The 56,925-nt window shown below is 45.2% G+C and carries 59 protein-coding genes, 5 tRNA genes, 4 rRNA genes and 1 pseudogene (2 of these 69 only partly in view); 14 read left to right on the top strand and 55 right to left on the bottom strand.

The window, feature by feature from the left end; genetic code table 11:
- Positions 1–130: the beginning of a zinc-binding alcohol dehydrogenase family protein gene (locus HUG20_RS04640; protein ID WP_200088576.1), read on the bottom strand. Its footprint begins 878 nt before the window's first position; only the first 130 of its 1,008 coding nucleotides appear in the window; it begins with the start codon at positions 128–130; the stop codon falls past the left edge of the window.
- Between the two features lie 145 nt (positions 131–275).
- Here HUG20_RS04640 and HUG20_RS04635 point away from each other — a divergent pair, with 145 nt between their 5' ends.
- On the top strand, positions 276–1,439 hold the full coding sequence (locus tag HUG20_RS04635) for an MFS transporter (RefSeq protein ID WP_200088574.1): 1,164 nt from the start codon (positions 276–278) through the stop codon (positions 1,437–1,439).
- 6 nt (positions 1,440–1,445) lie between these two features.
- Here HUG20_RS04635 and HUG20_RS04630 read toward each other — a convergent pair whose 3' ends face one another.
- Positions 1,446–2,828 carry a sensor histidine kinase gene (locus tag HUG20_RS04630; RefSeq protein WP_200088572.1) on the bottom strand — a complete coding sequence of 461 codons (1,383 nt, stop codon included), beginning with the start codon at positions 2,826–2,828 and terminating at the stop codon, positions 1,446–1,448.
- Entirely contained in the window at positions 2,825–3,499 is a 675-nt protein-coding gene (locus HUG20_RS04625; protein ID WP_200088570.1) for a response regulator transcription factor, read from the bottom strand. The genes HUG20_RS04630 and HUG20_RS04625 overlap by 4 nt, the downstream gene beginning before the upstream one ends.
- Positions 3,500–3,719: 220 nt before the next feature.
- On the opposite strand from HUG20_RS04625, the gene HUG20_RS04620 reads away from it, so the two are divergent.
- The 3 genes from HUG20_RS04620 to HUG20_RS04610 all read left to right on the top strand — a co-directional run bounded on the left by HUG20_RS04620 (position 3,720) and on the right by HUG20_RS04610 (position 6,049).
- Positions 3,720–4,106, top strand: a complete 387-nt coding sequence (locus tag HUG20_RS04620; protein WP_211200004.1) for a hypothetical protein — start codon at positions 3,720–3,722, stop codon at positions 4,104–4,106.
- 156 nt (positions 4,107–4,262) lie between these two features.
- Positions 4,263–5,351 carry an ABC transporter permease gene (locus HUG20_RS04615; RefSeq protein ID WP_200088566.1) on the top strand — a complete coding sequence of 363 codons (1,089 nt, stop codon included), beginning with the start codon at positions 4,263–4,265 and terminating at the stop codon, positions 5,349–5,351.
- Positions 5,348–6,049, top strand: a complete 702-nt coding sequence (locus tag HUG20_RS04610) for an ABC transporter ATP-binding protein (protein ID WP_200088564.1) — start codon at positions 5,348–5,350, stop codon at positions 6,047–6,049. The genes HUG20_RS04615 and HUG20_RS04610 overlap by 4 nt, the downstream gene beginning before the upstream one ends.
- A gap of 71 nt (positions 6,050–6,120) precedes the next feature.
- On the opposite strand, the gene HUG20_RS04605 is transcribed toward HUG20_RS04610, so the two are convergent.
- The 3 genes from HUG20_RS04605 to tlp form a co-directional block, all read right to left on the bottom strand.
- Positions 6,121–6,369: a hypothetical protein gene (locus HUG20_RS04605; RefSeq protein WP_200088562.1), complete on the bottom strand. Its 249-nt coding sequence runs from the start codon at positions 6,367–6,369 to the stop codon at positions 6,121–6,123.
- A gap of 266 nt (positions 6,370–6,635) precedes the next feature.
- Complete coding sequence (locus HUG20_RS04600) at positions 6,636–7,679, bottom strand: tetratricopeptide repeat protein (protein WP_200088560.1); 1,044 nt, start codon at positions 7,677–7,679, stop codon at positions 6,636–6,638.
- Between the two features lie 321 nt (positions 7,680–8,000).
- Complete coding sequence (gene tlp, locus HUG20_RS04595; RefSeq protein WP_200088558.1) at positions 8,001–8,228, bottom strand: small acid-soluble spore protein Tlp; 228 nt, start codon at positions 8,226–8,228, stop codon at positions 8,001–8,003.
- A gap of 226 nt (positions 8,229–8,454) precedes the next feature.
- Between tlp and HUG20_RS04590 the strand changes: the two genes are divergently transcribed.
- A complete protein-coding gene (locus HUG20_RS04590; RefSeq protein WP_200088556.1) occupies positions 8,455–10,911 on the top strand; it encodes a transglycosylase domain-containing protein in 2,457 nt (818 codons plus the stop codon).
- Positions 10,912–10,961: 50 nt separating this feature from the next.
- On the opposite strand, the gene HUG20_RS04585 is transcribed toward HUG20_RS04590, so the two are convergent.
- The 6 genes and pseudogenes from HUG20_RS04585 to HUG20_RS04560 form a co-directional block, all read right to left on the bottom strand.
- Positions 10,962–12,113, bottom strand: a complete 1,152-nt coding sequence (locus HUG20_RS04585) for an acyl-CoA dehydrogenase family protein (RefSeq protein ID WP_200088554.1) — start codon at positions 12,111–12,113, stop codon at positions 10,962–10,964.
- A 36-nt stretch (positions 12,114–12,149) separates the two neighbouring features.
- Positions 12,150–12,917 carry a 3-hydroxyacyl-CoA dehydrogenase gene (locus tag HUG20_RS04580; RefSeq protein WP_200088547.1) on the bottom strand — a complete coding sequence of 256 codons (768 nt, stop codon included), beginning with the start codon at positions 12,915–12,917 and terminating at the stop codon, positions 12,150–12,152.
- A gap of 627 nt (positions 12,918–13,544) precedes the next feature.
- Positions 13,545–14,360, bottom strand: a complete 816-nt coding sequence (gene zupT / locus HUG20_RS04575; RefSeq protein ID WP_200088545.1) for a zinc transporter ZupT — start codon at positions 14,358–14,360, stop codon at positions 13,545–13,547.
- Between the two features lie 131 nt (positions 14,361–14,491).
- Complete coding sequence (locus HUG20_RS04570; protein WP_246476536.1) at positions 14,492–14,869, bottom strand: hypothetical protein; 378 nt, start codon at positions 14,867–14,869, stop codon at positions 14,492–14,494.
- Positions 14,848–15,408: a DUF6036 family nucleotidyltransferase gene (locus HUG20_RS04565; protein WP_200088542.1), complete on the bottom strand. Its 561-nt coding sequence runs from the start codon at positions 15,406–15,408 to the stop codon at positions 14,848–14,850. Before HUG20_RS04565 ends, HUG20_RS04570 begins: the two co-directional genes overlap by 22 nt.
- A gap of 108 nt (positions 15,409–15,516) precedes the next feature.
- A pseudogene (locus tag HUG20_RS04560) lies at positions 15,517–15,855 on the bottom strand (type I restriction enzyme endonuclease domain-containing protein).
- Between the two features lie 786 nt (positions 15,856–16,641).
- On the opposite strand from HUG20_RS04560, the gene HUG20_RS04555 reads away from it, so the two are divergent.
- Positions 16,642–17,958 carry an IS1380 family transposase gene (locus HUG20_RS04555; RefSeq protein ID WP_200085022.1) on the top strand — a complete coding sequence of 439 codons (1,317 nt, stop codon included), beginning with the start codon at positions 16,642–16,644 and terminating at the stop codon, positions 17,956–17,958.
- 199 nt (positions 17,959–18,157) lie between these two features.
- Here the strand turns inward: HUG20_RS04555 and HUG20_RS04550 are convergent, their stop codons facing one another.
- Entirely contained in the window at positions 18,158–18,457 is a 300-nt protein-coding gene (locus HUG20_RS04550; RefSeq protein ID WP_200088540.1) for a C-type lectin-like domain-containing protein, read from the bottom strand.
- Positions 18,458–18,503: 46 nt separating this feature from the next.
- Positions 18,504–19,430 (bottom strand): aldo/keto reductase, encoded by a 927-nt coding sequence (locus tag HUG20_RS04545; protein ID WP_200088538.1) that lies wholly within the window; start codon positions 19,428–19,430, stop codon positions 18,504–18,506.
- 239 nt (positions 19,431–19,669) lie between these two features.
- Between HUG20_RS04545 and HUG20_RS04540 the strand changes: the two genes are divergently transcribed.
- Positions 19,670–20,884, top strand: a complete 1,215-nt coding sequence (locus tag HUG20_RS04540; protein ID WP_200088537.1) for a CynX/NimT family MFS transporter — start codon at positions 19,670–19,672, stop codon at positions 20,882–20,884.
- A gap of 54 nt (positions 20,885–20,938) precedes the next feature.
- Here HUG20_RS04540 and HUG20_RS04535 read toward each other — a convergent pair whose 3' ends face one another.
- From HUG20_RS04535 to groES, 12 genes are all read right to left on the bottom strand, one after another.
- On the bottom strand, positions 20,939–21,373 hold the full coding sequence (locus tag HUG20_RS04535) for a VOC family protein (protein WP_211200003.1): 435 nt from the start codon (positions 21,371–21,373) through the stop codon (positions 20,939–20,941).
- 165 nt (positions 21,374–21,538) lie between these two features.
- Positions 21,539–21,754: a hypothetical protein gene (locus HUG20_RS04530; RefSeq protein ID WP_200088535.1), complete on the bottom strand. Its 216-nt coding sequence runs from the start codon at positions 21,752–21,754 to the stop codon at positions 21,539–21,541.
- A 253-nt stretch (positions 21,755–22,007) separates the two neighbouring features.
- The gene (locus HUG20_RS04525) at positions 22,008–22,184 is read right to left on the bottom strand and encodes a hypothetical protein (RefSeq protein ID WP_200088533.1); all 177 of its coding nucleotides are present in this window, start codon (positions 22,182–22,184) and stop codon (positions 22,008–22,010) included.
- Between the two features lie 322 nt (positions 22,185–22,506).
- Complete coding sequence (locus tag HUG20_RS04520) at positions 22,507–22,710, bottom strand: hypothetical protein (protein ID WP_200088531.1); 204 nt, start codon at positions 22,708–22,710, stop codon at positions 22,507–22,509.
- Positions 22,711–22,780: 70 nt separating this feature from the next.
- On the bottom strand, positions 22,781–23,515 hold the full coding sequence (locus HUG20_RS04515) for a class I SAM-dependent methyltransferase (RefSeq protein WP_200090384.1): 735 nt from the start codon (positions 23,513–23,515) through the stop codon (positions 22,781–22,783).
- Between the two features lie 83 nt (positions 23,516–23,598).
- Positions 23,599–23,820: a hypothetical protein gene (locus tag HUG20_RS04510; RefSeq protein ID WP_200088529.1), complete on the bottom strand. Its 222-nt coding sequence runs from the start codon at positions 23,818–23,820 to the stop codon at positions 23,599–23,601.
- 578 nt (positions 23,821–24,398) lie between these two features.
- Entirely contained in the window at positions 24,399–24,707 is a 309-nt protein-coding gene (locus HUG20_RS19915; RefSeq protein WP_425504092.1) for a TIGR04104 family putative zinc finger protein, read from the bottom strand.
- A 190-nt stretch (positions 24,708–24,897) separates the two neighbouring features.
- A complete protein-coding gene (locus HUG20_RS04500; RefSeq protein WP_200088525.1) occupies positions 24,898–25,230 on the bottom strand; it encodes an HNH endonuclease signature motif containing protein in 333 nt (110 codons plus the stop codon).
- Between the two features lie 316 nt (positions 25,231–25,546).
- The gene (locus tag HUG20_RS04495) at positions 25,547–25,834 is read right to left on the bottom strand and encodes a helix-turn-helix transcriptional regulator (RefSeq protein WP_200088523.1); all 288 of its coding nucleotides are present in this window, start codon (positions 25,832–25,834) and stop codon (positions 25,547–25,549) included.
- Between the two features lie 29 nt (positions 25,835–25,863).
- Complete coding sequence (locus tag HUG20_RS04490) at positions 25,864–26,373, bottom strand: hypothetical protein (protein ID WP_200088521.1); 510 nt, start codon at positions 26,371–26,373, stop codon at positions 25,864–25,866.
- Between the two features lie 500 nt (positions 26,374–26,873).
- Positions 26,874–28,517 carry a chaperonin GroEL gene (gene groL, locus HUG20_RS04485; RefSeq protein ID WP_200088519.1) on the bottom strand — a complete coding sequence of 548 codons (1,644 nt, stop codon included), beginning with the start codon at positions 28,515–28,517 and terminating at the stop codon, positions 26,874–26,876.
- A 55-nt stretch (positions 28,518–28,572) separates the two neighbouring features.
- On the bottom strand, positions 28,573–28,857 hold the full coding sequence (gene groES / locus HUG20_RS04480; protein ID WP_200088518.1) for a co-chaperone GroES: 285 nt from the start codon (positions 28,855–28,857) through the stop codon (positions 28,573–28,575).
- 273 nt (positions 28,858–29,130) lie between these two features.
- Between groES and HUG20_RS04475 the strand changes: the two genes are divergently transcribed.
- Together HUG20_RS04475 and HUG20_RS04470 are read left to right on the top strand one after the other, a co-directional pair.
- A complete protein-coding gene (locus HUG20_RS04475; protein WP_200088516.1) occupies positions 29,131–29,853 on the top strand; it encodes a CPBP family intramembrane glutamic endopeptidase in 723 nt (240 codons plus the stop codon).
- Positions 29,850–30,044 (top strand): DUF4305 domain-containing protein, encoded by a 195-nt coding sequence (locus tag HUG20_RS04470; RefSeq protein WP_246476535.1) that lies wholly within the window; start codon positions 29,850–29,852, stop codon positions 30,042–30,044. Before HUG20_RS04475 ends, HUG20_RS04470 begins: the two co-directional genes overlap by 4 nt.
- A gap of 270 nt (positions 30,045–30,314) precedes the next feature.
- Here HUG20_RS04470 and HUG20_RS04465 read toward each other — a convergent pair whose 3' ends face one another.
- Entirely contained in the window at positions 30,315–31,511 is a 1,197-nt protein-coding gene (locus HUG20_RS04465; protein ID WP_200088514.1) for a DUF418 domain-containing protein, read from the bottom strand.
- A 422-nt stretch (positions 31,512–31,933) separates the two neighbouring features.
- On the opposite strand from HUG20_RS04465, the gene HUG20_RS04460 reads away from it, so the two are divergent.
- Positions 31,934–33,406, top strand: a complete 1,473-nt coding sequence (locus HUG20_RS04460; RefSeq protein ID WP_200088512.1) for an MDR family MFS transporter — start codon at positions 31,934–31,936, stop codon at positions 33,404–33,406.
- Between the two features lie 118 nt (positions 33,407–33,524).
- On the opposite strand, the gene tatC is transcribed toward HUG20_RS04460, so the two are convergent.
- The 3 genes from tatC to HUG20_RS04445 are packed head-to-tail and all read right to left on the bottom strand — an operon-like array spanning position 33,525 to position 35,137.
- Positions 33,525–34,286 (bottom strand): twin-arginine translocase subunit TatC, encoded by a 762-nt coding sequence (tatC, locus tag HUG20_RS04455; protein WP_200088510.1) that lies wholly within the window; start codon positions 34,284–34,286, stop codon positions 33,525–33,527.
- A gap of 12 nt (positions 34,287–34,298) precedes the next feature.
- Positions 34,299–34,487: a twin-arginine translocase TatA/TatE family subunit gene (gene tatA / locus HUG20_RS04450; RefSeq protein ID WP_281392510.1), complete on the bottom strand. Its 189-nt coding sequence runs from the start codon at positions 34,485–34,487 to the stop codon at positions 34,299–34,301.
- Between the two features lie 17 nt (positions 34,488–34,504).
- Entirely contained in the window at positions 34,505–35,137 is a 633-nt protein-coding gene (locus HUG20_RS04445) for a redox-sensing transcriptional repressor Rex (RefSeq protein WP_200088502.1), read from the bottom strand.
- Between the two features lie 130 nt (positions 35,138–35,267).
- Here HUG20_RS04445 and HUG20_RS04440 point away from each other — a divergent pair, with 130 nt between their 5' ends.
- Positions 35,268–37,202: an ABC transporter ATP-binding protein gene (locus HUG20_RS04440; protein WP_200088499.1), complete on the top strand. Its 1,935-nt coding sequence runs from the start codon at positions 35,268–35,270 to the stop codon at positions 37,200–37,202.
- A gap of 583 nt (positions 37,203–37,785) precedes the next feature.
- Here the strand turns inward: HUG20_RS04440 and tsaD are convergent.
- The 21 genes from tsaD to HUG20_RS04335 all read right to left on the bottom strand — a co-directional run bounded on the left by tsaD (position 37,786) and on the right by HUG20_RS04335 (position 53,275).
- A complete protein-coding gene (gene tsaD / locus HUG20_RS04435; protein WP_200088496.1) occupies positions 37,786–38,799 on the bottom strand; it encodes a tRNA (adenosine(37)-N6)-threonylcarbamoyltransferase complex transferase subunit TsaD in 1,014 nt (337 codons plus the stop codon).
- Between the two features lie 22 nt (positions 38,800–38,821).
- Positions 38,822–39,274 (bottom strand): ribosomal protein S18-alanine N-acetyltransferase, encoded by a 453-nt coding sequence (gene rimI, locus HUG20_RS04430; protein WP_200088488.1) that lies wholly within the window; start codon positions 39,272–39,274, stop codon positions 38,822–38,824.
- Positions 39,267–39,953, bottom strand: a complete 687-nt coding sequence (tsaB, locus tag HUG20_RS04425; RefSeq protein ID WP_425504107.1) for a tRNA (adenosine(37)-N6)-threonylcarbamoyltransferase complex dimerization subunit type 1 TsaB — start codon at positions 39,951–39,953, stop codon at positions 39,267–39,269. Before tsaB ends, rimI begins: the two co-directional genes overlap by 8 nt.
- Positions 39,954–39,964: 11 nt before the next feature.
- A complete protein-coding gene (tsaE, locus tag HUG20_RS04420) occupies positions 39,965–40,423 on the bottom strand; it encodes a tRNA (adenosine(37)-N6)-threonylcarbamoyltransferase complex ATPase subunit type 1 TsaE (protein ID WP_200088469.1) in 459 nt (152 codons plus the stop codon).
- A 10-nt stretch (positions 40,424–40,433) separates the two neighbouring features.
- A complete protein-coding gene (thiL, locus tag HUG20_RS04415) occupies positions 40,434–41,417 on the bottom strand; it encodes a thiamine-phosphate kinase (RefSeq protein ID WP_200088461.1) in 984 nt (327 codons plus the stop codon).
- Between the two features lie 273 nt (positions 41,418–41,690).
- Positions 41,691–41,767, bottom strand: a tRNA-Met gene (locus HUG20_RS04410).
- Positions 41,768–41,775: 8 nt separating this feature from the next.
- Positions 41,776–41,892, bottom strand: a 5S ribosomal RNA gene (rrf, locus tag HUG20_RS04405).
- A gap of 77 nt (positions 41,893–41,969) precedes the next feature.
- Positions 41,970–43,106, bottom strand: a complete 1,137-nt coding sequence (locus HUG20_RS04400; protein ID WP_200088459.1) for a trans-sulfuration enzyme family protein — start codon at positions 43,104–43,106, stop codon at positions 41,970–41,972.
- A gap of 70 nt (positions 43,107–43,176) precedes the next feature.
- Positions 43,177–43,335, bottom strand: a complete 159-nt coding sequence (locus tag HUG20_RS04395) for a DUF1540 domain-containing protein (RefSeq protein WP_200088457.1) — start codon at positions 43,333–43,335, stop codon at positions 43,177–43,179.
- 216 nt (positions 43,336–43,551) lie between these two features.
- A 5S ribosomal RNA gene (rrf, locus tag HUG20_RS04390) occupies positions 43,552–43,668 on the bottom strand.
- Between the two features lie 68 nt (positions 43,669–43,736).
- Positions 43,737–46,658: ribosomal RNA gene (locus HUG20_RS04385) — 23S ribosomal RNA — on the bottom strand.
- A gap of 187 nt (positions 46,659–46,845) precedes the next feature.
- Positions 46,846–48,405 (bottom strand): 16S ribosomal RNA (locus HUG20_RS04380).
- Together the 16S, 23S and 5S rRNA genes with 5 tRNA genes alongside form the textbook arrangement of a ribosomal RNA operon.
- A 169-nt stretch (positions 48,406–48,574) precedes the next feature.
- Positions 48,575–48,651: transfer RNA gene (locus HUG20_RS04375), tRNA-Ile, on the bottom strand.
- A 2-nt stretch (positions 48,652–48,653) separates the two neighbouring features.
- A tRNA-Gly gene (locus tag HUG20_RS04370) sits at positions 48,654–48,727 on the bottom strand.
- A gap of 8 nt (positions 48,728–48,735) precedes the next feature.
- Positions 48,736–48,812 (bottom strand) — tRNA-Pro (locus HUG20_RS04365).
- 79 nt (positions 48,813–48,891) lie between these two features.
- A tRNA-Arg gene (locus tag HUG20_RS04360) sits at positions 48,892–48,968 on the bottom strand.
- A gap of 196 nt (positions 48,969–49,164) precedes the next feature.
- The gene (locus HUG20_RS04355; protein ID WP_200088455.1) at positions 49,165–49,512 is read right to left on the bottom strand and encodes a hypothetical protein; all 348 of its coding nucleotides are present in this window, start codon (positions 49,510–49,512) and stop codon (positions 49,165–49,167) included.
- A gap of 273 nt (positions 49,513–49,785) precedes the next feature.
- Entirely contained in the window at positions 49,786–51,192 is a 1,407-nt protein-coding gene (locus tag HUG20_RS04350; RefSeq protein WP_200088453.1) for an FMN-binding glutamate synthase family protein, read from the bottom strand.
- Entirely contained in the window at positions 51,179–51,652 is a 474-nt protein-coding gene (locus HUG20_RS04345) for a hypothetical protein (protein WP_200088451.1), read from the bottom strand. The genes HUG20_RS04350 and HUG20_RS04345 overlap by 14 nt, the downstream gene beginning before the upstream one ends.
- 16 nt (positions 51,653–51,668) lie before the next feature.
- Positions 51,669–52,439, bottom strand: a complete 771-nt coding sequence (locus tag HUG20_RS04340) for a hypothetical protein (protein ID WP_200088449.1) — start codon at positions 52,437–52,439, stop codon at positions 51,669–51,671.
- A 329-nt stretch (positions 52,440–52,768) separates the two neighbouring features.
- Positions 52,769–53,275, bottom strand: a complete 507-nt coding sequence (locus tag HUG20_RS04335) for a CarD family transcriptional regulator (protein ID WP_200088447.1) — start codon at positions 53,273–53,275, stop codon at positions 52,769–52,771.
- Positions 53,276–53,380: 105 nt separating this feature from the next.
- Here HUG20_RS04335 and HUG20_RS04330 point away from each other — a divergent pair, with 105 nt between their 5' ends.
- Entirely contained in the window at positions 53,381–53,557 is a 177-nt protein-coding gene (locus HUG20_RS04330) for a hypothetical protein (RefSeq protein ID WP_200088445.1), read from the top strand.
- A 149-nt stretch (positions 53,558–53,706) separates the two neighbouring features.
- Here HUG20_RS04330 and HUG20_RS04325 read toward each other — a convergent pair whose 3' ends face one another.
- The 3 genes from HUG20_RS04325 to HUG20_RS04315 are packed head-to-tail and all read right to left on the bottom strand — an operon-like array spanning position 53,707 to position 56,024.
- Entirely contained in the window at positions 53,707–54,186 is a 480-nt protein-coding gene (locus HUG20_RS04325) for a methylated-DNA--[protein]-cysteine S-methyltransferase (protein ID WP_200088444.1), read from the bottom strand.
- Positions 54,176–54,748: a bifunctional transcriptional activator/DNA repair enzyme AdaA gene (locus HUG20_RS04320; RefSeq protein WP_246476534.1), complete on the bottom strand. Its 573-nt coding sequence runs from the start codon at positions 54,746–54,748 to the stop codon at positions 54,176–54,178. The genes HUG20_RS04325 and HUG20_RS04320 overlap by 11 nt, the downstream gene beginning before the upstream one ends.
- Positions 54,749–54,776: 28 nt before the next feature.
- On the bottom strand, positions 54,777–56,024 hold the full coding sequence (locus HUG20_RS04315) for an APC family permease (protein ID WP_200088443.1): 1,248 nt from the start codon (positions 56,022–56,024) through the stop codon (positions 54,777–54,779).
- A gap of 156 nt (positions 56,025–56,180) precedes the next feature.
- Between HUG20_RS04315 and HUG20_RS04310 the strand changes: the two genes are divergently transcribed.
- Positions 56,181–56,363: a hypothetical protein gene (locus tag HUG20_RS04310; RefSeq protein ID WP_200088442.1), complete on the top strand. Its 183-nt coding sequence runs from the start codon at positions 56,181–56,183 to the stop codon at positions 56,361–56,363.
- Between the two features lie 34 nt (positions 56,364–56,397).
- On the opposite strand, the gene HUG20_RS19910 is transcribed toward HUG20_RS04310, so the two are convergent.
- Positions 56,398–56,508 carry an Ada metal-binding domain-containing protein gene (locus HUG20_RS19910; RefSeq protein WP_200090380.1) on the bottom strand — a complete coding sequence of 37 codons (111 nt, stop codon included), beginning with the start codon at positions 56,506–56,508 and terminating at the stop codon, positions 56,398–56,400.
- A 153-nt stretch (positions 56,509–56,661) separates the two neighbouring features.
- On the opposite strand from HUG20_RS19910, the gene HUG20_RS04300 reads away from it, so the two are divergent.
- Positions 56,662–56,925: the 5' portion of an arsenic resistance protein gene (locus HUG20_RS04300; RefSeq protein WP_200088441.1), read on the top strand. 684 nt of this gene lie beyond the right edge of the window; the window shows 264 of its 948 coding nt (coding positions 1–264); it begins with the start codon at positions 56,662–56,664; its stop codon lies beyond the right edge, outside the window.

Here is a 56,925-nt window from a genome sequence, read left to right as displayed (position 1 = left end):
GGTTCACCGAAATCGCCTGCACGCGAACAAGTATATCTTTACCCATTGCTTTTGGTTTTTCCACTTCCACATCTTGCAGACTCTTTTCATCCGTAATGGGAAGGCTTTCAAAAAATCCAACTGCTTTCATTGTCACACTCTCCTGTTCATCGTGGAAATTTCCCTACTGTAAAAGTACCCTCTAAAATTCATTGTAAAACCTTGATATGTTGTAGTCATCTGCTGCTTACGTTAAAATAGAGCAGTTATCAACATGGAAAAAGAGGTCTTGCATCATGAATTTTCGTGTTTTTGTCCTTGCCGTATCAGCATTCGTCGTCGGCATGGTTGAATTGATTATAGGGGGAATATTGCCGTTGATCGCCGAAGATCTAAACGTTTCCGTTGCGGCGGCCGGCCAACTGATCACCATTTTTGCCCTCATTTTTGCCATATCTGGCCCTGTGTTGCTGTCTCTCACATCAAAAATCGAGCGCAAACGTTTATATTTAAGCTCGCTTGCCGTTTTCTTTTTCGCAAACCTCCTTGCTTACGTAAGCCCAAATTTTGAAATGCTGATTGTCGCTCGAGTGATAACGGCGATGAGTGCTTCTTTAATCATCGTTCTGTCGCTTACGATCGCGCCGAAAATCGTCAAACCTGCGTATCGTTCCCGCAGCATCGGGATCATTACGATGGGCGTGAGCTCTTCCCTCGTATTGGGTGTTCCGATCGGCGTATTGATCGGCGATATGTTTGGGTGGCGGATGCTCTTTCTATTAATCGCGCTGCTAACCTTGGTCGCGGGTATCATCATTTTTTATTTTCTGGAACCAATCAAACCTGATCATGTCACCTCTTTACGCCAACAAATGACATCATTGAAAAGTAAAAAAATCTTCAGTGCCCACATCGTCACATTATTGATCCTTGCCGGCCATTACACGCTTTATGGGTATTTTGCCCCGTTTCTGGAATCAACCATGCAGTTGGAACCGTTTTGGGTAAGCGTCGCCTTTTTCGTATTTGGGATATCCGCAGTCACCGGGGGCGGTGTCGGTGGGTGGTTAACAGACCGGGTTGGTCCGCAACGGACCGTGATTTCTTTTATTAGCTTGTTCGCGGTCATATTGTTACTCCTGCCGATCTCCACTTCATCCATGCTTTTTCCCCTCGTGCTTGTCATCTGGGGAATGTTAAGTTGGTCCATCGCGCCTGCGCAGCAAAGCTACCTAATTCAAACAGCGCCGGAAACATCGGATATCCAACAAAGTGTGAACACGTCCGCCTTGCAGTTCGGGATCGCAACCGGATCCGGGTTCGGTGGGCTTGTCGTCCAGCAAACATCCGTGGAAGCCACCGCATGGGCCGGGAGCTTGCTTGTGATACTGGCGCTCGGTTTTGCGCTTTATTCTTTTCGGAAACCGGCCGGAAAATTAACGCCTCTGGGTCAGGATTGACGAACGTTACCTCGCTGCTTCTAAACGTACGTTCACTTTTGTCCCTTCTTCGGGGTTACTCTCCACATCGATCTCTCCATTATGGAGGTCGATGATTTTTTTCACGATCGCGAGTCCGAGACCGGTGCTGCCATTTCCCGGCGTACGCACTTGGTCACCTTTATAAAAACGTTCGAATACTTTTCCAACTTCGCCCGGTTTCATGCCGACGCCATAGTCTTGAATGGTAATGTTCACCATTTCATTCACCCGTTGCATGTTAATATGGATGTCACCACCGATGTCACTATATTTAATCGCATTTGTCATCAAATTCATCCAGACTTGATACAGTAAGTTCGCATCCCCCATCGCCTTTTCCGTTGCTCCATTGATTTCAATATACAATTCCTTCTCCTGCCAATGAAAACGGAGCGTTTGCATAATGTCCTTGAGTTGTTGCTGGATATCAACGGGGTGTTTATCGATGATTTTCTCTTCGTTGTCCAAGTAAGACAACGTGAGCAATTGTTTGCTTAATGTGGAGAGTCGAGTGCTTTCTTTTTCTACGATCTGCAGGTACTTTTGCTTTTGTTCCTTTTCCAATTCCGATTGCTGCAGTGTCTGTGTGATGCCGCGAATCGTCGAGAGTGGAGACTGAATTTCATGGGAGACATTGGAGACAAATTCTTGGCGCATCGCTTCCAGCTGCCGAAGGTCTTTGCTCATGGATGTGAAGTGTTGGGCAAGCTGTCCGATCTCATCTCTGCGTTTGACATTCAATTCAATATCAAAAAAACCATCGGAAATTTTTTTTGTCGCTTCCGTTAAAGAAGTGACCGGTTTTACAATTCTACGGGCAGCCAACGCAACAAAAAGAAAGCTTAAAACAACGGTTAGTCCGAGTAAAACGGCAAGGAAAATGCGAAATTCCCCAAGTTGCTGTTGATGATCCGGCCGAATAAACAGCGCCCCAGTCCCTTCTGTCGTTTCCACCGGAACGCCAATCGTGTTGCTTAGCTCATTATTAAAAAAACCTGTCGTGAAAAAACCTGCAGGCTGCTCGGATACTCCATGGTATTGTCCGCCGGCAAGAACGTTTTCAATCTCGTGTTCCGGTAACGCCATATCCCGAAACGCACTTCCAAATTGGCTCATGTTTTTATTCTCATCAAACAAAACGAGTTGATAGCCCAAATCCCCGACATGGGAAAAATAAACAGAGGGAGCTCCGTCTGCCTCATGCTCCGCATACTGTTGAATGTTCTCGGCTAAAGCCGATATCTGCGCATCATTTTCCGGTTTCAATGAAACTTGGTAATACATATTGCTAATTAAAAAGGCGAGCAGGCTGCTGATCATCATGACGGATAACGTAATAAGAAAGATGCGAACATAAAAACTTTTCAACGGTGAACCTCCATTTTATACCCGACACCGCGAATTGTCCGGATTGAAAAAGCATCTGTCTCTTCCGAAAATCGTTCGCGCAATCGTTTGACGTGAACATCGACGGTACGATCATCCCCCGTGAAGTCGCGGCCCCAAATGATTTCAATTAACATTTCGCGTGTGAACGTTTGGTTCGGAAAACTCGCCAGTTGAGCAAGGAGATCAAATTCTTTCATCGGCAACATCATCGTTTTTCCGTTACACGTAACCTCAAAACTTCTGCGATCAATCGTCACATCGCCGATCGCGATCGTTTCCTGATTCACAAACTGAAAGCGGCGAAGCAACGCTTTTATACGAAAAATCAGTTCCTTGCGCTCGAATGGCTTTGTGACATAATCATCCGTTCCTGCCGCAAATCCTTTTGATTTGTCTTCCAGTTCTCCCCTCGCGGTCAGCATTAATACGGGAATATCATACAAAGAGCGGATGTCTTCACATAAAGTGAAACCATCGACATTCGGCATCATAACGTCAACAATGGCCAAATGGATGTTATTTTTTTCAAGGATCGATAAAGCAACCTCGCCATCTTCAGCCGGATAGACGCGATAGCCTTCATTTTCAAGATCGCCACCAACAAATTCCCGTAGATGGGAGTCATCATCCGCGAGTAATAATGAAATCATACCGGCCACCTCCTCTCTCTATTATTATCTCGAAAAAAACACGTTTTAACAAAAAATTATGCACTGCAGAACTTATATTCCCCATATATATGCTATAATAAAATTGTTTTCTATATTTACGTTTCGGATGGAAGGGAGGTATAATGAATCATATCAATCGTGATGCGGAAACGACTATGAGAAAAAGGAGGGGTTTAAGCTGGAACAAAACAATGAAGTTTTGTCGCAAATTTTGAAAGAAGTTCAATCGCTTGGTGTGGAAGTCGGCTCTATCAAGGAAAATGTGGGGTCGCTTCAAGAAGAGGTTGGCTCTATCAAAAAAGATGTTGGGTCACTTCACGAAGAGGTTGGCTTTATCAAAAAAGATGTTGGATCGCTTCAAGATGAGGTCGGCTCTATCAAGAAAAATGTTGGCTCTCTTCAAGAAGAAGTTGCATCTATGAAAGAAGAAAATGAAAAACGCTTTAATCAACTTGAACAATCCGTCAGAGAAGTCAATGAAACGGTCAAAAACATCGAGCGAAAGCAAGAAAATCAAGAAGAAGTCATCGATTTGCTCTCCCGCCGCTCCATCGAACTTGAAGTTGGATTAAAAAAAGTAAGATAAAGAAAAAACCACAACCTCTCTTATAAGGAGACCGATCAGCACTTAATCTCCTCTCTCTTCTATGTTTAAACCCCCACTGTCAAACTTCCGTTTCTTTTTATTCATATTGCGTTCATCGACCTCCTTCATGATGACAATGACAAGGGAGGTCATTACATGTTTTTAGCGATTAGAGAGCTGCTATATTTTAAACTCCGCTATATGATGGTCGCGTTGATCATTTTTCTCTTATCTTTCTTAGTATTATTTGTTTCCGGGCTTGCTCAAGGGCTTGCCGATGACAATGCGTCTTCGATTATAAATATGGATGAAGAAGCGGAATATTTCGTGATCGATAAAGAAGCAGAACTGCAACTAACACGCTCCTTGGTCACTGACGAAGATCAGCAAACGGTTGACGACACCTTGGAAGAAGCTCAAATCCTGGGTATCCATCAAGGAACCATTCAGGACGAAACAGAAACGATCACAGATGTGGCAAAATTTTACGTTGATCATGACTCCGCACTATTTCCGGAGGTTGTCGAAGGGCAAAGGCCAGCTGAGCAAGGGGAAGTACTGGCCGATATATCCATTCAAGAAGAAGGATATAGCGTTGGCGATGAATTTCAGGAAGATACGACGGAAGAGATTTTTTCGATCTCTGGATTCACAAACGATCAAAGATACAGCCACACCCCTATTCTGTACATGACCGAAGACGATTGGCTCGATTTAAGCGGCGGGGATGAATTGCTTGCCAGCGCGCTCGTTCTCCCGGACACCCGTGATGACGTCGTGAGTACGTTAAATAATGAAATGGATGACGCGGAAGTCGTTACCATCCAAGATTCCCTTTCCGGCATTCCCGGCTACAGCGAGGAACAAGGATCGTTGTGGATGATGATTATCTTTTTGTTTATCATTTCAGCGTTCGTCGTTGCTGCTTTTTTTTATGTCATTACCATCCAAAAGTTGACCCAGTTCGGAATCTTAAAAGCACTTGGTGCAAAGGTAAGCGGGTTGGCCGGCACGATTCTTACTCAGGTTGGGATCGTCGCCATTGTCAGTGTGGGCGCGGGCATCGGCGCTACTTTCCTTGCTGCGGCTCTATTGCCGGCAGACATGCCGTTTATGCTCCCAATTAATCTGGTCGCCATCCTTGCAGGTGTGTTTATTCTCGTTGCCGTCATCGGCTCTCTTCTTTCATTGTATAAAGTTAAAAAAGTTGATGCACTTGAAGCGATCGGAGGGATGGAAGCATGACAGCAAAACTTTTAATGGAAGATTTACACGTTGAATATGGAACAAGCGACCATGCTACGACCATTTTAGACAGTATAAATTTTTCGATTGATGCCGGGGAATTCGTGGCCATTACCGGTCCATCAGGGTCGGGGAAAAGCACACTTTTATCGGTGGCGGGCACACTTCTCACGCCAACTAACGGCCATTTGCTTCTCGATGGCCAGTCGCTGACACGTCTAAATGCGAAAGAAAGCGCGAATGTACGCTTACATCAAATTGGGTTTATTTTTCAGTCCGCCCACTTGATCCCTTATCTAAACGTTGTGGATCAATTGCTCTATATCGGAAAAATTGCTAAAACCCCGAAACAACAAGCAAGTAAACGTGCCGACGAGCTATTGGAAATGCTTGGTCTTACCCACCGCCGTCGTCATTACCCCGTTCATTTATCGGGAGGGGAACGTCAACGGGTCGCCATCGCGCGTGCATGGATGAATGATCCGCAATTGCTACTTGCCGATGAGCCGACCGCAAGCCTGGATGCCTCCAGGGGGCAGGAAGTAGTGGAAACTTTGGCTACCCAAGTCAGACAGCAGCAAAAAGCAGCCGTTATGGTTACGCATGACACCCGTTTATTCCACTTTTGCGATCGTGTGATCACTCTTTCAGACGGGAAGGTGGACCAAGTTGAGAATGGGGATGATAGGTCAGAATAAAACTTTAGAGCACGCAGATGATTCAAAAATATGAACAGGCGCCTACGCCTGGCTTGCATTTGCGAGGCGTGTCACTGCCCTGCCGCCAGGATCGACGCCATAAGTTCTTCATGGTGACCGTAAAAGCGATTGTTTCCTGTTGTGGGGCGCCATGACTTCTCCATGATGACCGTAAAGGTCAAACTCGAACGTTTTCGGTCGCCATAAACGTTCCATGGCGACCGGGAAGACCGGATTCGGGCAAACTCGGGTGCCATGCGCTCTTCATGGTGACCGTAAAAGCGATCAGTGCCTGCGTTTGAGCACCATAACTTCTCCATGACGGTCGTCGCAACAAAACGGTAGCCTGAAGCAGGAAAGGTTTTCTGCCAAAATAAGCGCGACCGCCAAGATTCCTACAATCTCAAACACGAGCGGTTGCATCATACAACAAGCTATCATGAAATTTTCGTCAAGCCCGCATTTGGGATCAGCAACTTAATCGATCGCGCTGATACCGAGAAAGTCTGCCAACACGATTAAGATCCATGCTTTTTCGTCTGGCTAATCTCGGGGCTAATGCTTGCCCAACGTGCGCACTCTATTTTCACGCCTTCTTCATCTTTTTCCGTGGTAATTTCAACGTTCGTTTCCTTCTCGATATAGCCATTCGTTGATCACCCATATACATCTCCGCAAGTGGATAAAATGATTCGATGTCGTCGGGATGAAGGTCCATCTCGTGAAAAATTAATTCATTTGGATTATTCTGATTTAAACCCGCCGCTTGTAAAGCCTCTTTGTTTTCTTCTCCATCGGGCAAAAATTGAACGCGCCCTTCTGAATCTGCATACATTTTCAATGATTCGCTTAATCCATTTGCCAACATGTTCCGAAATTTTTCCGGTGTCAAGCGAGTATAAGCATGGGCATAAATCAACATTCGGCGATAATGGTCAGACGCTTTTGTCCATTCCCCCATTTCCGCCAGCAAATTGGCAATGGAAAAATGCGATTCTATTTGTGCGGGATCTAAACGTATGGCATGTTCGTGAGCAGCAGCAGACAACTCGGGCCGCCCACCCGAATAATACATATTGCCGAGCCGATTCCACACATAAGCCTCATCTTTACCTTCTTCTATTTTATTTAAATAATGCTCCTCGGAATCCGTCGCCCAATGAGGAATGGTACCGTCATAAAGTTGATGAGACCCCACATAATAACCGGGACGGCTTTCACCTTCTGAGCTTTTCTTTACTGCGCCCATAAGTTCAAACGGAAATACAGGGTTATCATTGACCCATTGGCCGGCACTGTTGCAGTGTTTACAGCGAAAATACCCGGTCGGTTGAATCCAATCCATCACTTCGCGTGCATCAGGATTCCCCTCAGCCTCCAATATGTTTTTGTTATTGACTAACACGAGTTGTAAATCATACTTCCCCTTCCGGTTACAATGTGTACATCGAAGATAATGTTCATTTTCCGGATATTTTTTTTGAATGTGGCGTTTGTGTTTGTGGATAAGTTTTCCATAAACCCCAGGGAGCATCGTTAACGTCGGTTTGTTTTTTATCGTCGCCACGTCTTCGCCGGCCAGCATGGAAATGAGACGCGGATTAATTTGCATGTGCTGTTGGGATGACATGAATTTCCCTCCCATATTATTTGCGAAATATTGTAGCATAATTTGTGAAATGAAAACAGGCAAGCCATCGTGGACTTGCCTGTTCGTTTACATTTTTTAACACTATCAGAATGTATAAATTGTTCGAATGATAGTATAAGAAACCATCATGGCGATTGAGCATGTCGCCACCATCTATAATGAAAACAAGTAATTTGGCGCAAAAAAGTATAATCATGACATATGTTGGTTATACTGATGAGTTTGCGCTGCTCCAATAATGGGTGTTTTCATACAAAAAGACTTTGACTTTCGCCATCCTTGGCGATAAGTCAAGTTTTTCTAATCGCGCCGTTGGTCGCGCGCTTCATCTTTGATTTCATCGCGCATCGCTTCGATACTTTCTTCGCGGCGCTCGTTCTTTTCTTCAATTTGTTGCTTTTGTTCTTCGCTCATTTCATCGACGTGGGCTTTTACGTAATCCTTTGCCTCATTCATATTTTGCATCGTATGGCCAATATTTCTTTCAATTCTTTCCGGGTTGTCGGAACGATCGTCCGGTTTTGCCATGATATCTACCTCCCTTTGCGTTTAATGTAGTTTGACCTTATGTGAACAAATATATGTGAAAATGCTTGGTGAAAATATTTTCATTGCCGTTTTCAGAAGGCTGTATTAAAATAAAGACAGGTTTAAACGAAAAGAGAAGAAATAGCCGATAGAGGATAACCATATTAAAAATTAAAATGATTTTCAAAAATATTACTTCTTCTCGCACTGAAATGAGGAGGCTCGAATGACCGACTACCAATCGCGGACGGAAAGACGCCGCGCAGAAAAAACAACAAAGGGAAAAAATACAAAACGCCCCATATTCAAAAGGTTAACAGGCATTGCGTTGATCGTTTTGTTCGTCACCATCCTTGCAGGAACGGCAACAACAGCCGCGTATATTTTGGATGCTCCTCCCCTGGACCCCGATGAGCTTGTGTTTGCCGAAGGAGCGACCGTCTATGACATGAACAACCAGGAGGTCGGTAAACTACAAGGAACGGAAAACCGTACGTATCGCGATATTGAAGAAATGCCTGAGCATTTGAAAAATGCTTTTATTGCCGTTGAAGATACCCGCTTTTATGATCACGGAGGTATTGATCTTTATCGGATCGGCGGGGCCATCACGGCAAATATTACCGATGGCTTTGGGGCTGAAGGCGCAAGTACCATCACGCAACAGCTCGTCAAGCAAGCGTTTTTGTCAACAGACCAAACGCTCAAGCGAAAAGTGCAAGAACAATGGCTTTCCCTGCAAATGGAACGGCAATATTCCAAAGATGAGATTTTGGAAATGTATTTGAACATCAGTTATTTTGACAGCGGCGCTTGGGGGGTTGGAGAAGCTTCCATTCGCTATTTTAATAAAGAAGATTTAAGCGAACTCACCATTGCCGATGCCGCAGTATTGGCCGCCATCCCGCGTCGTCCTTCTTACTATAATCCGGACAGCAATCCGGAAGCTGCCGAAGAACGGAGGAACTTGATCCTTTCCATGTTGGAGGATGAAGCGCTCATTACAAGTGACGAAGCAGAGGAAGCCAGATCCATAGATATTGAGGACCAATTGGATTTCACACCTGCAAATAATGACTTCGCTTATCAATCGTTTGTCGATCACGTCATGGAAGAGGTGGAGTCCATCGATGGGTTCGAGACCATCGACCTGTACGCCGCCGGGTTTGACATTTATACGACCCTTGAACCGGACGCGCAACAGTATGCGGAAACTGTGATCCAAAGCGATGAATACATTCATCAATATCCCGACGATGACCTTTTCCAAGTTGGCTTCACCCTTTTGGATACCCAAACCGGAGCGATTCGCGCCATCGTCGGCAACCGGCAGGAGAGCGAAGCCGAAAGAGGCTGGAATCATGCGACAGCTGCCAGCGGCCAACCGGGCTCCACCGTAAAACCATTGCTGGATTATGGTCCTGCCATTGATCATTTACAGTGGTCCACCGGAGAGCAAATCGTCGATGCTCCCCATGAATATTCCGACGGTACGACAATTACAAACTATAGCGGCAACTATAGCGGCAGTGTTTCCATGCGTGAAGCTTTGGTACGTTCATTAAATATTCCCGCGGTGAAAGCGATGCAGGAAGTTGGCCTTGAAAACGCCCAGTCATTCGCGGAAAGTCTCGGGCTTACCTTTGAAAATAACATTGAGGAAAGCTACGCTTTGGGAGGCTTCAGCGACGGGGTTTCGAGTCTGGATATGGCAGGTGCATACGCGGCCTTTGGAAACGATGGAATATACAATGAACCACACAGCGTACGTAAGATTGTTTTCCGGGACGGACAGGAAATTGACCTGAACCCGGAATCGGAACGCGCCATGAACGACTACACCGCCTACATGATGTCGGATATGCTCAAAGGCGTCGTCAATGATCCGGCCGGAACCGGTCGGCGGGCAAATGTGGACGATTTGCCGCTCGCCGGAAAAACGGGAACATCAAATTTTTCCCAAGAAGAGAGAGATCGATATGGGGTCCCTGACGGCGGCGTTCCGGACATTTGGTTTAACGGTTATACGACTCGTTATACTGCTGCAGTCTGGACAGGGTACGGGGATGGACGCGGAAGCGGTTATTTAGCTGAAGGCGAAGAACAGCAAATTGCCAGGGATATATTCCGTCATATGATGGCACACGTTCACTCCGGAGATGAAACAGAAGATTTCTCACGGCCTGATTCCATCTGCGGGGACAGTGAACTATTTGTTTGCGGAACCGAGCCAACAGTACCGCAGCAAGATGATTCTTCTGAGCGCGATTCCGAACAACCGGAAGAAGAAAACGATGTAGATGACCCATTGGAAGAAGACACCGAAGAAGAAACTCCTGACGAGCCGATTGAAGAAGCGCCGGATGACGAATCCGTCGATGAACCTATCGAAGAAGAATCGACGGATGATTCCACTGAAGAGGAAGAGACAGAAGAAGAATCAATAGATGATTCCGCTGAAGAGGAAGAAACGGAAGAAGAACCTGCGGACGAAGAAACAGACGAACCAACCGAAGAAGCGCCGGAGGATGAGGAGCCGGAAGGACCACCGGAGGAGCAACCCGAAGAAGAACCCAATGATAGTGACGAAAATACGGAGGATAACGGGGACGACGATGCTGATGGCGAGGACGCCGAAAGCGACGAGAACGATGAGGATGAGGATGAGGACACGGAAGATTAAAGAAAAATATACGAGAGGGCTCCGTTTCCGGAGCCCTCTCTTGTTTTGCATCACAGCCCGATATTTTTCGCAATGATATTTTTCATGATTTCGTTTGATCCGGCGTAGATCGAGCCGACAGCTACATCACGGTATCTTCTCGCGATTTCATATTCTTCCATATAGCCGAAGCCACCGTACAGTTGCATACATTCCGTGGCGACTTTTTGTGCCAAATCCGTCGTCCACCATTTTGCCATAGAGACTTCGGTGACCATGTCAACGCCAGCCATATGGTTTGCAATCAGCTGATCGACAAAGGTACGTCCAATTTTGGATTCTGTCGCCATTTCCGCCATTTTGAATTGTGTATTTTGAAATTTTCCAATTGGTTGCCCGAATGCGGTTCGTTGTTGGACATAATCGACCGTTTGCTCCAACATTTTTTCTACTCCGACGATGGCTCCGATGGCAACGACAAGCCGCTCTTGTTGCAGTTGTTTCATTAAATAGTAAAATCCTTCATTTTCTTCTCCCAAGAGATTTTCAGCAGGTACACGCGCATCTTCAAAAATCAACTCGGAGGTATCTTGAGAATGTTGGCCCACCTTTTCCAACTGTTTTCCTTTCGAGAATCCCGGTGTGCCCGCTTCCACTACGACAAGGCTAATCCCTTTGTGGCCGGGTTGAACCCGTGGGTCCGTTTTGCAAACGACAACGACAAGATCGGACTGAACGCCATTGGTAATAAACGTCTTCTCCCCGTTCAAAATGTAATGGTCACCATCTCTAACTGCCGTTGTTTTAACAGCAGCAAGGTCGGACCCCACGCCCGGCTCCGTCATGGCAATCGCGGAAATCATTTCTCCGCTAATCGCTTTCGGCAACCAGTGTTGTTTTTGTTCTTCGGTTCCATAAGCTTCAATATAAGGGATAACAATATCATTATGAAGACCGACGCCGATCAACCCTGTGCCGACTTTTTCCAGTTCCTCATTAATGATCACCGAGTATCCAAAATCCGTGCTTAAACCGCCGTATTTCTCCTCAACTTGAGGACACAGAAAGCCTTGTTCCCCCAATTTCCGCCAAAAATCGCGAGGGACCCGTTTTTCTTTTTCCCATTCCTCAAAATGGGGAACGGCTTCTTTTTGCAAAAATTTCTGTAGCGATTGACGAAAAATATCATGTTCTTCTTGTAAATAAGGGTGGGACTGACTCATCGCTCTGTACCTCCAATCCTCGTTTTTACGTGCCAATTATTTGGGTTGCATACGAATGGCTCCGTCGAGACGGATCACTTCCCCATTGAGCATCGGATTTTCCATGATGCTTTCCGCCAATTGCGCGTATTCTTCCACGTCGCCAAGCCGCTGTGGAAACGGTGTCATTTCTCCCAATGCTGTTCTGGCTTTCTCCGGTAATCCCGCAAAAAGCGGAGTGTCAAAAAGCCCCGGCGCGATAGTCATCACCCGAATGCCGTGCTGTGAGAGATCCCTTGCAATCGGCAATGTCATCCCGACGATCCCGCCTTTGGAAGCACTATAAGCAGCCTGACCGATTTGCCCTTCATACGCGGCAACGGAAGCGGTGTTTATGATCACGCCACGCTCCCCTTCATCATTCGCTTCATTTTCGGCCATTTTTTCCGCAGCCAAGCGAATGACATTAAACGAGCCAATCAAGTTCACTTGAATGACCTTTGAAAAAGAACCAAGGTCATGCGGCCCTTTTTTGCTGACGGTTTTCTCCGCAGCTCCGATCCCCGCGCAATTAACCGCGATATCAATCTGGCCAAACGCTTCAACCGCATGGTCCACAGCGTTTTGCACACTCTCTTCACTGGTGACATCCGTTTTGATAAATCGGACTTGCTCGCCGAGCTCTTCGGCCAAGCTCGCTCCTTTTTCCTCTTGCACGTCAAAAATTACTGCATTTCCGCCCTGGGAAACAATTTTTCTTACCGTCGCTCCACCTAAACCGGAGACACCTCCGGTCACAATAGCTGTTGCGTCTTTTATTTGCATATATACAACTCCTTGGATTCAAGCTCCATACTGAGCGCTCAGTCAGTTTTTGGGCAAAATTGCTGAATGCTACTCTAGCATATTACAACGTTACCACTATTTCAACGCTAAAGTAAGCCCTTTCATAATTTTAATGGTTTCATGCGAAAGAAACGACGTCTAACCTTAAGGAGCCATTGCTTTAGGCATAAAAACGGGACCTGGTTCACGCCTCGTTTATACTACACTCAAAATTTACTTCCACGAACCAACATCGTTTCTGTTCGTAGATCATTCGTTTTTATGCCCCAAAACAACCATGACGCGTCGCGACACCCATGGAAAGACGAAAAGGATGGTTGAGCATATCGTGTTTTTTGCATTTGCGGACTCATTTGACTCTTGGAAAACATTATGAGTTCCCAAACCTCTATCCTGAGGACTCGTTTGGCTCCCAAGCATCGCTCAGAGTCCGCTAAGCACTATCCTGAGAACTCATATGAATCCCGTGCAGCACAAAGAGTCCTCAAAACCCAATCGAGGGCTAAACGTTGAGTGTTGGTATTTTGGGGGAGATTTATTTTCAACTTACTCTTGTCCTTTGCGCGGCAAGGATTTCGTGAAACATATTAACCTGACATTATTCCATTACATGAGCAACAATAAACTCACTGCCATCACAGCCATTCCCAACACAAATCCATAGATGGAGGAATGTTCCCTGTTATAGGCCTTGGCCGCGGGGATTAAGCCATCAAGTGAAATGAAGACCATGATACCGGCAACGGATGCAAACACAATACCAAATAAAATATCATTTAAAAATGGCATTAGAATCAAAAACGCGACAACCGCGCCAAGGGGTTCCGCCAGCCCTGACAAAAAAGAATACGTGAGTGCTTTTATTCTGCTCCCGGTTGCATAGTAAATCGGGACAGACACAGCGATGCCTTCCGGGATATTATGAATAGCTACCGCTACGGCAATAGCAACACCGAGCGTAGGATCCTGAACCGCGGCAGTAAAGGTGGCGATCCCTTCCGGAAAGTTGTGAATCGTAATCGCGAGCGCGGTAAACGTCCCCATTTTCAATAATTCCGGATGTTTTGCTCTCGCCTTTTTCGGTGATTCATCCATATCTTCCACTTTTTTCACTTCATGGGGATTGCCCAGGTCAGGTACAATTTTATCGATCAAGGCAATCAACAGCATTCCGCCGAAAAAACCGATGACTGTCAACCAATTGCCTGCCACTTCCCCCGTAGCACCTACAAGGATTTCCAACGATTCAGGAAAAATCTCCGCGAAAGAAACATAAATCATGACGCCTGCGGAAAATCCCATCGCCCATGAAAGGAAGCGTGTATTAGTCGTTGATGCAAAAAATGCAATTAAACTGCCCACACCGGTTGAAAGCCCCGCGAATAAAGTCAAGGCGAAGGCAAACCATACCTCATCAGGCATAACCATCCCTCCTCGTCCTGTCATTTTCTATTTATACGTTTCTCATATGTCGAACATCCATGCAGACATAAAGGATGACCCAAAAGGCCATGCATCAAGTGGTTGAGCTTGATGCATGGCCTTCCGGTACCCTACACAGGTTTCAGCGTATCTTCATCATAAAATACATTACGGCTGGCGAATTCTTTGGGTGCAGTCATAATTCTTTTTATGCGAGCAATGCTCGCGTTTTCGACGCCGGGTGTATAAGGGTTATCCAGCTGTAATTTTGATGAATATATCCAGTTGTACAATATGGCGTTTCTCTGCCTGTTACCGACATATTCGATAACTGCGGCAACCTTTGTGAGTTTTTCCCGTTCTGGTTCACTCAGGTTGTCTACCCTATGTTCATCAAAAATCAGTTCATCAAAATATTTTTCATAATTGGTAGAATACAGATCAATGAGTAGATTCGTCAGTGCTAAATTAAAATCAGCAGCATGTATTATACTGTAAACTTTTTCCATGACTTACCGAGGTCCTTTCCAACGTAATTAAGGAAGATTTTTTGTCGGTCGCGCAAAAACTTCCTGCCGATATATTTATCAAAAATTTCAAGTACCTGCTCAAGGGTTTCAATCTCGAGGAAATCAATCAAGTATTCCGCATCAGCAAAATCTCTGAATGGTTCCGCCCTTGCTGATAATATTTTCATCGCCAGCATCTGCTCTGCTCCAGGTGCGAATACTTTAAGATGATCGAAGCTGTATATTTCCTTAAGTGCCTCTTCCTTAACATTTTTAAGTGGGTCTTTAATATCCTGGTTAATCCAATCCTCGGCGAGTCCATATGTTTCAGCTATATCAGTCAAAATCGTTTCAATCTGAGGGGAGGTTTCAAATATAGCATCAATATCTTTTGTCGCCGGTCTGACATCAAAAGAGACCACCATAACGGTTCCACCGTATATGCTTAAAGACATATTCAACTTATTTTCTCCAAGTCGCTCATTCAACGTTTCGAGAATCTCCAGAAACAACTCCTTTGAGATGTTTTCCGTGACCATATGAGTCACCTCCGCATATTTACCCTTATTATATCATGTCTCACCCGTAATAATCGATGCGTCTCAACCAACAGAAAAGACCAGAATCTCAACCGGGCACTTCCACCATCAAGCCTCATGCGGCCAATCTTTGTACTGTTCCTCCGCTTCATCCATAATCGCGTTTGTAATAAACTTCAACTGCTCGCCTTTGATCCCTTCTTGCATCAATACTCGCTTTACGGACATACTCATCTTCGCATAAATGCTTTTTCGATGCTCGCTCGTCCAATCCTGACTCAGGTTCTTTTTCAACTCTTTGACGACCTTGTGGATTAGCTCCGCGAGAAACTGATTATTAAAAGCCGCCATTTCCATAGAGGTAACGGCTTTGTAAAACTCCGCTTATTCGTCGGACAGGCCAAGTTCTTTGCGAAAGTCCGCTTCATGATCAACGTCTTTTTTCATTTCAACCATCATGCGGAGCACGTCTGCTGCCTGGATAATGTGGTTGTGATAAGAGGAATATCAATTTCTATTCCCGGATGAAAAATGACCACAAACGTGGTTAGTGAGTGGTGCGGGATCAATGATTCCTAAGAAGAGTACTAAAAACATTTCAGGCACCTTAGTCGAGGGGGGAGGTTCCTATTATGTTTAGTACGATCACCGTTGCTTGGTTTTGATTTTTACCGCTACCGGATACCAATTATACGGTTAGTGACCTTTTAATCGATCCACCTCCACTGTTCGGGTGTTAATTGTATGATTAGTGACCTTTCGAGCGTATTTTTGCCTTTGTTCGGGTGCTAATGACTCGGTTAGTCACCCTTCAACCCGTTTTTCACTGCTGTTCGGGTTCTAACTCCCAATTGTACGCCTCCGTTCGAACGTTAAAAACCGCCGGCGCGTACGTCTAGCGGTAATTGTAATTTCAGCTTAATTTATCTGCTTTCACGTACTTGATTATGGAGCGGGCAGGGCCGATATTTTTCACCCAACGTTGACAAGGACGGTCCATTATTCTGATACAATGCAGCCCTTTTATTAGCCAAAACAACTCACTTATCAGCCAAACTTTTTCCTTTTTACATAGCTAAAAACCTGAATAATTCACAGAAATCCATAGATTAGTGTCTAACCATTGTGCGCCAAGGAGTCTAGCAATTTTGAACGTTCATCTAATAAATGAAAAAAGAATCCTTTTCTGTTAGAGTTAAATTACCAAAAATAACCACAGAAAGGATTCTTCTAATGGCTACTTTATCGCAATCAACCCTTGATTTCAATCGTCAGATCAAATTATCCAATGACGGAGGCGCACTCTCCTCCGATACAGGAGAACTATTATTCAGAGAATTCGATGAAAAAATCGGCTTTTTCTCTACGTTGGACAAGCATCTAAACCTCAAAGATGAAAGGTTGTATCATGTTCACGCCAATGAAGCATTGCTTCGCCAAAAGGTTTATCAAATGATTGCCGGCTATGCCGAAGACGATGCAGCCGATCAATTGACCAATGACCCTGTCTTCACCCAAATCCTTGGCAAAGATGCTTTAGCTTCTCAGCCTAGTTTGTCACGCTTTTTTGAACGGTTTGATGCCGAGTCGATGGAACAGCTTCAACGAGCGAACCAGGAGCTCTTGGATAAAGTACACCGACATCGAGCGTCCGATGCATTGATCCTTGATTTGGATTCAACCCATGCAGATACATACGGTGATCAGGCATCATCGGCATTTAATGCCCATTACGGCACTGTTGGCTTTCACCCATTGGTTGCTTTTGATGGTGTCACCCGTGATTTTCTGAAGGCCAAGCTTCGTCCGGGCAATGTCTACACGTCGAATGGTGTGGTGGATTTTGTGAAACCCCTTATCACGCACTACAATCAGAAGTTTCCGGGGACGACGCCGTTCCTGCGTGGCGACAGTGGTTTTGCGGTTCCGGACCTGTACGAACTCTGTGAAGCCGAATCCGTCTATTACGTGATTCGATTAAAATCCAACCCCAACCTGCAGCGATTGGCTGATGAGCTCCATCCGTCCACGTTTCCATCCGATATGACAAAGACCGAATGTTACTTTGAAGAAACGGAGTATCAAGCGAAATCATGGGCGAAACCAAGAAAAGTGATTGTCCAATCCGTTCGTCCGGCAGGCGAATTGTTTTTCACGCATTCGTTCTTCGTTACAAGCCTTACAAGCGCCTTTACGCCCAAGGATATCGTCCGCTCTTACCAAAAGAGGGGAACCATGGAAAATTACATCAAGGAAGCGAAAAACGGCTTTGACCTGGACAGAATGAGTAGTCATTCTTTCGAGGCCAACGAAGCAAGGATGACCCTTAGTCTACTTGCTTATAACTTCACGAACTGGTTGCGCACCCTCTGTTTTCCGGAGGAACAGAAAAGCATGCAGATACAGACGATACGAACCCGAGTGATAAAGGTCGCAAGCAAATTGGTCAAATCAGGACGTTCCTTTTACTTTAAATTATCGTCCAGTTTTGTCTATCAAGCATTTTTCTGGAATGTGCTCCGACGTGTCCAAGCCTTAAAACTAGAGTGAGAAACAAAGATCGAATATGCCATATTTTTTAAAAGCCCATTTAAGACCAAGGGAGACGTATGTCCAAAAATCATGATTTTTCGGTGATGGTGGCTTAAATCCTGTCACTATGCTTAAATGATCACCGTATTTTTGTGATCGAAACAAAAATCCTTGGATTTGATATCAAATTATGCTCTCGCGTCGAGGTATGAATAATTCAGGAAAAAGGCAAATCCTCATCCGAAATGTGACTTATTTTTTCAGACTGGTTCACCTTCTTTTTACGATCCTGTGGTTGATTAGAGTACTCAATCGAAAGTTGCTTCCCGAATTTTTTCTCATATAAATCACGAATCCATACCTTTACAGGCGCTTTCCACTGTTGTGAAGGGGAAGGGATGTTTTTCAATAAGCTTTTCGGTGTCATCCCCAGTTCTTTTGCCATTTGGATGTCAGCTTGATTCAGACGACAACGTTTTTTGGCTTCTGCCCAAGTGGCATTCTTTTTCTTCCCCATTGGCTTCATCCCTCTCCATCTTGGTTATCCATCGACTATAAACCTTTTAAGGCACTATATTGCCTGCCGCTTTATAAAGCTCGTACCACTCGGGCCGTGTAAGTGGAATCTCGGAGCCGTCGCTAGCTTTTTGTAGGCGGTCTATTTTCGTGGTGCCGGTGACGACTTGGATATTCGCCGGGTGGCGAGTGATCCACGCGACAGCAATGGCATCAGGAGATACATTATATTTTTCGGCAAGCCTGTCCAGCACCTTGTTCAGTTTAGGGAAACGGTCATAATCACCGATGAACACTCCCTCAAAGAAACCCGTTTGGAAAGGCGACCATGCTTGTAATGTGATATCTTTGAGGCGGCAATACTCAAGCGTACTGCTATCGCGATTAATCGACTGATCTTTTGTCATATTCAACGCAATTCCTGAATCGATGAGAGGAGTATGGGCAATCGCAAGCTGCATTTGATTAACGATAAGTTTTTGCGATAATGCGCTCTGCAGCAGTTCGATCTGCATTGGATTATGATTGGAGACGCCAAAATAACGGACCTTACCGCTTTTCTCCAATTCATCAAATGCCTGACTTACCTCATCCGGTTCCACCAACGGATCTGGCCGGTGCAGAAGTAAAATATCGAGATAATCCGTCTGTAAGCGCGATAAAATTCCCTCGACTGACCTCAAAATGTGTTCTTTGGAGAAGTCAAAATAACCTTCATCTTTGTGAATCCCGCATTTGCTTTGAATAATCATTTTTTTCCGCGCGGAAGCGTCCATGGAAAGCGCTTGTGAAAAAAGGGATTCGCATTCACCATCGCCATAAATATCAGCATGGTCGAAAAAATTAATCCCTGATTCTTGAGCCGATTTCACAAGTTGATCAATCTCCCTTAGAGAAAGGGAATCAATACGCATATTGCCCATAATAATATTGGACGCCGACAAATCTGTTCCGGGTAATGTCGTGTATTTCATGTGTTTTTGACCTCCTGTTTTAAATAAAAAAGCGCGAGCTACTTTCAGAACGGTTTACATCACAACTGCTATTTTCAACAATATCATAGTTTTATACATATCCCCAGACTCTTCACTAACCAACCTCAAGTTGTCCGAAACGACGAAGGCTATGCGCTTGTTGAAGTTTCGTGATTGAGATATACTAGATTGGTGTTTTCATGCCTCTTTCAACACTTGATCATAGAAGGTGTTTATATATGGATATTACAACAAACCGTGACCGGTATTATACGTTTCTATTGCTTGCAGCTGTGATGTTAATCGCTGCCACTCTTCGTTCCCCAATGACCTCAGTCGGCCCGCTAATCCCCTTATTAAGGGAAGAGTTACAAGTATCAAATGCCTTGATAGGGATGGTAAACACACTGCCCCTTATTGCATTTGGATTATTTTCACCGTTTGTACCAGTTTTATCGAGAAAAATAGGAATGGAAAAAACGCTATTAATAGCCATGTTAATCTTGTCTATTGGAACTTTCATCCGTTCACTCGGTGGAATTTCAATTCTTTTGTTTGGGACGTTACTTGTTGGTTTAGCTATTGCGGTAGGGAATGTTCTTATGCCGGGTTTAATCAAATTAAGTTTTCCCTATCGAATTGGGCTAATGACCGGTCTTTATTCCGTTGCCATGAATGTATTTGGCGCTCTTGCTTCAGGCATATCCGTTCCTTTAGCCGATTTAGAACTTCTAGACTGGCGAAACTCCTTGCAAATATGGACTATTCTATCATTTTTGGCCGTACTCGTATTACTTTTGCGATTACCGGCCATTCTTTCTGACAATAAAAAAGTTCCCGGACAAGTAAAAACCCAGTCACCAAACCATTTGTTTAAATCCAAAATTGCATGGGCGGTTACCATTTATATGGGATTGCAATCTTTGATTCCATATAGCCTTTTTACATGGCTGCCGGATATTCTGCTTGAAAAAGGGTTTAGTCAAGACGAAGCTGGTTGGTTGATCGCCCTCTTTCAAATTGGTTTATTACCGGCAAATTTTATCGTACCTATTATTGCTTCTAAATTAAATAATCAACGTATTCTTGCCTTTGCATCTGGCTTATTTTTCTTTTTTGGATTATTGGGGGTTTCCCTCATATCCTCGCAACTGATTATTGTATTTTTATTATTGGCGGGTATTGGCGCGGGAACCACATTTAGTTTGGCAATGATGTTTTTCGTGCTTCGTACCACTACGGTTTCCGAGTCCTCTCAACTATCAAGCATGGCCCAATCTATTGGTTATATACTTGCCGCAAGCGGACCTATTTTTCTAGGGACAATAGCAGAATGGTTTCACGGCTGGACGGTCCCTTTAATCATACTAATGATCGTATCCCTTTTAATTGCTATCTCCGGAGCGATAGCCGGGAAAAACGAAACGGTTTCACTCAAAGCACGGGGAACGTAACGTTCATACAAACAAACATGGCGCTAAGCGTCATGTTTGTTCACTTTTAAACGTTTAATTCTCTCTTTTTTCCTCGAAAAGTCGCATGCGTTCCTCAAAACTCACTTCTTTGTGAACTTGATGAAGCATCCATATATAGCCGAAAGCGTCGCTAAATATGGCGTTTGATACTCCGAAATCAGGAATCTCAGTTACCGGTTGTACCTCCGTGCAGCCAACACGAATCGCTTTTGAAAATGTTTCCTCAATATCAGGAACAGTGATGTTAAACCAAATCGTATTAGGCTCGTCTGGGTTTGGTGCTTTCAATTCGAATGTTGGATTTTCATCCAGCATGTGAAAATTCACGCCGTATATACTAAAAATGACTTCATTTTCACCTTTGGGGAAATCTGTAACCTCAACACGTTCGACATCAAATATTTTTTCGTATAATTCCAATGCTTTTAAGCTGTCTGTAACAACCATATCAATTTCTACTCCGGTCATTATGAACACACCCTTTCACAAAATTACAATATATTTTAACATATAAATGTATGGAGGGTATTCTCCCACAGTCTGGGCCTATTTATGAAAAAAAATTGCGCATCCTATTCCGGGAATAGTCAAGCAGTTTAGCTCTGTTTGAACTTTGGGATAAAATACTAAAGATTAAGCTGCCATGACACTATCATTTTTGATAAACTTAATCTGGCATTCTCCTCTTGACTTTTTTCCGATGAATCGAAGTTCATGGCGACGGTTTGCAGAAGTGAAAGTGAACGTTCCTTCTGTATTTTCAGTGAATGTCTCATTGAAAAAGATGGTATTTCGATCTTTTAATATCACTTGCAACGATTCCTCTTCCACCGATACCACATACTGCATTGTGTAGCTTTGTTGTTTTTTAAATTTATCGCGCTTTTAACAAAGGTTTTGTCCGTCTAACGCCGTGAAGGAACTTTTGAAACGTGCCACTAGGTAACATTAAGTCACGGAGCTCACAAGAGACACCTGGTAATGTAATTTATAGACTTCAGTGAGCAATTGGATATTAGCACGGGCACTGGCTCGTGCTTTTTTCCACAAAAACAATCCCCTGACATCTGTCAAGGGATCATTGAAGGGGGACAACGAAGGGTTACCAATTAATCACAATCAAAATAGAACTTGACTGTGCACTCTTGCTCGCGCTTGTGGTCGTCTTTTTTCTTGCATCCACAGTGATCGTGGCGCTTATTACATCCACAATGATCGTGTTTGCTTCTTTCTTTTTCGCATTTACACTTGTATCGATCACCATCGAAGTTAACGCCAAAGACGAGTTCATCCCACTTATTATACATTTTCCATACCCCCTTTCTCAATGAGGCATACAATACTTTATGTAAGATCGTACATTGCTTGTAATGCATATACCTACTTGTACAAAAAACAAACAACTCTCCTGGTTCAAACGAGCACCGGCTCGTGTTAATCAGGACACAAAAAAAGCACCCGAGTATGGGTGCGATTATTCTTCGGTATGATTTGATTTGGATAAGCTTTGTTTTTTCTTCGAAAGCATTAGAAGGGTTATCAGGGCATTTTTAGTCATCTCATTTAAAAAGCTTCTCCATTGAGAATGAACGATCATTATTTCATTGTTCTAATTTTGCTATAATCCACTCGCTAATTTTTTTAAATGAAGCAATGCGTACAGTTGTGTTTCCCAAGAACACATTATTAAGCAATTCATACATATCATTCATACGAATGGTTAACGCTTGTATGTGTGCCCAAACCGCGCCAGAAGGTGGCATTGTTTGTTGTTTATAGCCCAAATCCCTTCTATCATCGCCCAAATAGATGTGCTCACTACATAGGATGCTTTAAATTCATCCTGCATTTTTTCCGCTGCTTTAATCTTGATCTTCATTTCCTGTTTGCTGAAATCATTAAGAACATGGGCCTCCGATTTTCATCTTCCATTTGGGGATTATTTTTTGACATTTCATCAGAAGGAAACGATTCTTTCACTGCTTTTATAATAAAATGGGTGTCAATAAGATTATTTATATAAGTTGAAATTGTACGATGGTATTTTGTAACATTTTCATTTAAGAATGATGTTTCACGTACGCCTTCTTTTTGATAGTTATCAACTGGCCAATGCAGGCGATTCCTTTGGTCATCATAATACCATTCTTGTTCTTTTCGAGAAGTAAAAATTGGATGTTCAACAGAAAAAACAAAGCTTCCCCCAGGCTTTAGGGAATCATAAACTTTTTCACAGATTGACTTAAACGACTTAATATAGTGAAAAGCAAGAGAACTGATGACCACGTCAAATGGAGAGTCTGAATAATCAATGTCCTCAATTGGCGCTTTAATGTACGAAATGAAGGGATCCTTTGTCATTTCACGAGCGCTTTGAATCATCTTTTCAGATATATCTACACCTATTACAGAGCACGCTTGCTGCTCACGGGCATATAGGCAATGCCAACCGAAACCGCAACCCAAATCGAGTACGTTTTTATCTTTCAGATCTGGTATAAGTTCTTTTAATATATGCCATTCGCCAGCTCCCTCAAGTCCTTTAACTGATCGAGGCATCTGTTCGTACGCAGAAAAAAAATTTGGATTATCATATTTGTTTTGTTTTATCGTCAACACATCTCCTATTACCTTATTCATTTAATGGTCCTTTAACGAAACAAACAATCGTGATCGAACCATCAAACTTTATTTTAACACAAAAAGCTAGCCGCACTCTTTAAAAGAATGCGGCTAACCAAACAGTTCGGAATATCCAATGCAGCAGTTGATGAAGTAGAAACTGTTTCTAATTCGCTGGTTAGTTCTGTAATAAAAGATTTATCTGTAATTGTTGTAATTTCTTCATCGTCTTCCCAATCATAGCACCAGCCAAGCCTAAAGCACTCCAAACTGCCTATTCCACCTTTCATCATCCCCCATTTTCACAAGCTCTTATTAAATAATATGGCATTATTGTTTAGAAAGAGCGCAATCCCTGGTATTCCAGAAAAGTGCCTCGATAATTGAAGAATATATTTAGGTTTTGTCTATGTAATTCTATTCTTCTTTTCAATCGTTTGCTGTATGTTGTGTAACTGAACCAAAATTAAGGTCAACATAATAAATGTAATAAGCTCACCTGTAAGTACTGCAAGGACGGCGAGAGCAATAGCACTTAATGTATCCAATAATTTGCTGTTTGAGAACAATTTACCCCTCCCTCTACACATGACTAAGAATACAACCAACGTGACAATAAGTATCAGAATAATTGACGACCAACCAATTGTAACCAAAATCTTCTCCCCTTGTTCAAGGATAGCGCTTCGTTTCGGAAGATTGATCCCCTTCATATCACGATTTGGTTTTTTTACCTGATCGGACAACCAGCCAGATGATGAAACTAATCAAGGATACAAAAATCAAAAGAGCAATATTAGCAGTACCGATAATACCCATTTTATCTCCCTTCATTGTTCCAGATTTGCGCCTCAATTACAGAAGATTCATTTTAAACTAATTGCTGTTTTTCATCTGTAAATTCGTATTGATACGGAAGAATCAAAAACCAGTAAGCTCCGAAGTACAGCAAACCAATAACCAAATATACAGGAAAAGACACATTGAGTGTAAACATCACTGTAATCCAATAAAAAAGTATCAAAGGGATAAAAGCCCACCCCTGTAGCCATTTTGAGTGTGAGGTCACATACTGTTTTGCACTACATAATGGACATGTTTTTCTACCCTCGATAACAAAAAGAAGTTCGCTCCACTTAAACTTGTATTGACACGACCAACATACAGGCAACCTCAACATCTTACCCCTTTCTTATTATAAAATTACGGGATAATCGTTCAATCGTTATTCCACAATTGTCAGCAATAGGTAAGCATTTGAAGTTATCTCCAGCTTTTCCCCTGCTCCACACGGAGCGTGCAAGTTTCCCCGCACTCCGCGTTCCATCTAACGAAATTACTGGATCATAAGTTCCTCGTTACTTCCGTGATTAGGATTGCTCGATGCTTCGTAATCTACATTGTTCTCGATACCTGTTGATCTTTTCTAATTGCGATGCGTTGATTTTATATTGACGAAGAAGGATTCGCACCTTTTCATCATCCGTATGATGGATGAGACGGTGTACATCCTTATGAACAATTCGCAAATTATGGAATTGATCGGTTCCACCCAATTGCTTTGGCATGTAATGATGGCAATGAACTTCCGAGGCAGGCAGATCCATGCCTGTAATCTCGCATTTCCCCATTTTCATGCTGTATCTGCTGATCCGATTATCCAAATATTCGACACTTCGGTAGGGAAGCGTTGCTTTCATCAATACCCCGATCTCTTGTCCTAAATCTGGACGTAACCGTTTGTGAATCTTTTCCCTCCCTTTCTTCGTGTAAGGGGTGCCGCCACCTCTGGTTCACATCATGTTCCGGGCTGGACTTTGCCTGTAGACCTTTCAGATCCCCCCTTGCGGGAGACACCCTGTCCACCCTGCCCTATGCCGGACGAGGGCTTTTCACCGGCTACGGCACTTTAAAGGGGAAAGTTACCGAGTGGACTTCAACCACTTAGATCGCATGGCTGCGGGGCACACCAAAAAACACCAACACGCTATAAGTGTTGGTGCCCGCACAACTTCTTTTTTAATGGCTTTTTTGTAAAAAATATTCCCCTATTTCTTCACCAGATATCTCTAATACATCAAAAACTTTATCGTAAGTTGTATCCGTAACTCCCCCTGCGCCACCTTCGATGCGGTGAATGGTTTTCGGAGATACCTCTGCTTTATCAGCTAACTCTAGCTGTGTCAGTTTTTTCTCCAATCTCGTCGCAAATACTAACTTCCCTAGATGAGATGACAAGCTAAAAAATGTGTCATCCAACTCTGGTATATCCTTAACTACACGGTGGCCATAATTAACGAGATCCATATTATCCACCTCCTTAAAAAATTGGTCCTCTAAAAATATTCTTGATATTTTTCTGGATTTTTCTCTAAATCGTTCAAGATACGATAAGCCCGATCCCTAAAATGATCCGTTACATTAAAAGTAACGTTTGATGTTTTTTCAAAGGGAAAAATAAAACAATAAAACTGCCTAGTGTCATAACTATAAGGGAAGAATATTCCTCTGAACCGCCAATTAAAACCCTTCATATTAATTCGTAATTCATATATACCTCTCTTGTTTAACGGTTTAATGAGTTCAAATGTTTGTTGATAAATTTCTTCCCCGATTTTTATTTCAAATTGCGCAAAAAAAGGTTTATCAGCCACCGTTGGCAAATCGTTAAAGTTTACATACTGCATGTAATCAAGCGCTTTTAATAAAAACCCAAATCGAACGTCTGCCTTCTTATCAAATTGACTTTCTTTCCTTAGTTTTTTTAAGAATGGGCTGAACTGATCTTTCCCGTACTCATTCGGAAATGAAATAACAGTTGCTTTCTTTTTATTTATGCTCTCCATACATCATATCATATATGAGTTTTTTTGTGAAAAAATTCATGCCATATATGACGAAATTCCTCCCTTCCTAAAGTAAAATAGTGGTTGAATTTGGGTTAACTCTTTGTGCATGATCAACTCGCCCTCCTTATCAGCACTGGCTCCGTATACAATTCCTCTATCGATACTTTTCCTTCAATAAAACTATCGCAAGCATGAAGTCCAATTGAGCCTCTAATCCGTTTATGAAGAGATTAACTATAATATCAATTTGAAAGGTAAGTCTAAAGTTCTATCTGCTCTTCATTATACAGGAATAAAAGTTCTTCACAATAACATTTTATATCTTTTCAGTTTGAGCCCACATGACCAAGAATCATAAAAAAGAGGCCTCCACCAAGTTTGGAAACTTGATGAAAGACCTCTCTGAATCAATAACGCTCAAAACATGAACAAAAACATGAACATGGGTGAGGGTTAGGCGGTAAAACCCCTTTTATATCAAGGGTTGTAGCTTTGCGCTACATCATGCCGCCCATTCCCCCCATTCCTCCCATGCCGCCCATGTCTGGGGCGCCACCGCCACCGTCATCTTCTTCGGGACGGTCAGCTACTACGGCTTCGGTTGTGAGGAACATTGCAGAAACGGATGCTGCGTTTTGAATGGCGTAACGGGTTACTTTTGTCGGGTCGACGATACCTGCGTCCACCATGTTTGCCCATTCGCCTGTTGCCGCGTTGAAGCCGGTGCCTACATCTTCACCTTTGAGGCGCTCAACCACAACTGAACCTTCCAGTCCGGCATTGGTTGCAATCTGACGGACAGGCTCTTCAAGCGCACGCAACACGATGCTTACACCGGTTGATTCATCGCCCGAAGCATCCACGGCTTTTACAGCGTTGTAGACGTTAACGTAGGCTGTGCCCCCGCCGGATACAATACCTTCTTCCACAGCAGCACGCGTGGAATTCAAGGCGTCTTCAATGCGAAGTTTGCGCTCTTTCATTTCCGTTTCGGAAGCAGCGCCGACTTTCATGACAGCTACACCGCCGGCAAGTTTAGCCAAACGCTCTTGAAGTTTTTCACGATCAAAATCAGACGTGGTTTCTTCAATTTGCGATTTGATCTGGTTGATGCGTCCGGTGAGTTGTTGCGCTTCGCCTGCGCCCTCGACAACGGTCGTGTTGTCTTTGGTAATAACAACTTTGCCGGCACGTCCAAGCTGATCAATCGTTGATGATTTCAAGTCGTGTCCAAGGTCTTCCGTAAGGACTGTCCCACCGGTGAGGATGGCCAAATCTTCGAGCATTGCTTTTCGGCGGTCGCCGAATCCCGGTGCTTTTACGGCAACGGCATTGAACGTTCCGCGAAGTTTGTTCAATACAAGCGTCGCGAGCGCTTCCCCTTCTACGTCTTCAGCAACGATAAGAATTGGTTTGTTTTGCTGCACGACTTGCTCGAGCAATGGCAATACTTCCTGGATGTTTGTGATTTTCTTATCTGTAATCAAGATGTAAGGATCATCCAGACTCGCTTCCATCGTATCATTGTCGGTCACCATGTAAGGAGACGCGTATCCGCGATCAAATTGCATCCCTTCCACGACTTCCAACTCCGTGTCAAGGCCTCTCGATTCCTCAACCGTGATTACGCCGTCGTTTCCGACACGGCCCATCGCTTCCGCAATAAATTCACCGATTTCTTCATCGTTTGCAGAGACGGAACCGACTTGCTTAATAGACTCGCGACCTTCGACTTCACGGGAAATCGTTTGAAGTTCCTTGACAGCTGCTGCCGTCGCCTTCTCAATCCCACGGCGGATGCTCATGGGGCTGGCGCCGGAAGTAACGTTTTTCAAACCTTCCTGAATCATGGCTTGTGCCAACACCGTGGCGGTTGTCGTACCGTCACCGGCAATGTCGTTTGTCTTGTTAGCAACTTCGGATACGAGTTGCGCACCCATATTTTCAAAGTTGTCCTCGAGTTCAATTTCCTTGGCAATGGTCACACCATCATTGGCAATAAGCGGGGAACCGAATTTCTTTTCAAGAACGACGTTTCGTCCTTTTGGTCCCAATGTTACTTTTACGGCGTTAGCGAGCTCGTCCACCCCACGTAGCAAGGCGCGGCGGGCATCTTCGCTAAAACGAATATCTTTCGCCATGTTTATTCCCTCCTGTTTTGGAAAATATGTAGGCAAACTGGCCTACGAAACGTCTTTACCCAACAACCGCGAGTACATCACTTTCTCGCAAAATCAGATATTCTTTTTCGTTGTATTTCACTTCCGTTCCCGCGTATTTGGAGAAAATGATCGCGTCGCCTTCTTTTACTTCCGGAGCAACTCTCTCTCCATTCTCGGTCACGCGTCCATTTCCGACAGCAATGACTTTTCCTTCTTGCGGTTTCTCCTTCGCGGAATCAGGAAGTACAATGCCGCTTGCAGTTTGTTCTTCTTCTTCCACTTGCTCGATGACAATTCGGTCACCCAATGGCTTCAACAAGGAAAACACCCTCCTTTAAAATGGAAATGTGAAGTGTCGTTTTGCGGGTTGCAAAAACGAAACTTACGTTTCTGGTCTATTGTTAGCACTCGTTTTGCTTGAGTGCTAACGCCACTTCTAATAATAAAAGGTTCATGCTTCTTTTGCAAGCCCTACGGAAAATTTTTTTGATGTTTGTGATGTGACAGCACGTTGAATTTTCTGCGTGCACCGCCAGGCTGTGATACAATGTGTACAGTCATTGTTAGAAAAGAATAAAAGGAGTCGTGCTTTTTGAGTTTACGATACTGGTTTGTAATCATTACATTTGTGCTTGTCGCCCAACTATTTGGCGCCGTTTTGGCCATTCCGCTCTATGCGCTCGGATTAGAATTTAGTGATGTTATCACCATTTCGACGGTTTCAAGTTTTGCCCTCGGGTTACTTATCATTTGGTTCTTAATCCGCAAAGAGACAGATCCGGTGCGCGGAAACGAACCGCCGATGCATTTCGGTTGGTCGTTATTATTGGGCTTTGGCGGATTATTCGCCGCGATTTTCGCACAAAATATTGCTTTTCAAATTCAACAATTGTTATACGACGCCCCGGTCGAATCGGAAAACACACAAATGTTGCTCGATATTATGAGTGAAAACATTTGGCTCCTCGTAGCCATTGTTATCATCGGGCCAATTCTTGAAGAGCTGGTTTTCCGACAGGCGATTTTTGGGCATCTCTATCGAAAAATGAATTTCTTTTGGGCGGCATTGATTAGCTCTGTTATTTTCTCCGCCATCCATTTGGATTTTACGCACATCCTCGTCTATGCAGCCGTCGGCTTCGTATTCGCAGGTCTGTATGTATGGAGTAAACGCATTATCGTTCCCATCATTGCCCACGTGCTCATGAATGCTTTTGCGTCTCTGCCGATCCTTCTCGATATCGACATGGAGGATTTAGAACAAATGGAAGAGAACCTTCAGTTTATCTTCGGCATCTTGGGAGCATGGATGTGATACGGACACCAGGCTTTTTAAGTTTTGTTTATGTTGCCATCGGAACGTTATTTGTCCTTTTCGCGATCTTTCAGGTGCAACTGGAAGGGTGGGGCTTCCTCCCGATTTTCTTTCTCGGGTTAGCCGCCCTGGATTACCTCATTGCTTGGCACTTTATAAAAAAAACAGGCAAAAGCCCTACCGATAAGTGACATCGGCACTAAAGTACCGCATATCCATGTGCACCCACCCCTGAGAAGGGCATATACCGTACAGGCTATGTGCCCTTTCTTAAGTACCTACCTATCTAAATAACAAAATATTTTTATTTTTAAAATAATAGGAAACCAACATAGCATCACTTCGAGAAATTATTCCTATTGAAGGTGCGATATCCCCTTTATCGCACCTTATTTGGAAAATATCCCCACACAAGAACCCCCCCTCATCGAAAGGGATTGCTTTGTACCAAGCCATTTTCTCTATGAACTGGTTCGATAGATCAATCGGCGCAGCAAAGCATCTACGGGGCCGCGCATTCCCTTGCACTCTAAAACTGCAGCCAAAATAAGACTTATCATCCACACCACCACAGCCACCACAAATGCTCCGGGGCTATTTAATACCTGCCCCATACCGAATACCACCGGTGACATGATGATAACCAACATGGTTTCATTGAATACATAAAAGGTAAGCGATCGTTTCCCCAAAGCAACCAATGAACGGGTGAAGCGACCCGTTCGACTGGCAATTGGACTGATAAGCCCGAACACTGCCAGATATCCAAAGCCACCAGCAAGTCCGCTTAACATTTGAAGGGCTGTGGACAATCCAACCATCATTGGCTGCGGCTCCCACCATTGCGTACCGATCATGGCGAGCGGAAGGGCACCCATCACCGAGAATGAAATCCCAATGATCGCGATGCGTATCAGAAGTTGGCGATGATAGGTGCCGTTTAACAAATTCTTGCGTGCAGCCCATATTCCAACAAGGATAGGAAGAAGTATCGGGTGCATAAAAAGATGTGCCATGATCCTGAACGGAAATCTGATTAGGTTAGCGAGCATAGCCTCTAAATATGCATCCGGGTTAGTTCTATCTATGTCCATCCCATACCCGTACGCGACTCCAATCCACACGACAGGAATGAGGATGAGCGAAAACAAGAGGACAAGCAGGATGGCTTTTATAAGGATTCTATCTCGACGAAATAACATCCAGCCGATGAGCAGCCCAGAGAATCCATAGAACGCCAAAATGTCTATTCCGCCGATGAATACAAGATGAATAAAGCCAAACAATAGGAGGAATAGCGATCTCCGCCATAATAATCGCCTGGATTCTGTCTCTAACGTACCAGCAGAGAGCTGTCGTGTAACCATCTTAGCCATCCCGTAACCAAACAACGCCGCAAACATAGGGACTGCTCTATTATCTACAAATAAAGCACTAACGAAGTTAATGACTTCACTGAGGGCACCCCCGCCTTCCGGGCGACCTAACAAATTTGTTTCAGTGACATCGAGCCACAATGGGGCGTGGGCAAGGGCTATCATTAACAGCATGAAACCACGAGCTAAATCCGGGGCAAGCGAACGCTCATTATTCGAAACAGAACCACGAGCTAGAGAGTGGTTGCCTTCCATTTCCTTTGCATGAATCTTATTCATCATTTTATGACTACCTCTAAAATATCTTTTGCTTGGGAGTGCCGTAGGCATCTTGACAATGGTTCTTCTATTCCTTGTTAGCTCTGACTATCTTATCAGCGCATGGATGATCCGTATATCCATTGCGTCTTTTTTTGACTTCCTATTTAGACTTTCCCATGAGATTGACATGCATCTGAAACATATTTCAGATGCTAAATCTTGCATCACCCTTTGAAGAAACGATTTGCAGTCCAAATAAATATTACAAGTGATCTGATAACGCTTTGAACGTTTGCGAAACGGTGAACAAAGTTTCTTCGTCTAGATGATATATAAATGTTTTCAACATAAAAGGCATTTTTGTTGAAAAGGAATTGTTCTATGTGTAAGATAGCAAAGTTGCCTCATTAGATGTAATTTACGAAAAGAGAGGAGACGATCAAATGAGTTCTTCCACTAGCTCGTCCTGGGATTTATCCACAGGTCAAAAAGTAGCCATGATTGCCTCTCTTTTGACTGGCGCGTTCATGGGCATCATTAACGAAACATTGCTGGCAACCGCGTTACCGACCATTCAGGCCTCTTTTGACATCACACAAAGCAGTGTGCAGTGGTTAACGACGGCCTTTCTGATGACGAATGGGATTATGATTCCTATATCAGCTTATTTAATCGAACGGTTCTCCACACGAGCGTTATTCCTAACTGCGATTACGCTGTTTGGCACAGGTACTTTCATTGCTGCAATCTCGCCCGCTTTCTCTATTCTTTTGTTAGGCAGGATTGTTCAGGCTTCCGGCTCAGGTATTATGCTCCCGTTGTTAATGACCGTGCTGCTTGCCATCATCCCTGTCGAACGAAGAGGAACCGCAATGGGGCTTATGGGCATTGTGATTTCCTTTGGGCCGGCGATTGGGCCAACGCTTTCCGGTTGGCTCTTAGAACATTTTCAATGGCGTGCGCTATTTATTACCGTTTTACCCATCGTCTTGATTACGATTTCGATGGCTGCCGTATTTTTAAAAAATGTCACTGAACTGGGCAAACCGAAGCTCGACGTCCCATCTATCATTCTCTCTTCATTCGGATTCGGGGCGTTCCTTTATGGGTTCAGTACGGCATCTGAAAGCGGTTGGAGCAGTCCCAGTGTACTTCTTTGCATTGTGGGCGGTGCTGTCATTATTGGTTTGTTCATTTTGAGGCAATTTCGCTTACGTGCACCGATACTTGAATTCCGCGTATTTAAATTTCATATCTTCGCACTCGCGATTACGATTACAATGGCAGTGCTTATTTCATTAATCGGGGCGGAAACGCTGCTTCCTTTGTATATGCAAAATGTGCTCGGCTTTTCTCCTCTTGAATCAGGCTTGATGCTCCTTCCCGGAGCGATTGTGATCGGCATTATGTCACCGATAACCGGACGCCTGTTTGATAAGTTCGGAGCAAAGTGGCTTGCCATCATTGGGCTTTCTATTGTAACCGTAACAACTTTCCTATTTACAAATTTATCATTAGAAACGTCCTTCACCTTTTTAACAATCGTGTATGCGATTCGGATGTTCGGGCTTTCTTTTGCGCTTATGCCTGTGATGACCTCAGCTTTGAACCAGCTGCCCGTCAAATGGTATGCTCACGGGTCAGCGATGGCGAACACGATGCAACAAATCTCCGCATCCATTGGTACAGCCATTCTCGTTACACTCGTCAGTGTGGGTGCCGAGCAGTATCGACCCGAGGCTTCTGTCGCTGAAAGCTTGATCCCGCAATTGGCTCAAGTTGAAGGCTTTGAATGGGCATTTATGGGGAGTACCATCCTTGCATTTATCGCTTTCCTGCTCTCATTATTCCTCCGTTCGCCGAAACAGGAAAAAGCCATGACTGCGAATGTACAAAACGAGGCACCGACCAATTAATTTAGGGGGCCGCCTGTAAAAATTAACATTTCTAGGCGCATGGGGTACCCCATGCGCCTTTAGCATTTTATTGCTTTTTAAACGACTGAAAGTCGATTCTCAGATGGAAGTTTTATATCTATTGATTATTCGTTGCCATTTCTTTTTGCCGGTCAGCCTCTTCTTTCATTCGCTTCCTGAAGGCGTACCGGGCAATCACGACACTCAGTTCATACAACAAGAAAAGCGGTACGGTTACGATGAGATGGGAACCCAAATCAGGAGGGGTGATAAAGCCTGCAATGACAAGCAACACAAAATAAGCATATTTGCGAATCCGCTGTAAAAAGTTTGGCGTAATCAAACCCAATCGGGTCAAAAACAGAACCACAACCGGCAGTTGAAAAAGAAACCCAAACGGTACCGTCATACGAAACAGGAAAGAAAAGTATTCATTAATTCCGTACTGCTCCGTAATATTGAGCCGCTCGGCAATGTTCCCCAGAAATTCCATGAAATACGGCAAAAGCACATAATACGAAAAAGCGAGCCCGCCCAGAAAAAGAACCATCGCGATCGGAATGTAAGAAAGGGTTACCTTCCGTTCTTTTTCCGCCAAGCCCGGAGCGATAAACGCCCAAAGTTGATAGAAAATCACCGGCAAAATGATGATAATCGCGATAAAAAACGCAAAATTAACGTATACGCGCAAAGGATCCGTTAACTGAAACGCGTTCATCGGGAAATCCTGTGCTTCCGGGATGCTTTGCAAATAAGCAATCACAGGGGGCGCAATGAAAAAACCGACAAGTAACCCCACGACAAGAAATATCGCGACAATGATCAATCGTTTCCGTAACTCTTCAAAATGGGCACGGAACGGCATCTCCCGTTGTTTCATCGAACACCCATCCTATCTATGATTTTGCTTGTCCTCTTTCTTCTGTTCTTCGGAATCATTCGTGAGTCCTTTCGTAGCATTTTTAAATTCACGTAATGTATTTCCGGCCACTTTGCCCATTTCCGGCAGTTTACCCGGACCGAAGATCAACAAAGCGACAATAATGATTAAAATAATGCTCGGACCACCCATACCTCCCATGGGATATTCCTCCTTTTTTATAGCGGATAATGTTTCAAAAAATAGATGAGCGATTGCAATTCGACCGACAAATCAATGTGATGCACCCGAATATGCGAAGGCACCGTCATACGGGAGGGGGTGAAATTCAAGATCCCCTCGATGGGCGTATCAGCGACCTTATCCGCGACCTCTTGCGCCGCAGTCGACGGGACAGCAACAATTGCGGCCCATATCGATTCATCGACTTCTCTTTTTAAATCGTCCATATGAATAACGGGGACACCACCGATGGTTTTTCCAATGACTGTCTCGTCATTATCAAACGCTTTTACGATTCGCGTATTATTATTCTCCCCGAAGTTATAATGAAGCAATGCTTTCCCAAGATTTCCGACACCGATGAGAATGACGGGTGTCGCCTCATCTTGATCCAACGTTTTTCGAAAAAAAGCAATCAAGCGTTGGACATCATAACCATATCCTTTGCGACCCAACGCTCCAAAATACGAAAAATCCCGCCGAATCGTCGCTGAATCAACTTTGACTGCATGGCTTAATTCTGTAGAAGATACTTTTGTTTTTCCCGAAGCGTAGAAATGTTCCAAGTATCGATAGTAAAGTGGCAAACGTCTCGCTGTTGCCTGTGGAATTTTTTGCAGTTCGTCCATAAAGCCTCCACTATTCAACCTGCTTATCGTTTCTTAAGTATAACATGTTTGCTACACTTGTCAGTAGCATAATTAGCGAAACGCTTGGCCCGGCCATTTTTTATATACATTTTAAAGGGTGATGAAACGAATGATTGTTTTACAATGCGATCGTGTGACCAAATCTTTTGGTGCTGAAACGATTTTACAGGATATTAAGATGGAAATCAAAAACGGCGACCGCGCCGCACTCGTCGGACGCAACGGAACTGGAAAGACGACGTTGCTCAACATCATCACAGGACAAGCGCCTTATGACAGCGGCTCAGTTATGATGCCCAAATCACAAACAATGGGTTTCCTTGCCCAAGATACCGGTCTTGAATCCACGCGCACCATTTGGGAGGAAATGTTAACGGTCTTTTCCTCGCTCCGCGGTGTTGAAATGGAGTTGCGCGAACTGGAAGCGAAAATGGCGGAATCCTCCATCTATGGCGACCCTGCGTCCTACGAAGCCGTATTAAAGGAATACGATGAAAAACAAGAATTCTTCCGATCGTCCGGCGGTTACCACTATGAAGCCGATATCCAAAGCATCTTGTCGGGACTGAATTTTGATCAGCTTTCCTATGATTTACCGATCTCTTCTTTAAGCGGCGGTCAAAAAACACGACTTGCGCTCGGAAAACTTTTGCTCACGAAACCGGATTTGCTCATTTTGGATGAACCGACAAATCATTTGGACATTGAAACGTTAACATGGCTGGAAAATTACTTGAACAGCTATGAAGGAGCGGTATTGATCGTCTCCCACGACCGTTATTTTTTGGATAAAGTAATCACGAAAGTATACGAACTGGCACATACGAAAGCGACCTTGTACCACGGAAATTACAGTGCGTTTCTGGAAAAAAGAGCAAAGGGCGCCGAACTGCAACAAAAAGCGTATGACAAGCAACAAGCGGAAATTGAACAACTGGAAACATTCGTCGCCAAAAATATCGCACGCGCGTCCACAACAAAACGAGCACAAAGCAAGCGGAAAAAATTAGAGAGTATGGAGCGGGTTGATGCCCCTCTCGCAGATGCCAAAAGCGCTACAATGTCTTTTGAAATACAACAAACAAGCGGAAATGACGTGCTGGCCGCAACAGGGATTACGTTTGCTTACCCTGGCAGCGATCCGTTATTTCGCGCAACCGACTTTGCGGTGACAAGAGGAGAGAATGTGGCCGTCATCGGCCCGAACGGAACCGGAAAGACAACATTCCTTAAAATCCTCGGAAAGCGACTTGCTCCCACGGAAGGAGATATTCATTACGGAAGCAAAGTGACCGTTGGCTATTATGATCAGGAGCAAGCTCAACTTAATACGAATAAAACCGTCCTCGATGAATTATGGGACGAGCACCCCCAAGTTGTCGAAAAAGACATACGCACAGTGCTCGGCCGGTTTCTTTTTAGCGGCGAAGATGTGTACAAACTTGTCCACAGTCTCAGCGGCGGGGAAAAAGCACGGCTCGTGCTTGCAAAACTAATGATGCAAAAAGCAAACTTGCTTCTCTTTGATGAGCCGACGAACCATCTGGACCTAGACAGCAAAGAAGTGTTGGAAACTGCCCTTATCGACTATCCCGGCACGATGATATTTATTTCCCACGACCGCTATTTCCTGAACCGGATGTCCACACGAACCGTCGAATTCTCCGGAGATGATCAACTACACACATATCTTGGCAACTATGATTACTACTTGGAAAAGAAAGCGGAAGCCGAAGAACGGGCGCAACTTCAGGACAATTACGTGGAAAAACCTGTGGAAAACAAAAATAAACAGTCGTTTGCGCAAGAAAAAGAAGATAAAAAAATCGCCCGGAAGCGACGCCGGGAAATTGAAGCGATTGAAGATAGAATCAGCCAACTGGAAGAAGAAACGGAAACGCTGCAATCGTCCATGCTCCATCCGGATGTCTATGAAGACCATGCCCGCGCCAACCGTATACAAGAAGACATTCATGAAAAGGAAGCCGAATTGGAACAACTGATGGAGCAATGGGAAGCATTGCAATTAGACGCATCCCAGTGACAAGGCATCGGGCTTTCCACAATTTCCACATAGTTATTCACAACTTCACACGCGGACCGTCGGGTTTTTGCCGGTTCCACCCACAAAAAAAGGCATTTATCCACGGATCCGCAGTTAACACTTCAAAAGTCGGAGAAGAGGGGTGCGCGTCCACTTATCCACTACGTACACATTTTTCTTTTCCACAGTCGCTCACGAGTTTCTAATTCCGTGGCTGTACCATAAAAAGGAGCCATGATCTATTCATGGCTCCTTTGCGGGCAATGTTTATTCATTTGAGTGTGCTATTGTGGGCCCTTCATCGTACCCCGGAGCAACGTTTTTTGCCGGTTTGAGGTGCGTTGAATCGTTCATGGCGACTGAAACGGAAGGTCCGGTACGGTTTAGGTCGCCATAAGCCTTTCATAACGATCGAATTAGGGACTTCCTAGCCATTTCGGGCTCCATAAACCGCACATCAAGGCATACAGTTGTTTCATAGAGCCTCAGATTGGGCAATTTTTCTAATTGGAGATACAATGAATTTTTTATGGCATCTTTAAAAGGGATATTTTTCCATGAAAAATGTTATATGGATCTCGTGCTATCCGAGCGCCAACCCCGGATCTCCGTTTAAATCATACCCTGCCCGTTCTCCTTTTTTCCAGGTGATGTTTGCGGCAGCACCGATCATCGCCGCATTATCCGTGCATAAAGAAAGGGGAGGAATGATCAGCTCAACATCGCTGTCGCTCGGGAAAGAGCGTATCATCGCTTCCCTAAGCGCGCGATTCGCAGCGACACCACCTGTAACAATCAGTTGCTTCACCTTATATTCCGAGGCTGCTCGCACCGCCCGTTCCACGAGTACATCGACCACGCTTGCCTGGAAGCTCGCGGCAACGTTTTCCGGGACGAGCGTTTCTCCCCGCTGCCCCGCATTATGCACCGCATTCAACACCGCGGATTTTAATCCGCTAAAGCTGAAATCATATGACCCGTTTTCCAGCCAGGCCCGAGGAAAATCAATCGAGACCTCCCCCTCAGCGGAGAGGCGATCGATTTCCGGACCCCCGGGATAGGGAAGTTTCAGGGTTCGCGCCACTTTATCATAGGCTTCCCCGACAGCGTCATCCCTCGTTTCACCAATCGTTTCGTATTTCCCCTCTTCCGGGAGATAAATAAGAGACGTATGTCCGCCGGAAACAGCTAGCGCTAGAGCCGGATATTCCATGTCTGCAACGAGTTCAGCCGCATGAATGTGACCGGCAATATGATGGATCGGCAACAACGGTAGATTGCAAGCATACGCGAGCGCTTTCGCCGTATTCACACCCACAAGCAACGCCCCTACCAGTCCGGGCCCCGAAGTGACCGCTATCGCATCCAAGTCTTTATAATCCATATCCGCAGAGACAAGCGCCTCTTCAATGACAGCCGTCATATTTTCCACGTGATGCCGGGACGCTACTTCCGGAACCACACCTCCGAACCGCCTGTGAATGTCTATTTGCGACGCGACCACGTTAGAAATTATGTTTTTTCCGCCCTCAACAATCGATGCCGCTGTTTCATCACAACTTGTTTCGATAGCTAATATTCGAGGATTGTCATTCATGGCAACACATTCCTTTTCAAAACTACGAAAAAGCCAGGCGCATGATCCAAGCATCTTCGCAATTATCCGTATAATATCCTTCTTTTATCCCGGTTTTTTTAAAACCGAATGTTTTATAAAAGCCCTGCGCATCCGTATTGCTTTCCCGAACCTCTAGTGTCATCGATGTAGCCTCTAATGCAAGCGCTCGCCGGATCATCGCTTGTAACAGCAATCGCCCGACCCCTTGATGTCTATGGGCAGACAAAACAGCGATATTCGTAATATGAGCCTCGTGTAGCGCGATCCAGATGCCGCAATAACCAACGATTTGTTCTTGATCCACCGCAATCAAATAGTGGGCAAACGGATTTTTCATCAATTCATTTATAAATGCCTGCCGAATCCAAGGCATTTGAAACGCATCCCTTTCCACGATCAACACTTCTTCGATATCACTCGGCATCATGGGACGAATTGTATACCGCTCACTCATTATGGCCTTGCGCCTTTCGCCAATTTTTCTCCGCTTCTGCCAACTGCAAGTAACGGGGGGCAACAGAATGAACATTCGTCACAGGCAGGGATTCCGAGGCAATTCGCAAAATCTCCCCCGGCTTTATCCTGCCATCCATCATATCTCCCACACATGCCTTTGCACCCAACACTTGCTCAATGTTTTCACGATGCTTAGCAACATCCAAACTTAAAAAATAAACCGGCAAAGACGTCGAAGCCAACGTTTGTAACAAGTCATCCATTAACCACAACCGTTCTTCATACACGGTCTTCAGGTGGCCGTCGTCAGCTTCGTACACGGCGGCATACACCTGCCCCCTCCTGGCATCGATAAAAGGACAGACAAGGCCGAAGGCAAAACGCCGATTGCCCGCAAGGGCTTCCAAGGATGAAACGTCGTAAATCGGAAGACGGAGTGCACTCGCCATCCCTTTCGCTGTGGCCACGCCAATACGGACTCCAGTGTACGAACCCGGTCCGGTGGTTACCGCTATGCCTTCCAAATCAGAAGGGTTGGCATTGACTGTTCTCATCACATGATCGATCCCCGGCATTAACCGTAAGGAGTGATTTTTCTTTTCATGCGTCGTCCATTCCGCTCGAATCGTCGACGCGTCCCCCAATGCAACCCCTAAAACATAGGTTGATGTATCCATGGCTAGTATCATTAATCCGTAAACTCCTTGAAAATATGTTGAAAACGCGTATGATCGGTGCAGACAATCCATTCTCGCTCCTGCTCGTCCACTCGTTTAAAGGTAATATTGACTCGTCGGCTTGGCAATTGTGTCCGGAGGTTACTCGCCCATTCAACAACCGTTACACCGTTGCCATCCATGTATTCCTCCAACCCAAGTTCTTCCTCTTCATTTTCATCAAGGCGATAGGCATCGATATGATAAAAAGGGAGACAGCCATTATATACTTTTAAAATCGTAAACGTGGGGCTATTCACCATCGCTTCGACACCGAGTCCTTTAGCAAGGCCTTTGCTGAAATGGGTTTTCCCTGCACCGAGATCGCCATCCAACGCAAAAAGATCGCCTGCTTTTGCTTTTTTGCCAAGCCGCTCCGCGATCCTCATGGTTTCCTCTGTTGATCGGCTTATAAATTGAAATTGAGACATCGCTGTCACCTCATCCATGGCGATAACCGGTCCTTTTTATTCGTGTTCTTTCCCCATTTTTTTGCATGAACACTTGTGAATCCCCCTCATGTTCAACCGATCCGATGGCTGATAGGCGAATTCCTTTTTCTTTTGCGGTTGATTGTATGGTCGGCCAATGTGTTTTAGCTACCGTACCGACGAGTTGAAAGTCTTCGCCTCCGTTTAGCGCGTATTCATAAGCTGACTGTTTCCCAAAAAGCTTTATTGCGTCTGCACTGATCGGTATTTTCTCTTCTTCTAAACAAATACATACGTTGCTCGCTTCCGCCAGCTCCCAAATTTCCGAGGATAATCCGTCACTAATGTCATTAAGGGCAATGCGAAAACCGCTTTCTTTTAGCAGTTCACCAAGTGTTACCTGTGGATCGGGACGCTGATGGACAATGACAAGCGCTTTTTCTTCTTCCGTTCGATGAGCGGTTAATCCCTGGGATAAAAGAAGATCCAATCCCCCGCGTGAAGCACCCAACGTGCCGGAGGCAAACACGATATCTCCTACGCGCGCAGAGTTTCGGAGAAGGGAACGATTTGTTTCAATCTCTCCTAAAACGGTAACAGAAATCATCAAACCATTCTGCGCAGATACAGTGTCGCCTCCTATTAAAATAACGCCGTATCGTTTGGCCAAGTCATTCATCCCTCTATAAATCTCGAGGATCTCTTCTTGATCCCACTCCGCCGGTATGCCTAAGGAAACGAGATAATATCGGGGCGTTCCGCCCATCGCCGCGATATCGCTGAGGTTGACGGCGAGCGCTTTATAACCGATATCGGATAAATGTAACGTGGAACGTTTAAAATGGATCCCCTCACAAATGGTGTCTACACAGCTAATCATATCTTTGTAGGCATTGGAAGAAGTAACAGCCGCATCATCGCCAATACCAACTTTAACATCATCATGGTCTGCCGCGAACGAATCGATTTGTCGGATAAGATCGAACTCATGCATAATTTTCACCTTTGCGTGCGCTTAAAACCCGCGCTTCTTCACGGAATATACTTAAGCTTATGTTAGAAAAGATAGGTTGTCTTTTCATCAAATAAATTCAATTTCCCGATAGTAAAAAAAATAACAAACACCGTGGTTTGTTTTAGCTTAAAAGTGTATGAACTATTTTGGCTGGATTCAACGTAGTGACAGGTTCTAAATTGGTTGCACTCCAAAGCACTTCTGATGTTTGCTTGCTCCGAAGTGAATTCAAAGCTGTTAAGCAAACTATTATGGTTGCGGGGGAAGGATTCGAACCTTCGACCTCCGGGTTATGAGCCCGACGAGCTACCTGACTGCTCCACCCCGCGATATGAAAACCTGGCGACGTCCTACGCTCACAGGGCGTTCCCGCCCAATTACCATCAGCGCTGAAGAGCTTAACTTCCGTGTTCGGCATGGGAACGGGTGTGACCTCTTCGCCATCATCACCAGATTGTTTGACGTCTCTCAACGTCACCTTAAATAATATAACACACTTTGCAAATTCGTTCAAGTCATTCCCGGAAATTTTTATTTCTCGGCTGCTTTTAACGCCGATTGCAGTTCATCCGTAATATCCTTTTCATCTTCCAGTCCTAAAGACATGCGCACGAGCCCTGCTGTAATGCCAAGCTTTTCTTGCATGTACGCCGGGATACTACGATGGGATGTTTTCAACGGATAGGAAACAGTGGTTTCTACACCGGCTAACGTGGGCACGATTTTCACCCATTCCAGCTCTGCAAAGAATTTGTGAATATCATAACGTTCATCTAGTTCAAAACTAACCATTGCCCCATTCCCATGTTTGGCCAAGTATTTTGGATAATATACGCTTACTCCCGGATGATCGTTCAAAAAATCCGCTATCCTTTTTGCATTCGCGCTTTGTTTTTCCATACGAACCGAAAGCGTTTTTAAACCGCGAACCGTAAGCCATGCTTCAAACGGACTTACATTCATTCCGAGTTGAATGGCTTTCCTTTTTGCCACGTCCACCAACCTCTCCTCCCCAACAAGCACTCCGGCAGTAACGTCACTGTGGCCGCCAATATATTTGGTAGCGCTGTGAACGACCAAATCCGCGCCAAGCTCGTAGGGTTGCGCAAAGAAAGGCGTAGCAAACGTGTTATCCACCATAACAGGAACGTGATATTTATGTGCGATGTTAATGACCGACTCGATTTGCTCGACACGCAATAAAGGATTGGTTACCGACTCTGTGTATACGAGGGCGGTTTTCTCCGTTATTTTGTTCTCAACCATTGCGAGATCAGTAAATGATACAGTATGTACATCAATTTGCCACTCCTGAAAAAACTGTTGAAACAAATCGTACGTTCCTCCATATACATCTTCCGGGATGAGCAACGATTCGCCCGGTCGCACCGCAGATAACACGCCGGATAAAATTGCGGACATTCCTGACGAAGTAGCAATCCCTGCAGGCGCACCTTCTAACTCACTCACTTTGCGGGCAAGCTGGTCCGGGTTTGGATTTCCATATCGGGAATACATATATCGTTTATTATCCGGTTCGAAAAACACCTCCAAATCATGAAGGTCCGAAAAAGAAAAGGACGATGTTTGATAAATCGGTGTCGTTTTGCTCGTATTGTCATCATCATGCTCGCGATCGTGTACCACTTTCCAATTAAAACTTTTCATGGTCCCAACCCTTTCTGTTTTTATTTTTCCATAGGAAAAAGCTACCCACGCAAGTGGGCAGCCTAAACATTTAGTGCTCCAACGGGCGAAATGTTTTGCAATCGGTCTCGGCTTGTTCTGTCGTTAACTCATCTGCATTCGTTACAACATAAATCCGATCTGCCTGGCAAAGATTCCCCTCTCCCCAGTGCACACAGTTTTCCACTTCACATAAAACATCCTGTGCCATATACATATCCCCTTTCAACTACAGTATTTCCAGAAACAAAGCCCTCTTCCTATGGAAAAAAAGAAAATATATGGAGTGGAGTTTATATGTCGCCACAGCGTTATTCTGGCGAATTCAGGTATTATTCTGGCGCTTTTGACATAAATTCTGGCACTTTAATAAAAAAACACCCGCCAATCCCTAAATCAGGAACAAGCGGGTGTTTGGTTTTTCATCGCCAGGCGACGTCCTACGCTCACGGGGCGTTACCGCCCGATTACCATCGGCGCTGAAGAGCTTAACTTCCGTGTTCGGCATGGGAACGGGTGGGGCCTCTTCGCTATCGCCACCTGACCGTGGGAGACATTCTCCCAAAACTGAATAACGCTTATGCATGAATGCCGGATGTGCATGACCTATTCGTGGATAAACCATTGGACCGATTAGTATCTGTCAGCTTCACGTGTCGCCACGCGTCCACCTCAGACCTATCTACCTTATCGTCTTTAAGGGGTCTCACGGGAAATCTCATCTTGAGGTCGGCTTCGTGCTTAGATGCTTTCAGCACTTATCCGATCCACACGTAGCTACCCAGCGATGCTCCTGGCGGAACAACTGGTACACCAGCGGTGTGTCCATCCCGGTCCTCTCGTACTAAGGACAGCTCCTCTCAAATTTCCTGCGCCCGCGACGGATAGGGACCGAACTGTCTCACGACGTTCTGAACCCAGCTCGCGTACCGCTTTAATGGGCGAACAGCCCAACCCTTGGGACCGACTTCAGCCCCAGGATGCGATGAGCCGACATCGAGGTGCCAAACCTCCCCGTCGATGTGGACTCTTGGGGGAGATTAGCCTGTTATCCCCAGGGTAGCTTTTATCCGTTGAGCGACGGCCCTTCCATGCGGTGCCGCCGGATCACTAAGCCCGACTTTCGTCCCTGCTCGACCAGTACGTCTCGCAGTCAAGCTCCCTTCTGCCTTTGCACGCTTCGAATGATTTCCAACCATTCTGAGGGAACCTTGGGGCGCCTCCGTTACCATTTAGGAGGCGACCGCCCCAGTCAAACTGCCCACCAGACACTGTCCCTGAACCGGCTCACGGTTCGAGGTTAGGATTTTCATATCGCAAGGGCAGTATCCCACCGGCGCCTCCACCGAAGCTAGCGCTCCGGTTTCCTAGGCTCCTGCCTATCCTGTACAAGCCATATCAAAACCCAATATCAAGCTACAGTAAAGCTCCATGGGGTCTTTCCGTCCAGTCGCGGGGGACCTGCATCTTCACAGGTCATATAATTTCACCGGGTCTCTCGTTGAGACAGTGCCCAAGTCGTTGCACCTTTCGTGCGGGTCGGAACTTACCCGACAAGGAATTTCGCTACCTTAGGACCGTTATAGTTACGGCCGCCGTTTACTGGGGCTTCAATTCCGCGCTTCGCCCGCTAGGGCTAACGCGTCCTCTTAACCTTCCAGCACCGGGCAGGTGTCAGCCCCTATACTTCGTCTTTCGACTTCGCAGAGACCTGTGTTTTTGGTAAACAGTCGCTTGGGCCTTGTCACTGCGGCTCCCGCAGGCTTGCACCCGCAAGAGCACCCCTTCTCCCGAAGTTACGGGGTCATTTTGCCGAGTTCCTTAACGAGAGTTCTCCCGCGCGTCTTAGAATTCTCATCCCACCTACCTGTGTCGGTTTGCGGTACGGGCACCGTCGGCCTTCCTAGAGGCTTTTCTCGGCAGCGGAGGTGCGGGGACTTCGGTACTTTAGTTCCCTCGCGGTCACGCCTCAGCCTTTGCGTTGGGCGGATTTGCCTGCCCAACAGCCTCGGTCGCTTCGACGCGCCTATCCATCGGCGCGCTCGCCCTTCCTTTCTGCGTCCCCCCTTCGGTCAAACAGCCTTCGGTGGTACTGGAATTTCCACCAGTTATCCATCGCCTACGCCTTTCGGCCTCGGCTTAGGCCCCGACTAACCCTGAGCGGACGAACCTTCCTCAGGAAACCTTAGGTTTTCGACGGAAGGGATTCTCACCCTTCTTTTCGCTACTCATACCGGCATTCTCACTTCTGTGCGCTCCAGCTGTCCTCACGGTCAACCTTCCCGGCACACAGAACGCTCCCCTACCCAACTCTTCGAGTTGCCACGGCTTCGGTGATGGGTTTAGCCCCGTTACATTTTCGGCGCAGCGTCACTCGACCAGTGAGCTATTACGCACTCTTTCAATGATGGCTGCTTCTAAGCCAACATCCTGGTTGTCTAAGCAACGCCACATCCTTTCCCACTTAACCCATACTTGGGGACCTTAGCCGGTGGTCCGGGTTGTTTCCCTCTTGACGACGGATCTTAGCACTCGCCGTCTGACTCCCGGAGAACAAGTCGCTGGCATTCGGAGTTTGACTGAACTCGGTAATCCTGTGGGGACCCCTCATCCAATCCGTGCTCTACCTCCAGGACTCTTCCCTCCGAGGCTAGCCCTAAAGCTATTTCGGGGAGAACCAGCTATCTCCGTGTTCGATTGGCATTTCACCCCTACCCACCCCTCATCCCCGTCATTTTCAACTGACGTGGGTTCGGGCCTCCAGTCGGTGTTACCCGACCTTCACCCTGGACATGGGTAGATCACACGGTTTCGGGTCGACGTCGACATACTCATGCGCCCGTTTCAGACTCGCTTTCGCTGCGGCTCCGTCTCTTCAACTTAACCTCGCACGTCATCGTCACTCGCCGGTTCATTCTACAAAAGGCACGCCATCACCCATGAATGGGCTTTGACCACCTGTAGGCACACGGTTTCAGGTTCTCTTTCACTCCCCTCCCGGGGTGCTTTTCACCTTTCCCTCACGGTACTGGTTCACTATCGGTCACTAGGTCGTATTTAGCCTTGGGAGATGGGCCTCCCTGCTTCCGACGGGGTTGCTCGTGTCCCGCCGTACTCAGGATCCACGCCGGAGAGGGCGATGTTTCGCGTACAGGGCGCTTACCTTCTGTGGCGGACCGTTCCAAGTCGCTTCCGCTACATCGCCCCTTTGTCACTCCGTATGGCGTGTCCTTCAACCCCGGGCGGACTTGCCGCCCGGTTTGGGCTCGCTTCCGTTTCGCTCGCCGCTACTCAGGAAATCGCATTTGCTTTCTCTTCCTCCGGTTACTAAGATGTTTCAGTTCGCCGGGTTTGCCTTCATCTGCTTATGGTTTCGGCAGATGATCTTCTCCCATGACGGAGAAGGGGTTCCCCCATTCGGACATCTTCGGATCCACGCATACTTACAGCTCCCCGAAGCATATCGGTGTTCGTCCCGTCCTTCATCGGCGCCTAGTGCCAAGGCATCCACCGTGTGCCCTTCCTCGTTTAACCACTTGAGGCATGGGCCTTTCCAAAAAACGCTCGTTTCTTTTCGACACCCGGTGTGTGTCCATTCAAGCTTTATCGCGTTATTCAGTTTTCAAAGAACGTCTCTTGAGCAGTTGCCCGCTCAAAACTGAATGAAAGCCCAAGCGTTTGCCTCCGGTCCCTTCACCGAGGGACCGGTATAGCTCCTTAGAAAGGAGGTGATCCATCCCCACCTTCCGGTAGGGATACCTTGTTACGACTTCACCCCAATCACCAGCCCCACCTTCGGCGGCTGCGTCCCTAAGGTTCGCTCACCGACTTCGGGTGTTGCCGGCTCTCGTGGTGTGACGGGCGGTGTGTACAAGGCCCGGGAACGTATTCACCGCGGCATGCTGATCCGCGATTACTAGCGATTCCAGCTTCATGCAGGCGGGTTGCAGCCTGCAATCCGAACTGAGAACGGCTTTTCCGGGGATTCGCTCCACCTCGCGGCTTCGCTGCCCGTTGTACCGTCCATTGTAGCACGTGTGTCGCCCAGGCCATAAGGGGCATGATGATTTGACGTCATCCCCGCCTTCCTCCGGTTTGTCACCGGCAGTCAATGTCGAGTGCCCAACTTAATGCTGGCAACGACATTCAAGGGTTGCGCTCGTTACGGGACTTAACCCAACATCTCACGACACGAGCTGACGACAACCATGCACCACCTGTCTCTCTGCCCAAAAGGGAAACCTTGTCTCCAAGGCGATCAGAGGATGTCAAGGCCTGGTAAGGTCCTTCGCGTTGCTTCGAATTAAACCACATGCTCCACCGCTTGTGCGGGCCCCCGTCAATTCCTTTGAGTTTCAACCTTGCGGTCGTACTCCCCAGGCGGAGTGCTTATTGCGTTTGCTTCGGCACTACGGGTATCGAAACCCCTAACACCTAGCACTCATCGTTTACGGCGTGGACTACCAGGGTATCTAATCCTGTTCGCTCCCCACGCTTTCGCACCTCAGCGTCAGGTACAGACCAGAGAGTCGCCTTCGCCACTGGTGTTCCTCCACATCTCTACGCATTTCACCGCTACACGTGGAATTCCACTCTCCTCTTCTGTCCTCAAGTCAGGCAGTTTCCAATGCCATTCCGGCGTTAAGCGCCGGCCTTTCACATCAGACTTGCCTCACCGCCTGCGTGCCCTTTACGCCCAATAATTCCGGACAACGCTTGCCACCTACGTATTACCGCGGCTGCTGGCACGTAGTTAGCCGTGGCTTTCTGGTGAGGTACCGGCATACTCTCGGCATTTCCTCCAAAAGCTGTTCTTCCCTCACAACAGAGCTTTACGATCCGAAAACCTTCCTCACTCACGCGGCGTTGCACCGTCAGGCTTGCGCCCATTGCGGATGATTCCCTACTGCTGCCTCCCGCAGGAGTCTGGGCCGTGTCTCAGTCCCAGTGTGGCCGATCACCCTCTCAGGTCGGCTACGCATCGTCGCCTTGGTAAGCCCTTATCCCACCAACTAGCTAATGCGCCGCGGGCCCCTCGTTGAGCGACGGCCTTCCTAAAGACCGCCTTTCTCCTCCTTCGCAGGTGCGAAAAAGGACTTATTCGGTATTAGCACCGGTTTCCCGGTGTTATCCCCAGCTCAACGGCAGGTTGCCCACGTGGTACTCACCCGTCCGCCACTGGCCTCCCGAAGGTGCAAGCACCTTCGGGGGCCCGTTCGACTTGCATGTATTAGGCACGCCGCCAGCGTTCGTCCTGAGCCAGGATCAAACTCTCCATAAAAGTAGTTCCGCTTCCCACACGGGGGGTGCCGGAAGCGCTGGCTTCATTTCTTCATTCGTTCGCTTGGCTTTCATTCAGTTTTCAATGGGCAATTGGTGGTTAGCAACCACGATTTACAACTTTACCAGTGAATCGATTTTTTGTCAATAACTTTTTTAAAATCAATGAATGGTGGGCCTGAGTGGACTCGAACCACCGACCTCACGCTTATCAGGCGTGCGCTCTCACCAACTGAGCTACAGGCCCATTGGAGCGGGTGATGGGAATCGAACCCACGTCATCAGCTTGGAAGGCTGAGGTTTTACCATTAAACTACACCCGCGTTATCAATGGTCGGGAAGACAGGATTTGAACCTGCGACCTCTTCGTCCCGAACGAAGCGCTCTGCCAAGCTGAGCTACTTCCCGGGCATTTTCTTATATACACCCTCGACTTTTTGACAAAAAAATAAAACGTTAAACTTTATATATCTGATTGTTACATTACTGGCGCGCCCGAGAAGACTCGAACTCCTAACCCTCTGATCCGAAGTCAGATGCTCTATCCAATTGAGCTACGGGCGCCTGATGGCTTTTACTATCCATAAAGAATTTTCTTCGTCGCTTTGCCACAAATAATATAGCATACACGCATAAATAACGCAAGCATGTCTTTTACAATTAATTCGATACAACGTCCCCCAATAAATAGAATCCGCATCATAATATAATGATGCGGATTACAATACTGTTCTGATCTAAGCGCGAGAACAGCCTTCTTTTATTGACCGGACTGATTTTGTGCTTGTTGAAGTTGCTGATTTGCTTGCTGTAGCTGTTGCTGAGCTTCCTGAATTTGCTGTTGTTGTCCAGGCTGTGCGTTGGTTTCCGCTTGTTGCATTTGTTGCTCGGCCTGTTGCAATTCCTGTTGTGCTTGTTGCATCGCCTGTGGATCGGCTTGTTGAACAGCTTGTTGCACCTTCTGATCCGCCTGTTGGGCAGCCTGTTGAGCCTGTTGCAACGCTTGATTTTGTTGCTGGTTCTGTTGTTGCTGATTTTGTTGTTGCTGATTCTGCTGTTGTTGATTCTGCTGTTGTTGATTCTGTTGTGGATTTTGCTGTTGAGCCATAAACGCCATTTCTCCTTTCTAGGTATCTCCCTTCACTAAGTTGGCAAAGCGAAGGTATACATATAGACTGCCATGCTCACACAACATTTATTCATTTTAAATTGTATTGTGTTAATCATATCGCTTTGATAACCATTTCCATAACGTCAAAATGCCCCTGAAGAAAATAAGTCCCCATTCTTTCACCCCCTTATTACGAAAATATTTGCCACCCCGACTTCCGCGGAAATTAATATTGCCGTTTTAGCGCTAGTTTCTCATTATTTCAGGGCATTATTCAGGGCGATCATAACCCAGCTTCACATTAGTGATATCGCTCGTTAATTCATCAAGGGCGACGAGATCTTCGCCGGTGATGTCATGGATAGAGGATTTACCGAGCGCACGAGCCGCCTCCTCCATTTCCTTCGAGCAAGAGATGATGAAATTTTCCAGATGATAAGCGGCTTTTTCTTCGTTAAACTTTTTCTCCTTCTTTTTTGCATAGAAAATAAGTGAGGTCGGGGGATCCCAAGGCAAAGATTTGGTAACTTGATCGTGGGACATCGCCCAGATGAACGCGGTTCCCATATAGACGGCATCTGCCCCTAATGCCATCGCTTTTAAACACTCGCCTGGTGTGGTTAGACCACCGCCAACGAGCAGGCTGATTTTATGTTTGACACCCTTCTTCTTCAAGTATTTCGCAGCCCGAGCAAGGGCATAGATCGTTGGCAGGCCAAAATCGTCTTCGAAAACCGGTGCATCCCCTTTCGTCCCGGCTTGACCCCCATCGATCGAGATAAAATCAACAGTTGCTTGTATCGCGATCTTCATGTCCGCTTCCAATTCAGCGCCTGCTACTATTTTAACGCCAATAGGAATGCCATTTGTCTCTCTCCGAAGCCTATCGACCAGCTTTTTCAAACCATCCGATTTTTTTGGTTCATCAAGCGGAGGGACGACGAGCGTTTCGCCAGGGGATAGCTGAAATGTTTCGCGGATTTCCCCGGGCAAATCTTCGGGCGGAATGCAGTATGTAGCCGCAGCCCGGGCTCCTTGTCCGATATGTATTTCAATGGCGTCGGCCTGGCCGAGAATTTCCGGGGATTTCGACCAGTTCCCTGGGGCATATTGCAAAATAAAATGCTCGGCCAACTCTCTTTCTTCCGGAAGATACGCGCCTTCCCCGGAGTTCGTCGCGGTTCCTGTCGCAGACGTAGCTCTGGCAATCGCTTTTTTCACCTTCTTGCTGAGTGCATTCCCATACCCCATCCCGCCAGCCATCAACGGGATATCGAGGACGAGCGGGCGTTTTGCATGAGGGCCGATCGTCGTCGTCAATTCTATAGGATCACTTGCATCCGCGGGCGGCTTTGCTAACTGGGCAGGGGAAAAAACAAGTCCGTCAAAGTGGTGAAAATCGCGAGGACTGCCAAAAGGACGACTGATAACTGTTCCCGATGCGGACCGCAGGCTGTTTTCCATAATTGTATTCGGACTGATCCGTGTCATCGCGGAGATCAATTCCCACAGATTGTCCTCATACTTTTTGGACATGAATCGTTTCATCATCCCCGCAAACATCCATTTGATGATAGGTCTGGGAAAAATAATAATATATAACACGCTAAGGATCAGAGATAAGCTCACGATGACGAGCGTTTTTATGAGAAGTAGCGTCCAATCAATCCCGATCATGACTGCCGTCCTCCGCCTGTTTTGTAAATGTTGCAACTCCGGTTGGAGACCATTTCCATATTAATGTTTTCACCTGCTGAGCTTGGGTCTTGTCCGAACAGTGAACCAAAAGAAACACTTCCGTCAATGATTCACCTTCTTTTTGCACTCGTATTTTTTTGATTCTGAGCACATCGATCACACCACCGATAATGACTCCTAAACCTAATCCAATGAGTCCCCAAAGAATCGGTCCCCATTCTAAAATAAAACCGTAAATCATACCGAGCAACGCAATGATGGTCCCTGTGATAGGCAAGATTTCAAATGATTTCTGCTGGCAACTCTTTTCAGTTTCTTGTTCAACTTTCTTAGCTAGCGGGAGAGCGAGGATATTTTTTCTATCGATGTTGCTATACTCAATTTCCGCGATAACCCTTTCCAAGTTTTTATTTAGCTTTAAAGAAGCAACAACATACATGGCTTCTCCCTTTCCATTAGATAGGCATTTGAAACTGCTGATGTTGATAAGTATTTTCCAAGTAGAGTTGCTGATACCGTTTGTACAATTTGTTGTACTCGACCGTTTTTAAGTATGCATCATAAGCCATGAACCCATAAAACGAGGGAAGATTCATTAACCATTGGGGATTTGTTATATTTCGGGCCGATTCGAAATCTCCAACCATCGTGTATTGGACGGCCGGAAGCAGGTTGGATACATACATAAAAAGAACGAGTAAAGGAACCAACAGGAGGATAAGCATTCTGTTTATGTAAATATGGCCAAGACCCGGGGCTAAAACCGACCAAAAAACGGCAATGTACGGCTTTTTTTCTTCCAATCTGTTGAGACTGAATAGAGATATGCTATTGGAATAGATGTCATAACCGATTTGACGGGCAATGACATAATCTTCATTTAGTTGCCTAGTCCGTTGATAACTATTCCAAATCGCAAAAAAATAAATAGGGAAGTACGCTACAAACCAATTTGTATCAACTGATTGTATCGCTCGCTCGAACTCACCGATAAATGAATAATAGATGGCTAAATTTAAACCACTAAAAATATTAAGCAAAACCTCATGGACCAGTAGGACGAATCCAATGAAATAATGGCCCAAGATCAGATGCCCGAAACCGGGGTATGCGGCAGACCACCACGCGACCACCGAGGGATTTTTTATATCAACATTGTTAATCATGGACGGACTCATGGAGGCGATGATGCTACGGTAATTTTCCGTTGATTTCGGGTGTCGCAATGACGGCACCACCTCATTTAGACTGGGAATATAGTGTCTGTTTATTTCACGGAAATATACATACCGTCATCATCGGGGCTAAGTTTGCCACACCGACATCCATAGCACGATGCCAAAGAACATGCTTTTGCATCCAAACGAATGTTGTTATTCGTTACTCGTTTACTTCATAACATGCCTGTTCCCAAACTATACAAAACGACCGCACACTCGTTGCTAAAGTAACGGGTGCGCGGTCGGTCGTTAATCATCAAATTTTCATATGAAGACAATTAAAAAACCCAACGGTACAGACAAAAGTTCTCGTTCTTTTGTTTCCACACGCAGGGTTAGGATATCTTTTTTCCCAATATACGATTGACTTCATCCGTAATATCTTCAACAGAAGTATCGAGCGCTACGGCTATTTCTTGAAAGAAAATTTTTTCAATATTAATTAGCATTTTTTTATCAAGCTCATTCAACTTTTTGCCATCCTTTTCAAGTTCGAACTTTTTCTGTATTAAAGTATTGGCAATTTTAGCGATATCAATCCGATTTCCGGTATTTACAATTCCCGTGTAGACATGACCTCTTTGTTGCGGCCTTTGGATCCATTCGATGCCGTCAGAATGAAAAGATTGCAACACATCTTTTGCTTCCTCTTTATCAATTAATTTCATCAACAAGGCTTTCCCTTTTTCTACAGGGATGTGGACTGTTAGTTTATGGTTATTTTCAATTGGATGTAAAACATAGTATTTCCTCGTAACCCCCGCATACGTTTGATCACAGATATCCATCACCCGGCATATACCATGAACTTGATAGATGATTAAATCTCCAATTTGAAGCATTATGTGCCCCTTTTAAATGAATTGTCAATCATATTAACTATCTTCATTGTACCCCTTAAACATCGGGATGTCTACTTGATTAACAACGCGCAGAGGATTTTGTACATGATATGCCAAATTATTCATCTAGTATCAACCGTTCGGCATACCTTCTCTCAATGGCGAGACTCCAGCGGAAAAACGGACGCGTCAAGACCCCGCAGCGCAGTTTTTGCGCGAGGAGGCTTGACCGTTCGTCTGCGGAAAGCGAAGCCAAGGAAGCGGCATCCCGGCTTCAGCTGATAGCTGCATGTTGTTCAGCAATCCCTAAATAACCCGTGTCAGAAGGATGCACTCATATTAGTTCACGCAGCACATTTATTATTCTTGAAGTGGTCAATGGCACAGCAAATCTCATAAGTGCCCGTCTCAGAAAGATTGTTTTCTTTCTTTTAAATAATGGCACCCTCAATACGAAGTAAGTGCTTTTTCATTTCTAAGCCTCCAGCGTATCCGGTCAAACTTTTACTTTTGCCAATAACCCGGTGACAAGGAAATATAATCGGTAACGGATTCATACTATTTGCATGCCCTACGGCTCGAATAGCTTGCGGTCGATCAATCAAACGAGCAATTTCAGAATACGATTTTGTTTCCCCATAAGGAATCGCTTGCAATGCTTTCCATGACTGTTTTTGAAAAAATGTTCCTTCAAGTTCAAATGGTAGCTCAAAATCCTTGCGTTCCCCGCCAACATATTCTTGAAACTGTTGCCGAATCGGTTTTCCTAGCTCAGAGCTTTTTTTAACAGCATTATTTTCCTTAAAAGTAAACCAATGATGGTCAGTTAATAATATGCGCACGAGCGTTCCATTTTCCCTTAAAACAAATCTTAAACATCCTATATCTGTTTGATATTCGTCATAGACCATAGCTGAAATCCTTTCTATACTGTTGGGGTGTACATTGTGTCTGTTTTTGAAAGGCATGATAAAAACTTGAGGCGTTTTGAAACCCTACTTCATAACAAATATCAATAATTGATCGGTCAGTGTTTATTAATAGCTCAACGGCCTTACGTACACGTATATGCTCTAAAAAGGAACGTGGCGTTTTTGACATTTGCTTTTTAAAAACCCGTCCTAAATAATAGGGGCTTATACCGATATGTTGCGCTATTTGCGTCAATGTAAGGTTTTCCGTATAATTCGCTTGAATATATGCCTTCGCATCATTAATGAGGTCCATTTGAGGATCAAAGTTTATCATATCCGGTTGGCATCTTTTGCAGGGACGAAAACCTGCTCGTTTTGCGTCTTCTGCTGTTGGAAAAAAGGTGATATTTTCTTTTTTGGGGCATCTCGACTTACAAGAAGGGCGGCAAAAAATGCCTGTTGTTTTCACCGCATAGAAAAACTGGCCGTCATGTGAATGGTCACAGCTGTTAGCGATTTTTACCATGTCATTGAAAGAAAACTCTGCATGAACAACCATGTCGCTCAGCTCCTGTCTCTTCATTATTTTAACGCCTTTTATTAAAAAAGAACATGTAAGCTACATATATAGAAATAACCACCAATGGAACAATGATGTATGACCGAAAAAACGGGAGGACGAGTGCACATAAAATCATGGCGATCAATGAACACATCCATGGCAACGTTCCTTTTCTAAACAACTTAACACCAGCGGCCATTGAAAGAATATAAACAAGAACACCTAAGGACGTTGGAATAAATAAAATATCATTAAACGTAAGAGAAAGAGCGTTTGTCATGAACACTCCCGCCCCTGCGAACATAACGACAAACAAAACCATGCGTCTTGATATTTGGATTTTTGGATGTAACACCGAAAAATAAGAAGGAAACGCTCCATCTCTACTTAGTGAATAACCAAGCTGAGTCAGACTTGCGACAAATGCGTTTGTTGTTCCTGTACAAATGATGAAAGCGAGAATACCGGTCAGCAATTGAGCATGTAAACCAAACGTATCATTTATAATAACGGCAATAGGCGATAAATCACTCTCCATATCATCGTACGTGCCTGTTCCAATGGTTATAAAACTAAGGGCAAGAAACAGCACACCTATAATTATAGCACTTATAATAGTACTCCTAACGATGTTTTGAGTGGGATTCTTAAAATTGTTTGCAAGGTTACAAATCGCCTCCCAACCAAAAAAAGCCCAAAAAATGGCGGTTATAGCAGATCCGATTGAACCACTTCCGTTAGGAAAAAAAGGGCTAAATTGATCCCAACTTATACTAGGGATAGCCAATACAATCGTTACTACTAACAGAAGAAATAAACACCCACTTAATAGTAATGCTAATTTGCCACTTACGCGAATGCCATAATAGTTAGTGATTCCGGCAATAACCAACATCAATATGGCAGCAAACGTTATCTCCACCTGTGAAAAATCAAAAGCATTTCCTAAATAATAAGCGCCTGTTAAAGCAACAATGGTTTGTCCGACTGCTGCTGTAACAAAATAGAACCATCCAATAATATTTCCAAAATGTTCCCCGAATGAATACCTTACAAAAGTGGCAACCCCTCCAGCGTCTGGGTATTCTCGCGCTAAACAAGCAAACGAATAAGCCAGGGGAAAACTAATCGTAATCACGATCATCCAAGATAATATGGACGCTGGCCCGGCTATTGAGGCTGTAACACTGGATAAAAAAAGGACACCAGATCCTAAGACCGTTGCAATATATAAAGCAATACCTTGAAATAATCCAATTGATGTATTGGTCATGTAGTCACCTCTTTTCTACATGCAATATACCAATATAGGATTAAGGTACGCTTCCGGATTTTTGCGGTTTAATTTAGTAAAGTTTCTAATTGGGGACTGCTGAATAACGGGAAAAACTGGCATATAAGCATTTTCCGTTGGTGTTGTCAAAGCTGGATGCAAGGAAATCTATCCTATAAGCAAAAAACCCTTGCACTTCTGGCAACGTACGGAGGGATGACGCTGCAATGGCGAGAAACGGACGCGTCAAGACCCCGCAGCGCCGGTTTTGCGAGAGGAGGCTTGCCCGTTCGTCCGCGGAAAGCGAAGCCATGGAAGCGGCATCCCGGCTTCAGCTGATAGCTACAAGTTGTTCAGCAATCCCTAAATATAGCTACCTTTTAGGATTAGGTGCGCGGTCTGTGCACGAAGACCTACATACAGTTTTGGTCGTATTTAAGGTATAATAAAAATGCCCATCATAATTACTGTCATTATGATGGATCGCCTTTCACTGTTTGTTGTTCAATCGCTCTTCCCTATTTCGAATTCGAAGTCAAGATTGTCAAAGCAATTACAATCCATATCAGTTATCCTGAAAGATATCAATAAGTGAGTCGTACGCACGTACCTCTATTTTTCCGGAAGGGGTATGATCATGAATGTTTTAGAGAAATTTCAAACGCTCGTCATTTTAATCGCCGTAGGAGTCGGACTTTTATTAGGTCAGTTCATCTTTTTTGAACAGAATGCAGCGTTATTTATCATTCCGTTTTTATTAATCATGCTGTATGGGTTATTTTTAGCGATCCCATTAAAAGATTTTAAAGATGCATTTAAAAACATAAGGTTTTTAAGCACAAGTACGATGATCAATTTTATTTGGACGCCATTACTAGCATGGGGGCTTGGCGCTATTTTC

The sequence above is a fragment of the Salicibibacter cibi genome (assembly GCF_016495865.1).
GTDB classification, from domain to species: domain Bacteria; phylum Bacillota; class Bacilli; order Bacillales; family Marinococcaceae; genus Salicibibacter; species Salicibibacter cibi.
The sequence above is the reverse complement of the archived record's forward strand: the minus strand, read 5'-3'. Positions and strand labels throughout refer to the sequence as shown.

Excerpts from the sequence above, each read along its gene's own strand:
- HUG20_RS04635 (WP_200088574.1), top strand. The coding sequence starts at position 276 with ATGAATTTTCGTGTTTTTGTCCTTGCCGTATCAGCATTCGTCGTCGGC.
- HUG20_RS04625 (WP_200088570.1), bottom strand. The coding sequence starts at position 3,499 with ATGATTTCATTATTACTCGCGGATGATGACTCCCATCTACGGGAATTT.
- HUG20_RS04615 (WP_200088566.1), top strand. The coding sequence starts at position 4,263 with ATGTTTTTAGCGATTAGAGAGCTGCTATATTTTAAACTCCGCTATATG.
- HUG20_RS04610 (WP_200088564.1), top strand. The coding sequence starts at position 5,348 with ATGACAGCAAAACTTTTAATGGAAGATTTACACGTTGAATATGGAACA.
- HUG20_RS04605 (WP_200088562.1), bottom strand. The coding sequence starts at position 6,369 with ATGGAGAAGTTATGGTGCTCAAACGCAGGCACTGATCGCTTTTACGGT.
- HUG20_RS04600 (WP_200088560.1), bottom strand. The coding sequence starts at position 7,679 with ATGTCATCCCAACAGCACATGCAAATTAATCCGCGTCTCATTTCCATG.
- tlp (WP_200088558.1), bottom strand. The coding sequence starts at position 8,228 with ATGGCAAAACCGGACGATCGTTCCGACAACCCGGAAAGAATTGAAAGA.
- HUG20_RS04590 (WP_200088556.1), top strand. The coding sequence starts at position 8,455 with ATGACCGACTACCAATCGCGGACGGAAAGACGCCGCGCAGAAAAAACA.
- HUG20_RS04585 (WP_200088554.1), bottom strand. The coding sequence starts at position 12,113 with ATGAGTCAGTCCCACCCTTATTTACAAGAAGAACATGATATTTTTCGT.
- HUG20_RS04580 (WP_200088547.1), bottom strand. The coding sequence starts at position 12,917 with ATGCAAATAAAAGACGCAACAGCTATTGTGACCGGAGGTGTCTCCGGT.
- zupT (WP_200088545.1), bottom strand. The coding sequence starts at position 14,360 with ATGCCTGATGAGGTATGGTTTGCCTTCGCCTTGACTTTATTCGCGGGG.
- HUG20_RS04570 (WP_246476536.1), bottom strand. The coding sequence starts at position 14,869 with ATGGAAAAAGTTTACAGTATAATACATGCTGCTGATTTTAATTTAGCA.
- HUG20_RS04565 (WP_200088542.1), bottom strand. The coding sequence starts at position 15,408 with ATGGTCACGGAAAACATCTCAAAGGAGTTGTTTCTGGAGATTCTCGAA.
- HUG20_RS04555 (WP_200085022.1), top strand. The coding sequence starts at position 16,642 with ATGGCTACTTTATCGCAATCAACCCTTGATTTCAATCGTCAGATCAAA.
- HUG20_RS04550 (WP_200088540.1), bottom strand. The coding sequence starts at position 18,457 with ATGGGGAAGAAAAAGAATGCCACTTGGGCAGAAGCCAAAAAACGTTGT.
- HUG20_RS04545 (WP_200088538.1), bottom strand. The coding sequence starts at position 19,430 with ATGAAATACACGACATTACCCGGAACAGATTTGTCGGCGTCCAATATT.
- HUG20_RS04540 (WP_200088537.1), top strand. The coding sequence starts at position 19,670 with ATGGATATTACAACAAACCGTGACCGGTATTATACGTTTCTATTGCTT.
- HUG20_RS04535 (WP_211200003.1), bottom strand. The coding sequence starts at position 21,373 with ATGACCGGAGTAGAAATTGATATGGTTGTTACAGACAGCTTAAAAGCA.
- HUG20_RS04530 (WP_200088535.1), bottom strand. The coding sequence starts at position 21,754 with ATGCAGTATGTGGTATCGGTGGAAGAGGAATCGTTGCAAGTGATATTA.
- HUG20_RS04510 (WP_200088529.1), bottom strand. The coding sequence starts at position 23,820 with ATGATGAAAGGTGGAATAGGCAGTTTGGAGTGCTTTAGGCTTGGCTGG.
- HUG20_RS19915 (WP_425504092.1), bottom strand. The coding sequence starts at position 24,707 with ATGTTGAGGTTGCCTGTATGTTGGTCGTGTCAATACAAGTTTAAGTGG.
- HUG20_RS04495 (WP_200088523.1), bottom strand. The coding sequence starts at position 25,834 with ATGGATCTCGTTAATTATGGCCACCGTGTAGTTAAGGATATACCAGAG.
- HUG20_RS04490 (WP_200088521.1), bottom strand. The coding sequence starts at position 26,373 with ATGGAGAGCATAAATAAAAAGAAAGCAACTGTTATTTCATTTCCGAAT.
- groL (WP_200088519.1), bottom strand. The coding sequence starts at position 28,517 with ATGGCGAAAGATATTCGTTTTAGCGAAGATGCCCGCCGCGCCTTGCTA.
- HUG20_RS04465 (WP_200088514.1), bottom strand. The coding sequence starts at position 31,511 with ATGATGAATAAGATTCATGCAAAGGAAATGGAAGGCAACCACTCTCTA.
- HUG20_RS04460 (WP_200088512.1), top strand. The coding sequence starts at position 31,934 with ATGAGTTCTTCCACTAGCTCGTCCTGGGATTTATCCACAGGTCAAAAA.
- tatC (WP_200088510.1), bottom strand. The coding sequence starts at position 34,286 with ATGAAACAACGGGAGATGCCGTTCCGTGCCCATTTTGAAGAGTTACGG.
- tatA (WP_281392510.1), bottom strand. The coding sequence starts at position 34,487 with ATGGGAGGTATGGGTGGTCCGAGCATTATTTTAATCATTATTGTCGCT.
- HUG20_RS04445 (WP_200088502.1), bottom strand. The coding sequence starts at position 35,137 with ATGGACGAACTGCAAAAAATTCCACAGGCAACAGCGAGACGTTTGCCA.
- HUG20_RS04440 (WP_200088499.1), top strand. The coding sequence starts at position 35,268 with ATGATTGTTTTACAATGCGATCGTGTGACCAAATCTTTTGGTGCTGAA.
- tsaD (WP_200088496.1), bottom strand. The coding sequence starts at position 38,799 with ATGAATGACAATCCTCGAATATTAGCTATCGAAACAAGTTGTGATGAA.
- rimI (WP_200088488.1), bottom strand. The coding sequence starts at position 39,274 with ATGAGTGAGCGGTATACAATTCGTCCCATGATGCCGAGTGATATCGAA.
- tsaB (WP_425504107.1), bottom strand. The coding sequence starts at position 39,953 with ATGGATACATCAACCTATGTTTTAGGGGTTGCATTGGGGGACGCGTCG.
- tsaE (WP_200088469.1), bottom strand. The coding sequence starts at position 40,423 with ATGTCTCAATTTCAATTTATAAGCCGATCAACAGAGGAAACCATGAGG.
- thiL (WP_200088461.1), bottom strand. The coding sequence starts at position 41,417 with ATGCATGAGTTCGATCTTATCCGACAAATCGATTCGTTCGCGGCAGAC.
- HUG20_RS04400 (WP_200088459.1), bottom strand. The coding sequence starts at position 43,106 with ATGAAAAGTTTTAATTGGAAAGTGGTACACGATCGCGAGCATGATGAT.
- HUG20_RS04395 (WP_200088457.1), bottom strand. The coding sequence starts at position 43,335 with ATGGCACAGGATGTTTTATGTGAAGTGGAAAACTGTGTGCACTGGGGA.
- HUG20_RS04355 (WP_200088455.1), bottom strand. The coding sequence starts at position 49,512 with ATGGCTCAACAGCAAAATCCACAACAGAATCAACAACAGCAGAATCAA.
- HUG20_RS04350 (WP_200088453.1), bottom strand. The coding sequence starts at position 51,192 with ATGATCGGGATTGATTGGACGCTACTTCTCATAAAAACGCTCGTCATC.
- HUG20_RS04345 (WP_200088451.1), bottom strand. The coding sequence starts at position 51,652 with ATGTATGTTGTTGCTTCTTTAAAGCTAAATAAAAACTTGGAAAGGGTT.
- HUG20_RS04335 (WP_200088447.1), bottom strand. The coding sequence starts at position 53,275 with ATGCTTCAAATTGGAGATTTAATCATCTATCAAGTTCATGGTATATGC.
- HUG20_RS04330 (WP_200088445.1), top strand. The coding sequence starts at position 53,381 with ATGATATGCCAAATTATTCATCTAGTATCAACCGTTCGGCATACCTTC.
- HUG20_RS04325 (WP_200088444.1), bottom strand. The coding sequence starts at position 54,186 with ATGGTCTATGACGAATATCAAACAGATATAGGATGTTTAAGATTTGTT.
- HUG20_RS04320 (WP_246476534.1), bottom strand. The coding sequence starts at position 54,748 with ATGGTTGTTCATGCAGAGTTTTCTTTCAATGACATGGTAAAAATCGCT.
- HUG20_RS04315 (WP_200088443.1), bottom strand. The coding sequence starts at position 56,024 with ATGACCAATACATCAATTGGATTATTTCAAGGTATTGCTTTATATATT.
- HUG20_RS04310 (WP_200088442.1), top strand. The coding sequence starts at position 56,181 with ATGCAAGGAAATCTATCCTATAAGCAAAAAACCCTTGCACTTCTGGCA.